This is a genomic window from Providencia sp. PROV200 (genome assembly GCF_049901995.1).
In the GTDB taxonomy this organism is placed as follows: Bacteria; Pseudomonadota; Gammaproteobacteria; order Enterobacterales; family Enterobacteriaceae; genus Providencia; species Providencia rettgeri_E.
In genome coordinates, this window is sequence record NZ_CP096307.1 from 3163461 (window position 1) to 3221131 (window position 57671).

The 57671-nt window shown below is 39.0% G+C and carries 39 protein-coding genes and 1 pseudogene (2 of these 40 cut by a window edge); 21 read left to right on the plus strand and 19 right to left on the minus strand.

The window, feature by feature from the left end:
- The 3 genes from mscK to acrR form a co-directional block, all read right to left on the minus strand.
- On the minus strand, window positions 1–1547 hold the 5' end (the start) of the coding sequence (gene mscK / locus M1E86_RS14590; RefSeq protein WP_213913890.1) for a mechanosensitive channel MscK. 1834 nt of this gene lie to the left of the window's left edge; the window shows 1547 of its 3381 coding nt (coding positions 1–1547); its start codon is at window positions 1545–1547; the stop codon falls past the left edge of the window.
- A gap of 107 nt (window positions 1548–1654) precedes the next feature.
- On the minus strand, window positions 1655–2008 hold the full coding sequence (locus M1E86_RS14595; RefSeq protein WP_125891582.1) for a DsrE/DsrF/TusD sulfur relay family protein: 354 nt from the start codon (window positions 2006–2008) through the stop codon (window positions 1655–1657).
- Window positions 2009–2019: 11 nt separating this feature from the next.
- Window positions 2020–2664 (minus strand): multidrug efflux transporter transcriptional repressor AcrR, encoded by a 645-nt coding sequence (gene acrR / locus M1E86_RS14600; RefSeq protein ID WP_125891583.1) that lies wholly within the window; start codon window positions 2662–2664, stop codon window positions 2020–2022.
- Window positions 2665–2798: 134 nt separating this feature from the next.
- Here acrR and M1E86_RS14605 point away from each other — a divergent pair, with 134 nt between their 5' ends.
- The 3 genes from M1E86_RS14605 (at window position 2799) to M1E86_RS14615 (ending at window position 8423) form a co-directional block, all read left to right on the plus strand.
- The gene (locus M1E86_RS14605; RefSeq protein ID WP_213913889.1) at window positions 2799–3986 is read left to right on the plus strand and encodes an efflux RND transporter periplasmic adaptor subunit; all 1188 of its coding nucleotides are present in this window, start codon (window positions 2799–2801) and stop codon (window positions 3984–3986) included.
- A gap of 15 nt (window positions 3987–4001) precedes the next feature.
- Complete coding sequence (locus M1E86_RS14610) at window positions 4002–7160, plus strand: efflux RND transporter permease subunit (protein WP_125891585.1); 3159 nt, start codon at window positions 4002–4004, stop codon at window positions 7158–7160.
- Window positions 7161–7487: 327 nt separating this feature from the next.
- Complete coding sequence (locus tag M1E86_RS14615) at window positions 7488–8423, plus strand: filamentous hemagglutinin N-terminal domain-containing protein (RefSeq protein WP_248466861.1); 936 nt, start codon at window positions 7488–7490, stop codon at window positions 8421–8423.
- Window positions 8424–8490: 67 nt separating this feature from the next.
- Here the strand turns inward: M1E86_RS14615 and M1E86_RS14620 are convergent, their stop codons facing one another.
- From M1E86_RS14620 to dgt, 8 genes are all read right to left on the minus strand, one after another.
- Window positions 8491–9876: a DASS family sodium-coupled anion symporter gene (locus M1E86_RS14620; RefSeq protein ID WP_213913888.1), complete on the minus strand. Its 1386-nt coding sequence runs from the start codon at window positions 9874–9876 to the stop codon at window positions 8491–8493.
- 380 nt (window positions 9877–10256) lie between these two features.
- On the minus strand, window positions 10257–16175 hold the full coding sequence (locus M1E86_RS14625; RefSeq protein ID WP_426099142.1) for a TcdA/TcdB pore-forming domain-containing protein: 5919 nt from the start codon (window positions 16173–16175) through the stop codon (window positions 10257–10259).
- A 217-nt stretch (window positions 16176–16392) separates the two neighbouring features.
- Window positions 16393–17694: a phosphopyruvate hydratase gene (gene eno, locus M1E86_RS14630; protein ID WP_004260453.1), complete on the minus strand. Its 1302-nt coding sequence runs from the start codon at window positions 17692–17694 to the stop codon at window positions 16393–16395.
- 65 nt (window positions 17695–17759) lie between these two features.
- Window positions 17760–19397 carry a glutamine hydrolyzing CTP synthase gene (gene pyrG, locus M1E86_RS14635; RefSeq protein ID WP_213913884.1) on the minus strand — a complete coding sequence of 546 codons (1638 nt, stop codon included), beginning with the start codon at window positions 19395–19397 and terminating at the stop codon, window positions 17760–17762.
- A 535-nt stretch (window positions 19398–19932) separates the two neighbouring features.
- The gene (gene mazG, locus M1E86_RS14640) at window positions 19933–20727 is read right to left on the minus strand and encodes a nucleoside triphosphate pyrophosphohydrolase (protein ID WP_426099143.1); all 795 of its coding nucleotides are present in this window, start codon (window positions 20725–20727) and stop codon (window positions 19933–19935) included.
- A 407-nt stretch (window positions 20728–21134) separates the two neighbouring features.
- A complete protein-coding gene (gene relA, locus M1E86_RS14645; RefSeq protein WP_213913882.1) occupies window positions 21135–23366 on the minus strand; it encodes a GTP diphosphokinase in 2232 nt (743 codons plus the stop codon).
- Between the two features lie 16 nt (window positions 23367–23382).
- On the minus strand, window positions 23383–24714 hold the full coding sequence (rlmD, locus tag M1E86_RS14650) for a 23S rRNA (uracil(1939)-C(5))-methyltransferase RlmD (RefSeq protein ID WP_213913881.1): 1332 nt from the start codon (window positions 24712–24714) through the stop codon (window positions 23383–23385).
- A gap of 174 nt (window positions 24715–24888) precedes the next feature.
- Window positions 24889–26415: a dGTPase gene (dgt, locus tag M1E86_RS14655; RefSeq protein WP_213913879.1), complete on the minus strand. Its 1527-nt coding sequence runs from the start codon at window positions 26413–26415 to the stop codon at window positions 24889–24891.
- 257 nt (window positions 26416–26672) lie between these two features.
- Between dgt and mtnN the strand changes: the two genes are divergently transcribed.
- Window positions 26673–27368 carry a 5'-methylthioadenosine/S-adenosylhomocysteine nucleosidase gene (gene mtnN, locus M1E86_RS14660; RefSeq protein ID WP_213913877.1) on the plus strand — a complete coding sequence of 232 codons (696 nt, stop codon included), beginning with the start codon at window positions 26673–26675 and terminating at the stop codon, window positions 27366–27368.
- A gap of 63 nt (window positions 27369–27431) precedes the next feature.
- Window positions 27432–28262, plus strand: a complete 831-nt coding sequence (gene btuF, locus M1E86_RS14665; protein ID WP_213913875.1) for a vitamin B12 ABC transporter substrate-binding protein BtuF — start codon at window positions 27432–27434, stop codon at window positions 28260–28262.
- A gap of 343 nt (window positions 28263–28605) precedes the next feature.
- Here the strand turns inward: btuF and erpA are convergent, their stop codons facing one another.
- Window positions 28606–28950: an iron-sulfur cluster insertion protein ErpA gene (gene erpA, locus M1E86_RS14670; protein ID WP_004260480.1), complete on the minus strand. Its 345-nt coding sequence runs from the start codon at window positions 28948–28950 to the stop codon at window positions 28606–28608.
- A 214-nt stretch (window positions 28951–29164) separates the two neighbouring features.
- Between erpA and hemL the strand changes: the two genes are divergently transcribed.
- Window positions 29165–30454: a glutamate-1-semialdehyde 2,1-aminomutase gene (hemL, locus tag M1E86_RS14675; protein WP_213913874.1), complete on the plus strand. Its 1290-nt coding sequence runs from the start codon at window positions 29165–29167 to the stop codon at window positions 30452–30454.
- A 177-nt stretch (window positions 30455–30631) separates the two neighbouring features.
- Here hemL and mrcB read toward each other — a convergent pair whose 3' ends face one another.
- Both mrcB and hrpB read right to left on the minus strand, forming a co-directional pair.
- Entirely contained in the window at window positions 30632–33154 is a 2523-nt protein-coding gene (gene mrcB, locus M1E86_RS14680) for a bifunctional glycosyl transferase/transpeptidase (protein ID WP_213913873.1), read from the minus strand.
- A 182-nt stretch (window positions 33155–33336) separates the two neighbouring features.
- A complete protein-coding gene (hrpB, locus tag M1E86_RS14685; RefSeq protein WP_426099144.1) occupies window positions 33337–35751 on the minus strand; it encodes an ATP-dependent helicase HrpB in 2415 nt (804 codons plus the stop codon).
- Between the two features lie 144 nt (window positions 35752–35895).
- On the opposite strand from hrpB, the gene sfsA reads away from it, so the two are divergent.
- The 7 genes from sfsA (at window position 35896) to panD (ending at window position 42179) form a co-directional block, all read left to right on the plus strand.
- Window positions 35896–36606, plus strand: a complete 711-nt coding sequence (sfsA, locus tag M1E86_RS14690) for a DNA/RNA nuclease SfsA (protein WP_125891597.1) — start codon at window positions 35896–35898, stop codon at window positions 36604–36606.
- A 195-nt stretch (window positions 36607–36801) separates the two neighbouring features.
- Window positions 36802–37257: an RNA polymerase-binding protein DksA gene (gene dksA / locus M1E86_RS14695; RefSeq protein ID WP_004260494.1), complete on the plus strand. Its 456-nt coding sequence runs from the start codon at window positions 36802–36804 to the stop codon at window positions 37255–37257.
- Between the two features lie 729 nt (window positions 37258–37986).
- Window positions 37987–39333: a polynucleotide adenylyltransferase PcnB gene (gene pcnB / locus M1E86_RS14700; RefSeq protein WP_213913947.1), complete on the plus strand. Its 1347-nt coding sequence runs from the start codon at window positions 37987–37989 to the stop codon at window positions 39331–39333.
- A gap of 17 nt (window positions 39334–39350) precedes the next feature.
- Window positions 39351–39842 (plus strand): 2-amino-4-hydroxy-6-hydroxymethyldihydropteridine diphosphokinase, encoded by a 492-nt coding sequence (gene folK, locus M1E86_RS14705; protein WP_125891599.1) that lies wholly within the window; start codon window positions 39351–39353, stop codon window positions 39840–39842.
- 58 nt (window positions 39843–39900) lie between these two features.
- Entirely contained in the window at window positions 39901–40692 is a 792-nt protein-coding gene (gene panB / locus M1E86_RS14710; protein ID WP_102139420.1) for a 3-methyl-2-oxobutanoate hydroxymethyltransferase, read from the plus strand.
- A gap of 30 nt (window positions 40693–40722) precedes the next feature.
- Window positions 40723–41586, plus strand: coding sequence for a pantoate--beta-alanine ligase (gene panC, locus M1E86_RS14715; protein WP_125891600.1), 864 nt, complete (start codon window positions 40723–40725; stop codon window positions 41584–41586).
- Window positions 41587–41798: 212 nt separating this feature from the next.
- A complete protein-coding gene (gene panD, locus M1E86_RS14720) occupies window positions 41799–42179 on the plus strand; it encodes an aspartate 1-decarboxylase (protein WP_125891601.1) in 381 nt (126 codons plus the stop codon).
- A 126-nt stretch (window positions 42180–42305) separates the two neighbouring features.
- On the opposite strand, the gene M1E86_RS14725 is transcribed toward panD, so the two are convergent.
- Together M1E86_RS14725 and M1E86_RS14730 are read right to left on the minus strand one after the other, a co-directional pair.
- Window positions 42306–43076 carry an ABC transporter permease gene (locus M1E86_RS14725; protein WP_004913713.1) on the minus strand — a complete coding sequence of 257 codons (771 nt, stop codon included), beginning with the start codon at window positions 43074–43076 and terminating at the stop codon, window positions 42306–42308.
- Window positions 43073–44014: an ABC transporter ATP-binding protein gene (locus tag M1E86_RS14730; protein WP_004913716.1), complete on the minus strand. Its 942-nt coding sequence runs from the start codon at window positions 44012–44014 to the stop codon at window positions 43073–43075. The genes M1E86_RS14725 and M1E86_RS14730 overlap by 4 nt, the downstream gene beginning before the upstream one ends.
- 257 nt (window positions 44015–44271) lie before the next feature.
- Here M1E86_RS14730 and can point away from each other — a divergent pair, with 257 nt between their 5' ends.
- Window positions 44272–44925 (plus strand): carbonate dehydratase, encoded by a 654-nt coding sequence (gene can, locus M1E86_RS14735; RefSeq protein WP_102139423.1) that lies wholly within the window; start codon window positions 44272–44274, stop codon window positions 44923–44925.
- Between the two features lie 427 nt (window positions 44926–45352).
- On the plus strand, window positions 45353–49495 hold the full coding sequence (locus tag M1E86_RS14740) for a filamentous hemagglutinin N-terminal domain-containing protein (protein ID WP_213913870.1): 4143 nt from the start codon (window positions 45353–45355) through the stop codon (window positions 49493–49495).
- Window positions 49496–49588: 93 nt separating this feature from the next.
- Here M1E86_RS14740 and tnpA read toward each other — a convergent pair.
- Window positions 49589–50025: pseudogene (gene tnpA / locus M1E86_RS14745) on the minus strand (IS200/IS605 family transposase).
- An 829-nt stretch (window positions 50026–50854) separates the two neighbouring features.
- Here tnpA and M1E86_RS14750 point away from each other — a divergent pair.
- The 6 genes from M1E86_RS14750 (at window position 50855) to M1E86_RS14775 (ending at window position 56894) form a co-directional block, all read left to right on the plus strand.
- The gene (locus M1E86_RS14750; RefSeq protein ID WP_213913869.1) at window positions 50855–51400 is read left to right on the plus strand and encodes a fimbrial protein; all 546 of its coding nucleotides are present in this window, start codon (window positions 50855–50857) and stop codon (window positions 51398–51400) included.
- Window positions 51401–51449: 49 nt separating this feature from the next.
- A complete protein-coding gene (locus tag M1E86_RS14755; RefSeq protein ID WP_248466868.1) occupies window positions 51450–52127 on the plus strand; it encodes a fimbrial biogenesis chaperone in 678 nt (225 codons plus the stop codon).
- 144 nt (window positions 52128–52271) lie between these two features.
- Window positions 52272–54731: a fimbria/pilus outer membrane usher protein gene (locus M1E86_RS14760; RefSeq protein WP_426099145.1), complete on the plus strand. Its 2460-nt coding sequence runs from the start codon at window positions 52272–52274 to the stop codon at window positions 54729–54731.
- A gap of 14 nt (window positions 54732–54745) precedes the next feature.
- Window positions 54746–55768: a fimbrial protein gene (locus tag M1E86_RS14765; protein ID WP_213913867.1), complete on the plus strand. Its 1023-nt coding sequence runs from the start codon at window positions 54746–54748 to the stop codon at window positions 55766–55768.
- A gap of 16 nt (window positions 55769–55784) precedes the next feature.
- On the plus strand, window positions 55785–56333 hold the full coding sequence (locus tag M1E86_RS14770; RefSeq protein WP_185746884.1) for a fimbrial protein: 549 nt from the start codon (window positions 55785–55787) through the stop codon (window positions 56331–56333).
- Window positions 56334–56342: 9 nt separating this feature from the next.
- Window positions 56343–56894 (plus strand): fimbrial protein, encoded by a 552-nt coding sequence (locus tag M1E86_RS14775; RefSeq protein ID WP_125891607.1) that lies wholly within the window; start codon window positions 56343–56345, stop codon window positions 56892–56894.
- A 97-nt stretch (window positions 56895–56991) separates the two neighbouring features.
- Here M1E86_RS14775 and hpt read toward each other — a convergent pair whose 3' ends face one another.
- Together hpt and cueO are read right to left on the minus strand one after the other, a co-directional pair.
- The gene (hpt, locus tag M1E86_RS14780; protein WP_125891608.1) at window positions 56992–57528 is read right to left on the minus strand and encodes a hypoxanthine phosphoribosyltransferase; all 537 of its coding nucleotides are present in this window, start codon (window positions 57526–57528) and stop codon (window positions 56992–56994) included.
- A 126-nt stretch (window positions 57529–57654) separates the two neighbouring features.
- Window positions 57655–57671: the 3' end of a multicopper oxidase CueO gene (gene cueO, locus M1E86_RS14785; protein ID WP_213913865.1), read on the minus strand. The gene runs 1585 nt beyond the window's last position; only the last 17 of its 1602 coding nucleotides appear in the window; its start codon lies off the right edge, out of view — the gene reads right to left on this strand; it ends in the stop codon at window positions 57655–57657.

Below are 57671 nucleotides of genomic sequence, written 5' to 3' on the forward strand. Positions count from 1 at the left end.
ACTAACAGAGAGTTACTCATTCCTCGTTTAATACTGCGGTTCGATAAACTAAAATCAAAGCTATTAATTTGTGTCGCTGCGGCTTCAGGGAAACCTTTAACCCATTCCAAATCGATTGGCTTATTGCTATTCACCCAAAATATTTGTTGCGCCAAGGTATTTTCAAGAGAGCTCACCACACTCAATAATTGGTTTTGATCCAGTTGCAAGTTGATAGCTTGCGAAATTTGCCCACCAAGCTGCTGGTTGAGTTCGTCTAATAAACCCCGGCGTACTTCCAATAATTTCAATAATGTAGATTTATCTTCAGCTGATAATAGTGTGCTATTTGCTGGCTCATCCCCTGTTTTTATTTCAAATTGCTGTTCCAACTTCGTAATATAATCATTAGGTTGATAAAGCTCATCACGCTGTTGGTTAATATCAAACTGTTCAAGCCGCAAATCGGCAATCGTTGTGGGTAAATTTTTCGTTAAAATGTCAGGTGGCAAGTCAATTTGTTGTTGAAATAAAATTCGTGAAAGCAATAAGCTACCGCGTAATACATTAATTTGCTCTTTTAAATTTCGTTCAGACTGTGTCGCTCTTTCAAGCCATGTTTTAACTCGAATACCATTTTGCACCAGTTTATTGCTATTTTCGGTCACTGCGATTAAACGGTCACTGAGCGCATTATTAATCGTAATTTCTTTTTGAATAATGGGATTCTGTTGCGCTTCAATATCGGTTTCAGAAGTACTCAATGCTTCACGCACTGTTGATTGGGAGTCATTTAGTCGGCGATGGCTAATCGCGTTTTGTACTTGCTGAATATGGTGCTCCAATTGCTCAATATAGGCTGCGGTATAATCACGTTGTTTTTGCAGCACATCTTGTAATTGAGTGTTCGCCTGTAGAATACGTTTTTGATATTCATTTTGTTGCTGCAATAAATACTGTTCAACTTGCAGCATGGTAATTTGAGTCGGTCTTAAATTCACAGATTCATTCAATGAACTATTTAGCTCATTACGAATTTCTTGTAAGCGCCTCGCATTTTCCAACATCATCGCTTGTGCCCTTTCAGGCTGCGTTTGTAAGCCAATTAATTGGCTACTATAGGTTGCAAGGTCATTTTGCTCTATTTGCAGACTTTCTAAATAAGAGGCTTGTAATGCTTCTAATTGTGAAAGAGAACTATCTTGTATTTTTCGTAGGAAATTTTCGGTGCGTTGCTTATTTTCATTTTTTATTTGCAACAAACCTTGTGCTGCTTGTTTCGATTCTGCACTCGCGCTACTGAGTTTTTTTTGCAGTTCAGCCGTTCGCTGTTCAAGTTTATCCAGCTCGTTATAAAAATCTGAGGTTTTTTCCAGATCAGCGAGAGCAAGTTTATCTTCTTCACTGAGTGAACTTTTTTTATTCAATGCGCTGAGCGCACTTTTTATTTCATTCTTATCAGGTAAGTTATTAGATGTTAATGCCGTAATTGAACTGGAAAAAGATATGATGAAAAAAAACAGTGTTATCGATACTAACTGCCGCCACTTCCATTGTTGTTTCATCATAATGGCATTCCTTTATACAAATAATAATATTGTTTAATTAGGCAAAGTGCCGATAGTCGCCTACCAACACTTACTTTCATCTAATTAAACACATTTTACGTAAAATGCTAGAAAGTTAATATCTTATCAGCTGTTAATGTCCAGCTTGCAAGCTCAACCAATGTGCCGACCTCAACACCATCAGCAAGAGTTAAGTCACTCACACCACGGGCGTCTGTACACGTTTTACATAATTTAACAGGGACATTTTGTGCCGTTAAAATCTCTAACATTTGTTGAAGATTATAACCTTCTTTCGGCTTTTGAGCTGCCAATCCTGCGCTCACTGCATCTGACATCAGAAAAATTTTTAAATCTAACTGTGGCTCTTGCTCTTTTAACGTTATCGCTAGTCGCAATGAGTTGAACAGTGTTTCACTGCCGTAAGGTGCCCCATTGGCAATAATCAAGATAGAGGACATATGGACTCCACTTATTCAGTTTGAATTGGTTTTAACCGGATTGTCGTACTACACTTTAGTGTTTCTAATAGTGTATCAACCAATGTGATTGTATGTTGATTAAAATTTTCTGATTGGAGTAGCCAGTTCTCTAATAAACCCGACATTAGTGAACGGATCATAATCGCAGCACATTCCACATCAAGGTCTGCGGGAAGCTGTCCTGCATCAATACAGGCAGTCAAATTGCCAACTATTCGGCATTGACTCGCAATATAATTAGCGCGTTTAAAATCAACTAACTCAGCCATTTCACCAACTAATTCACACTTCAAAAAGAAAATTTCCATCAAAGCGCGATTTTTTGGGCTTTCAATAAAGTCAGTCAAAATATAAATTAATAATTCTCTTAGTATTGAAAGTGGATCATTGGTATATTTAGAACGATAATATTCTTCAGCTTGTATTATTTGATTATCACCAAATTCACAAGCTTGATAAAAGAGATCAACTTTGTTTTTGAAATGCCAATATATTGCACCTCGGGTAACCCCGGCTGCTTTTGCAATATCGGCTAATGATGTGGCAGAAACTCCTCGTTCAGAGAATGTTTTGATGGCAGCATCTAATATTTCCTGACGGGTTTCTTCAGCCTGTTGTTTAGTTTTTCGTGCCATTGTGACCCGTTTCTATCGAAAGCTGATTTACATACATTCGTGTATGTTTGTACTATAGCATAGTGATAAATCATATTGTTTACCATTTTTCTTATTTTTGTTTTGAACTCATATTGATTAATTGAGGTTAACTTATGCGAAAAAACAGAGGGGTGTTACCTCTGGCTCTGTTAGTTCTTTCAGGTGGCTTGGCTTTATCTGGTTGTAACGATGAACAACAAGGTGGCGGAGAACGCCCGGCGCCTGAAGTAGGAATTGTTACGCTTAAAGCCGAACCTCTGACTCTCAAAACCGAGTTACCAGGCCGTACATCCGCATTTCGTGTTGCCGAGGTTCGCCCTCAGGTTAGTGGCATCATTTTAAAGCGCAACTATAAAGAAGGTAGCGACGTAGAAGCAGGAACATCTTTATACCAAATTGATCCTGCACCATTCCAAGCAACCTATGACAGCGCAAAAGCGGAGCTAGCAAAAGCACAAGCGAATGCAAATCTGGCTGCCTTAACGGTGAAGCGTTATAAACCATTATTAGGAACTAATTACATTAGTCGTCAGGAATACGACCAAGCAACCTCAACCTATGCGCAAGCACTTGCTGCCGTCAAAGCGGCTGACGCAGCGGTTGAAACTGCACGTATCAACCTGAATTATACCAAAGTCACCGCACCGATTAGCGGCCGTACTGGCAAATCGAATGTGACTGAAGGGGCTTTAGTATCATCAGGGCAAACCACTGAATTAATGCGAGTTCAGCAACTTGACCCTATCTATGTAGACGTAACGCAATCGAGTGACGATTTTTTACGTCTGAGAAATGAGATAGCGAAAGGTGCTGTGCAGCAAGAATCAGGGCAAGCTCCTGTCCGTTTGATCAATAATAACGGTCAAGAATATGCTCAAAAAGGCGTTCTAGAATTCTCTGATGTCACTGTTGATGAAACAACAGGGTCTATCACGATGAGAGCCATGTTCCCTAACCCGAACAAAGAGTTACTTCCAGGTATGTTTGTTCGTGCTGTATTAGAAGATGGTGTTATTGATAATGCGATTCTAGTTCCGCAACAAGGCTTAACTCGTACGGCTCAAGGAACTTCTCAAGTCATGGTTGTTAATGCTGAGAATAAAGTTGAAGTCAGACAAGTTAAAGCAGGACAAGCAGTTGGCAACAAATGGCTGGTAACTGAAGGTCTACAAGCAGGTGATCGTGTCATTGTCATCGGCTTACAAAAAATCAAACCAGGAATTGTTGTGAATCCTAAGGAAGCAAACTTAGAAACGCAATCCATAGACAATCAGGCAAAACCTGAAGAAAAGTCTAAATAAGGGAGCGGCTGATTAATGCCTAAGTTTTTTATAGAAAGACCAATTTTTGCGTGGGTAATTGCAATTATCACCATGCTTGCTGGTCTGTTGGCAATTATCCAGTTACCTGTTTCACAGTACCCGACCATCGCGCCACCAGCTGTTTCTATTTCAGCTAACTATCCAGGAGCGGATGCTGAGACGGTACAAAATACAGTAACGCAGGTTATCGAACAGAATATGAACGGTATCGATAACTTGGTATATATGTCATCGAGCAGTGATTCATCAGGTTCTGCTAGCATTACGCTGACATTTGAAGCAGGAACTGATGGTGATATCGCGCAAGTACAGGTGCAAAATAAATTGCAACTGGCAATGCCATTGTTGCCACAAGAAGTTCAGCAACAAGGTATTAGTGTCGATAAATCAACTAGTTCATTCTTAATGGTTGCGGGTTTCGTTTCTAGCGATGGCTCAATGGGGCAATACGATATTGCCGACTACGTAGGGTCAAATATTAAAGACCCACTTAGCCGAGTTAACGGTGTAGGTGAAACCCAGCTGTTCGGTACCCAATATGCAATGCGTATTTGGTTAAAACCAGAGCAACTCGTTAAGTACAACATGACCACTACAGATGTCATTAATGCGATCAAGGTACAAAATAACCAAGTCGCAGCAGGGCAACTCGGTGGAGCACCTTCTATTGCAAATCAGCGTTTAAACGTATCTATCATTGCGCAGACACGTTTAAATAGCCCTGAAGAATTTAGCAATATTTTATTACGTGTTAACCAAGATGGTTCTCAGGTACGTATTAAAGATGTTGCTGATGTTCAATTAGGTGCTGAAAACTATAGTACGATTGCCCGCTTTAATGGTAAGCCAGCAGCAGGTATTGGTATTAAACTGGCAACTGGTGCGAACGCATTAGATACATCTAATAACGTCCGTGCTGCGCTTGAGGAAATGAAGCCTTTCTTCCCTCAAGGATTAGAGATTGTTTATCCATACGATACAACCCCATTCGTTAAAATTTCGATTAACGAAGTAGTTAAAACGTTAGTGGAAGCAATCATGCTGGTTGTTGTCGTTATGTATTTGTTCCTACAAAACATCCGTGCAACGCTGATACCAACAATTGCAGTACCTGTCGTATTGTTAGGTACCTTTGCTATCTTGTCGGCATTTGGTTATTCCATAAACACCTTGACCATGTTCGCGATGGTACTCGCCATCGGGCTTCTCGTCGATGACGCCATCGTCGTTGTTGAGAACGTTGAGCGTGTTATGCAAGAAGAAGGCTTGTCTCCAAAAGAAGCGACCAAAAAATCAATGGGTCAAATCCAAGGTGCATTAGTCGGTATTGCAATGGTTCTATCTGCGGTATTTATCCCAATGGCCTTCTTTGGAGGTTCTACCGGAGCAATTTATCGTCAGTTCTCTATTACCATTGTATCGTCCATGATCTTGTCAGTACTGGTTGCGATGATCTTAACGCCAGCACTGTGTGCCACCATGTTGAAGCCAATTGAAAAAGGCAGCCATGGTAGTCAAAAAGGGTTCTTTGGATGGTTTAACCGTACATTTGAAAAACAAGCACACCACTACACCGACAGTGTAAGCCGTATGCTTAACGGCACTGGCCGTTATTTAGTGATTTACCTGCTGTTAGTGGTTGGTATGGCGTTCATGTTCGTCCGCTTACCGTCTTCCTTCTTACCCGCGGAAGACCAAGGGGTATTCTTGTCGATGATCCAGTTACCACCAGGCTCAACACAAGAACAAACCCAAGCGGTATTGGATGAAGTGAATAACTACTACCATACCGAAGAAGCCAAAAACGTTGAATCGGTCTTTACCGTTGGGGGCTTTAGCTTCGCCGGTCAAGGACAAAATATGGGTCTCGCTTTCGTCGTTCTGAAAAACTGGAGCGAACGTAAAGGCGATGAAAACCACGTTGATGCGATTGTACAGCGCGCGAATATTGCACTGTCACAAAAACAAGAGGCATTGATTTACGCCTTTAACCTACCCGCAATTGTTGAGTTAGGTACCGCAGACGGGTTTGACTTTGAGTTAGTCGATAAAGGTAACTTGGGGCATGATAAATTAATGCAAGCCCGTAACCAGTTACTTGGATTAGCGGCTCAGCACCCAGAAATGCTTCAAGGTGTTCGTCCAAATGGTCAGGATGATACCTCGCAATACCGTATTTATATTGACCAACAAAAAGCACAGGCTCAAGGTGTTGCTATCAGTGATATCAACGCAACATTGAGTTCTATGTTTGGTGGAAGCTACGTGAATGACTTTATCGACCGTGGTCGTGTGAAGAAAGTTTACGTACAAGGTGACGCAGAAAGCCGTATGTTACCTTCTGACATTAGTAACCTGTATGTTCGTAATAACCAAGGTAAAATGGTTCCGTTCTCGGCCTTTATGGACGAATCCAAAGATCCTTGGAAGTATGGTTCACCGCGTTTAGAGCGTTATAACGGTGTCCCTGCGATGAACATTCAAGGCCAAGCAGCTCCTGGGAAAAGTACGGGTGATGCGATGCTGTTAATGGAAAAACTCACCACTGAAAACCTGCCTGAAGGAATTGGTTACGAGTGGACAGGTATGTCATATCAAGAACGCTTAGCAGGTAACCAAGCCCCTGCTCTGTACGCAATCTCCTTGATAGTGGTCTTCCTGTGTTTGGCGGCTCTCTATGAAAGCTGGTCAGTTCCATTCTCAGTTATGTTAGTCGTTCCATTGGGGATTATTGGTGCATTACTGTTTACCAGTGTTCGTGGTCTAGACAACGACGTTTACTTTAAAGTAGGTCTCTTAACAACCATTGGGCTCTCGGCGAAAAACGCAATCTTGATTGTTGAATTCGCCAAAGACTTGATGGAGAAAGAAGGTAAAGGGTTAGTCGAAGCAACGCTGAATGCAGTTAAAATGCGTTTACGACCAATTCTAATGACATCTTTAGCATTTATGTTAGGTGTTATCCCTCTGGTATTTAGTAACGGTGCAGGTTCAGCATCCCAGAACTCAGTAGGTACTGGTGTTCTTGGGGGAATGTTTGCCGCAACCTCATTGGCTATCTTCTTCGTACCTGTCTTCTTCGTGGTGATCCGCCGCCGCTTTACCAAGAAGTCAGAGGATATTGAACACAGCCATCCACCAACAGCACAATAATTGCTGATAGGTAAATTGAAAAGAGCCACATAAGTGGCTCTTTTTTTGTGTATTAATTCTAACTTGCTGCAGACCGCCTCCCCTTTCAAGCTAATCAGTATCTGTGCCTTCGCTCTCTTGATAACCCAAATAGAGACGTCTGATAACCAAAATAGAAACACACCTTGGTGCGGCTAGAATGGAAATATCGTGTTTCATCTAGGTCAATTGAGGGTCTGCGTATCATATTTTATTAAACCCAGATAATTTTTGATTATTAAGACAAGCCACTCCGTGCATTATACTTTTAATCATAAAATGGATTTTTACAGCAAGGAGCTAATAAAAATGAAGAAAACCATATTATTCACTCTATTAACTTGTACTTTATATCACCACTCATCATTGGCCGGATCCCCTGATATCTCTAAGGCAAAGGTCATTAATATAGAAGCCCCTCTAAAAAACAACATTTCATTTAATACATTTGAAAGTCTCTCATCTAATGACGATGGCTTAATTTTTAATAATGATATTAACAGTAATAACAAACTTAATAATAAGGCAGCAAGGCTTATTTTTGCAGAAGTTACAGGGACTGAAGCAAGCCAACTGCAAGGAATATTAGGTATTAAAGGGCAGCGCGCTAACCTTGTTATTGCGAATCCTAATGGCATTTCATGGAAAGATGGCACCGTTGATAATATTAATAGCCTCTCCTTAATTGCCGGTAAGTTTGAAAAAAAATATGTGAAAAACAAAGATAAAGATAACCAGCTCGAACCCCAAAAATTGGAAGACTATAACCAATTGAAGTTTTCAACGCAGCCAGCTAGCCAAATCAGTATTAGTCAGCAGCAAGGCAACCCAATTCAACTAGCAAAATTAAATGTCGTTGCAGACCAAATAAAGCTGCAAAATTCCCTTAATATTCACTCTGCCATACAAAACTATATCAGCGCATCTGGCAATAGCACCCTTTCCCCTAGTGAAGGCATTGTCAAATACAGCTCAAAATTCAAAACTGATATTCCATATATTCAAGGTAATCATTTAGAGCTAAATGAACAGGCTACATTGACAGGACGTAACATTGTGCTTGAAAGCCACCAATATCAATGTAAAGACAGTTTTCTTTGTCCACAAAATAAAGTCGATATTCAAGGGGTTATAAATACGATGAGTTTCTCTGTACGTGGAGATGCAGATATTATATTTTCAGATAAAGGCATCATAAAAATAGGGAAAAATCAGCAAGCCCTTATCGCTAAAACAGCGAACTAATTTTAATTTAGCCTACAAAAAATAACGGCCTCTAAAAGAGGCCGTTAAGATGAATTTTGATACTAAATTACATCCAGACAAACCAAGCAAACAATGAAATAACTAGGATACAGGCCACATTCAATACCGCACCGACACGTACCATCTCAATCTGCCTAATATAGCCTGAACCAAACACAATCGCATTTGGTGGTGTAGCAACAGGTAACATGAATGCGCAAGATGCACCAATACCGATGATCATTGTTAAGACAATCACAGGCATACCTAATGCTTCAGCAACGGTTGCAAAAATAGGTACCAATAAAGCTGCGCTCGCTGTATTACTAGTAAACTCAGTCAGAATGATGATAAAAGCAGTAACAGCAAGAATAATAACGAACCAGTGGCTTTCACCAAATGTCATTTGCATCCAGTCTGCCATGATTTTACTTGCGCCAGAAGAGCTTAAGATTGCGCTGAGTGTTAAACCTCCACCAAACAGCATCAATACGCCCCACTCAGTATTTTTTTGAATTTGAGACCAACTAGCTACGCCAGTTATACCAATTAAGATAGCTGCAATCATTGCAATAACGGTGTCTAAATCTTTCACACCACCTAACGCATCACTAATGAAAGTACTGGTGATCCAGCAAACAACCGCAAACAGGAAAATCCCCATTGCAGTAATACGTTTACCATTCCATTTCACATGCTCTAATTCAATTTCAAAGCGATGTTTTAAGTTAGGGCGAAGCATCATGTACATCAATACGAACATCATAGGCAGCAACACTACCATGATTGGAACACCGTATTTCATCCAGGATAAGAAATCTAAACCTAAAGCTGCTGCTGCAATTGCGTTTGGTGGGCTACCGACAATCGTACCTAAACCACCAATACTTGCACTATAAGCAACACCTAATAGAACAAACACAAAAGTATTGCGCTCATGGCGGACATCAAGATTAGACAGTATACCTAATACTAACGGCAGCATCATTGCTGCGGTCGCTGTGTTACTAATCCACATAGACAGTAACGCGGTTACACCAAACAGTAATAGTACCGCTACTGATAAACGCCCACGAGCAGCCATAAGTAAGCGATTAGCAATTAGCCTATCAAGACCTTGGATATGTAGAGCTGTCGCTAGCGCAAAGCCACCGAAGAATAAGAAAATGATTGGGTTTGCAAATGATTTCAATGCCTCCCCTGTATTCATCAGCCCTAAGCCGACGGCTAAGATAGGAATACACAATGCAGTAATGGTGACGTGGATAGCTTCAGTTAACCAAAGCACACCAATGAAAACCATCATTGCAAGACCTGCATTCGCTTTGTCATCGAATGGTAAATATTTTAGTAATAGAATTAATAATACGATATCAACAGCTAAGATTATCCACCCTCGTTTGTTCGAGGGCGTAGGGCTCACTGATGGTGTTAACGATTCTGAAGCGTCCATGTTTACTCCATAGCTTTGGAAGCAAGTTTAGTTTTAGCGCGTGCATATTGTTAATAGTTATTTATAAGGAGTGAAATATAGAGTTAATTTATTGAGATGAAAATGTGGATAACCTAAAAGTGAGATCTACCCCGCGCAATTTAATTCATTTTTCGTTTAATCAACAAGAAATGTTTTATTTTCCTTACAAAAACCAAGCTAGGAGTCGCTCCAGCGACACAAAAGACTACAAAACCGACCATTCAGTTTTAATTACCAAAAAAGCAATAAAAAAGATAAACTTAAGAATAATCAATACACTTAAGTGTTATACTCAACACTTTAATTTAAATTTGGCTATTTTATTAGCCAGCACTGATGGATGGCTAATCTATCACAATTTATAATATATGCCCGATGTAAAGAGGGGGATTTATTAAAGGGGAATGGACAATGCGCTGATTGCTAAATGTACTCTCATCGTTATTCAACGACACTGTTGAATCTGCCAGCTGTAACAATTGATTTTCATTTCTCAGTGCGATTTCTTCACTACTTTTATCAAATTTACTGGTTTCGGACAAAAAAACACCAGTAAGCCCATAGTTTTCTACTATCGCTTTTACTTTGATTTCTTCTGTTGAATTTAAAAACCGCAGTTGCAAATGCTGATACTTTTCAGCATTTAGTTCAAAAGCCTTATTAATTAATAACATACTATTAGTGTTGATATCAGTAAGAATAAGATCATCGTTAAAACGGCTTACAACTAATGATCCCATATCATCTACAGGTAAAACGAGAGTATCGGTTAAATAATCACTTGCATGATTATTAATAACAATCACTTGATAATGTAGCCAAGCCGCTCGGGAAATAACATAGCTATCTTGTTCATTTCCAGCGCTCAAGACAATATTTTTGACATTATCAATAACGGGAGGATTAATGATGTCTTTTTGATTTCCACCTTTAATGAGCAATGAAGAGAGAAACCCTCTTTTATTACCATCTGCATGAGCAATCGCACTATCGTGATATAAAATTTCATTATTTGAAGTATACATGAGCAACCCGTCAGCTAATTTTTTGACTGCTTCAAATCTCATGTTAGGGTATATTTCATACAAAGATGGTAATGAAGCTGGGTTATACATTTTATTTCCAGTAAAAGCTTTCTCTAACTCGATAGTTGTTGCTAAAGGCTGCCAATAAAGTCGCTTACTTGATATATCATAAATAATAGCAGCAGACGATTTATTATCTATTCCTAAATATTGTAATGTGTTTTTAGAGGATAACTGGTGAGCAATAATAATATTTCCATTATCATACCAAGCAGGTATAACTTCATTATTATCCATTCTTTTAAGGCCAAGTAATAAATATGAATTCATTTTATTATTTACTTCCTTTAAATTTTCCCACCAGACCACATTTTTATCAAACCAATTTTCATTTATTGCAAAGTTATTCATTTCTCCTTTAGCTGTAATTTGATTAACAATACCATCTTGATTAATAACAAGGAGTATCCCGTGAGAAAAAACAATACTATCTACATTAGAAACCTCAATGTACTTAACTTGTTGCTTACCTATTTGAGATATATTAGGAGCAGCACCAACCTGACGATAAATCAGGCTATTATCTTGACTATAAAAATAAAACACCTCATTATCATTTTCATCAATTAGATTCGCGACCAATATAATATCTTTAGGTTGACTTAATTTATTGAGGCGCGTATTTTTGTTATCCATAGAGTCTAAATAAGAAATGACATTTGACTTAATAACCGTACCATCGCCAGATTTCAGCCAATCGTGATAAACGCGGTTATTCTTATCAACACCGGTGATGAGTATTATTTCCGCGAAATTTGATGGGTTTGCATTTTTATCACTAACGAGTTTTTCATGATCCTTCACTGATAGTAGATACTTATCTAAAACCTGTTCTAACATTTTCTTAGGTATTTTATCTTGCCCTTCAGATAATCGGTAGTATGTTAACTCATCAACAGAAATACCAATGAGTATAATGTTATCGCCGTCAATCATATAGGTCACAACTTGCGGTAGATCATGATCTTGATAGCGACATGAAAAATAAACAGCTCCATTGTTTTCCCATAGATTCATTAACTCAAAAGAATTTCCCTGATTATTAATTAGCATATACTTGGATTTTATTTTATTATCTGAATTAATCGCCCATATTAAATTGTATTTTTTAGAATAAAGATAAAATAAATCACCAATAATAACAAAAGAGTCCGCGCTGTTCGTTTTATCATCAGAAGAATGAGTGAAAATATAACGACCTGTGGATACCTGATAAAATGCACGCCCCACATTCCTCCCCTTATATTGATAATTTTCAATTATTATATATTGGCTATTAAACTTGTGTTGAGAATTTAACTTATCCAAATGTGCAGATAATTCATCCCCCTTACCTGCCCACTTATGACCATCTTCACTAATAAGATAGTAATCTAAATTCAAAAAATCAATTTTATAAATCTCATTATTATTATTAATATACAATATATTATCTTTAGACATTGATGGCGAAAAATTAACTTCTACTCCAGAAATAACAACTTTATTATGATGGATTATTATTTCATTATTTTCAAAAAACGCGCCATCAATAAACCAATTAGAAGGTGATTTAGAACCAGATTCATCAAATAATGTAATTTTCGTTCCTAATTGAGGTGCTATTTTATATACCCCACCATTTCCCTTAATAGAATAATTCAACTTTCCGTACCATTCATTAGGAATTTTAGGAACAACCACATAACGATAGTTATCATCCAGATTTACTTCTATTGGTGTATCTACATACTCATGGAATATTTGTGTTATTGTATTCTCACTTGGAAAAATATAAAAATCATAGTCAAATTTATCTGTGTTTTCTAAGCGACGAATAATATCAAATCCATTATCATGCCGTGTTGTTGCACCAGGCCACAGATTATAATTATATTTAATGTAAGATTTAGGTGTCGTTGGTAAAACAACTATTTCAGCCTCTAAATAATCAAATTCTCTATAGCTATTTGAATAACCAATACCTTGACGTATGTTTAGAGCTTGTTGCCGGTCATGAAGCATTGTAGGGAAATTACCGGCCCAAAAAATATAATTTTTTCGCCCTCCCCCTGCAGAATGTGAAGTTGTTCTATAAATATACTGGCTATCAAATTCTATTTGGTTATTTTTAAGATCTATTCTTTTAAACACCGCACCAAATTTTGGTGTTGCTATTTTTTTCTTAGTCAAATAGTCATATCCATTACTTTGATAAGCTTGATCTAACATATAAAAATAATGGCCGACAGATTTTGCATCTTCACCTATAACGACAAAATTACGAGCTAAACTTGTGAAGCCAATACTCAAACCAGCGCAAATAACGCCAGCTCCACTCATAAATGTTGATACCCCGCTAGCCCCTAGAAGCCCAGCTCCTAAACTCGCACCACCCGTTATCAAGTTTGCTGAGTCAAAGGCAAGTTGTGTACCAAAAATAACCTTCTGTGGTTCGTTTTTTGCTTGGGATAGCTCATATACATCAATACCAACTAATGCACCATTGAATAAAATCGCTGTACTTTCATTCGCTGTTCGCACCAATGAGGAAGAAAAAATATTAATGGCTTTAGACTCTACTGTTAAATTATTTTTTAATCCTTTTCGAATAACCCCTATAATTTTAGATAAATCACTCATTATGCCGTGTGAGATCATGCCATGATTAATATAACCATGTATTTTTAGAGCAATGGCTAAATTAAAACCATCAGTTTCGATTGGTTTAATACTATTATTTTCATCCGAATACCATTGAATGAGTGATTGAACAGCAATTCCCGTATTTAATCCATCAAAAGTGTGAGTGTCACTGCTAAACTCTTTTAGCTTAATATCGTTTTCTTCAAGATGGGAATACGCTTTAAATTCTTCCATCTTTTTATTATAGTAATGGTTAAACTCTAAAAAAGTGGTATCTTCCGTTTCTACCCAATGACTTTTTTCTGGATCGTCATAATTAACGAACTGTAGACGATATTTTCCATTCTTTGTTTCTTGTAAAGTAGAAAAAATAGGGATCCACTTTTTCGTCATTTGATACTCAAATAACAAACCTTTTATTGAATTATCTAGCCTGTCCCCCCATTGCTCTGCCTCTAAAATGCTGAGAGTTCCTTGTAACTGGAGGTCATTTTTTATTGTATCCTGCTTTTCAATAACTCGGCGGCTCTCTTGCTCTCTTTTAGCTAACTGACTAAGTTCATTTGAATCACTTAAGTGACTTACTTTTAAACCATTACCAACAGAGACAATCGCCATATCTTCAGTTGAAATTGTAATAATTTCAAAGTGAGGTTTTTTAGCGCTACCAAATGCCGAATAAAAATCAGCCATTTTGTGTTCAACCATATACATTTTAAAAGCGATGAAGAGTTCTTGACTGCTATTAAATGTAAATAGCCCAAAGTTAGGGTCATAAAAATAGTAATGTGATTGGTCATTTCCCACCACTTTTCCAATCAGCATGGAATGATTTTGGCTATTAATCGCAAACATTACTGTTTTTTCCCCTACATCCAATAAATTTTGCGTCTCTTCAATTCCCATCCGGCCATGAGAAAAAGAAGCTTCAACCGCATCAACATTTGAATGGAGCTTCTCTAGCGCTGATTTAAGTAGTATTGAGTCTTTATCTTTTGGATTCGCAGAAGCAATAAATAGCTTATTAATTAATACATCTGCACCATTTTGCCCATCTCTAGCTAATGCTACAGACATTGCTCTAACTAATGGATAACATCGACCCTTAGTTTCTCCCCCCATAAGTGACAAATAGAAGTCTTGTGGCATTAACCGGTTTGATAGGCTATTAAAGGAATAAAACAACTTGCTGACTTTACTTGTTTCGCTCAATACATACTTTATGTATTCTTCATGGCTAATTTCACTAATTCGTCGATACAATGCCCCACGCTCTATCGGGCTAAGCTCCAATGTTAAGTACAACTTTTTTAATTCTAAAGACGACATTTTTCTATTAATACCTGAAATATTTACTTCATTAAAATCTTCCATACCTTCGCTAAAACGTCGTCTAAATGGAATATTGTTTGAATTCTTATGCACAAAAACTAAATTTTCATAACGCTCATTAACCGTTTTTTTGTTTTCATCACTTCCTCCTTGAATAATCAGCTCCCCTGTCTTTACAACCGCATTCATTCCATATTTTTCTTTTAGCTGCCACCATAACCAACTACGTTCAACTTGTCGGGCTTCTACCAAAGCTTTACTGTAACGATTTTGATAAAGGCTAATGTAGATATCACTCTGTATTATTTTTTGTTGTAAAGCTTTGATTTGTAATCTTTCACTGACTGAGGTTTTAGATAATTGTTTTATTTTATGTCTCCACCTATTTTGAACCTCATCTAATATTGAAATGTTTCTATTCAATTTTTTATAAATTACTGCATTCAAATCTCTCCACGTATTATTTATGGTACTTTCTAGAGAATCTTTATCTTGAATATAGAGACCACTATCTATTTTCTTCACTTCGATATTTAGCTCATTTGCTAATGACAATGTTTCTTGGTGTACTGCATCTCTATATTTTAGAAATTCTTTTTTATTATTAACTTCCTTACTAGGTGATTTTTGTACTAACCGACTATTTTCTCTTAATATTAAGGTTTTTTTTCCTTCATAATATTTTGTCTCTTGCCTTTGGTAGTATAGTTGCCATTCATTATTAATATACTGCATGTAAGCCGTTGCATTTCCACTTTCCTTACCTTTAATATGGTAATCCTTATAATCAACTGCCATGACAACATTGTCATATAATATAGAACTATTAGTACGGCAATCATGATACACCCGATAATGATCTTTATCATAATCAGTGATAATTAAAGAATGTTTATCTAGTGTATCTGTAAATAAAAAGAAACTGTCTGATGGATTTTTAGGAATATCAATATAGTATGGATAAAAATGGCTTTGGTCGGTTTTGTTATAACTCAAAAAATAGCTATTAATTGTAGGCTTATTTTTACTATCATTTAAATACCTCACAACATAACGTTTATCTTTTGTTTTAATAAATTCCACTTTTCCTTTTTCAACAATACCACTCGAATTTATTAACTCACTTGTGTCTATCGTTAATTTCTTTGACACTTCTTTTAAATTGGCTATTTTATTGCTGCGAATAATATTATTTTCTGTAATAGTTACTAATGATTTAGTTTTATCATTTTTCATATTCATTCCTTTGAATATATTATATAAGTGAACGGAAAAGCGGAAAAATAAAAATAGTTTATTATTAATAGAAAAACCACTACTGGCTTACAATTTCAGACAGACTTCTATTTAACAATAAAGTTGTTTTATATGTTGATTAGAGGGGGGATATCATTGATTCAAAAAAATGGGAAGCTTTCGCTTCCCATTAATGATTTTAGCTAAACAAAATAAATTATGCTTGGCCTTTAACTTCTTTTAAGCCATTGAATGGTGCATTTTTACCTAATGCTTCTTCAATGCGGATCAGTTGGTTATATTTAGCAACACGGTCAGAACGGCTCATAGAACCTGTTTTGATTTGACCTGCTGCTGTACCGACCGCTAAATCTGCGATAGTTGCATCTTCAGTTTCGCCTGAACGGTGAGAGATAACTGCAGTATAGCCTGCATCTTTCGCCATTTTAATTGCAGCCAACGTTTCAGTTAAAGAACCGATTTGGTTGAATTTGATCAGGATAGAGTTAGCGATGCCTTTATCGATACCTTCTTTCAGGATCTTAGTATTCGTTACGAATAAGTCGTCACCAACCAGTTGGATTTTGTCACCAAGAACTTTAGTTTGGTATGCAAAACCATCCCAGTCAGATTCGTTCAGACCATCTTCGATAGAGACGATTGGGTACTGTTTAGTCAGCTCTTCTAAGTAGTGGGTAAACTCTTGTGAAGTAAAGGTTTTACCTTCACCTTTCAGTTCATAGTTACCGGTTTCTGCGTTATAGAACTCAGATGCTGCGCAGTCCATCGCCAGTGTTACGTCTTTACCTAACACATAACCTGCTTGTTCAACCGCTTCTTTAATTGCTGCTAATGCCGCTGCGTTTGACTCTAAGTTAGGTGCATAACCACCTTCATCACCAACCGCAGTGTTCATACCTTTAGACTTCAGTACTTTTGCTAAGTGGTGGAAGATTTCAGAACCCATACGAACCGCTTCTTTCAGCGTTGGAGCGCCAACAGGCTGGATCATGAATTCTTGGATATCAACGTTGTTATCAGCGTGCTCACCACCGTTGATGATGTTCATCATTGGCAGAGGCATAGAGTATTGACCGTGAGTACCATTTAAATCAGAAATGTGCTCATACAGAGGCATACCTTTCGCCGCTGCTGCTGCTTTAGCATTTGCTAAAGATACAGCAAGGATTGCGTTTGCACCAAATTTAGATTTGTTCTCAGTGCCATCGAGATCAATCATGATTTTATCGATGTTAGCTTGGTCTTTAGCATCTTTACCAATCAGCGCTTCTGCGATTGGACCATTAACAGCAGCAACTGCTTTCAGAACACCTTTACCCAGAAAACGTGCTTTATCACCGTCACGCAGTTCCAGAGCTTCACGAGAACCAGTTGACGCACCTGATGGTGCTGCTGCTAAACCAACAAAGCCACCTTCTAAATGAACTTCAGCTTCTACAGTTGGGTTACCACGAGAGTCAATGATTTCACGACCGATCACTTTAACAATTTTGGACATTAGGTTTTCCTCAGTACAAGTTAAATTTTGGGAAGTTGGTGCACCTGCGCCGACCTCCCCATATCTTATTTCAACTCACCTTTCTGGTACTTACCAGCGGCTTTAACAAAACCTGCAAACAACGGATGACCATCTCTTGGCGTAGAAGTGAATTCTGGGTGGAACTGACATGCCACAAACCATGGATGATTAGGGTTTTCAATGATTTCCACCAGCTTATTGTCCACTGAACGGCCTGCAATTTTTAGACCCGCATCTTCAATACGTTTCAGTAGTAAATTATTCACTTCATAACGGTGGCGGTGACGTTCAATGATAGTTTCTGAACCATACATTTCACGTACAAGGCTACCATTCACTAAATGACATGGTTGACCGCCAACACGCATTGTTCCACCAAGATCGCTCTCTTCTGAACGTACTTCAAGGTTACCCTCTTCGTCACGCCATTCAGTAATCAGCGCAACAACCGGGAATTTACAATCCGCTTTAAATTCTGTTGAGTTTGCATCTGCCATATTGGCAACATTACGTGCAAATTCAATCAATGCAACTTGCATGCCCAAACAAATTCCTAAGTAAGGGATTTTGTTTTCACGTGCATATTGTGCGGTCAGAATTTTCCCTTCAACACCACGCTCGCCAAAGCCGCCTGGTACTAAAATAGCATCTAAACCTTTTAATAACTCAACACCACGTGTTTCGATATCTTGTGAATCAATTAATTTGATGTTCACAGTTAAACGGTTTTTCAAACCGCCGTGTTTTAATGCTTCAATTACAGATTTATACGCATCGGGTAACTCGATATATTTACCCACCATTCCAATAGTGACTTCACCCGCTGGATTAGCTTCCTCGTATATAACTTGTTCCCACTCAGCTAAATTAGCTTCTGGTGCATCAATACGAAAACGGTTACAGATGTATTCATCCAAACCTTGTGATTTCAATAAGGCTGGGATTTTATAAATTGAATCAACATCTTTGAGAGAAATAACGGCTTTCTCTGGTACATTACAGAACAGCGCAATTTTCGCACGCTCATTCGCTGGGATCACTCTGTCTGAACGACAAATTAACACATCTGGTTGAATACCAATTGACAGTAATTCTTTCACAGAATGTTGAGTTGGCTTAGTTTTCACTTCACCAGCGGCTGCAAGATATGGCACTAAGGTTAAGTGTAAATATAATGTGCGCTCACGGCCGACTTCTGCTGCCATTTGACGAATTGCTTCAAGGAATGGCAGAGATTCGATATCACCTACTGTGCCGCCAACTTCAACCAAAACAACGTCATGGCCTTCGCCACCACGGATGATGCGGTCTTTAATTTCATTAGTGATATGTGGGATAACTTGAATTGTCGCGCCTAAATAGTCGCCACGGCGCTCTTTGCGCAGAACTTCAGAGTAAACACGGCCGGTCGTAAAGTTATTACGACGAGTCATTTTAGTACGAATGAAGCGCTCATAGTGACCCAAATCTAAGTCAGTTTCAGCGCCGTCTTCTGTAACGAAAACTTCCCCGTGTTGGGTTGGGCTCATTGTGCCTGGGTCTACGTTAATGTAGGGATCCAGTTTCATAATAGTCACATTGAGTCCACGGGCTTCGAGTATAGCCGCCAAAGAGGCTGCGGCAATGCCTTTACCCAGAGAGGATACGACCCCGCCGGTCACAAAAATATAATTAGTTTTCATGCTGAACCTGAAAGTTTAGGTTTAAAAGATGATGGATATAACAGGACGGGAAAACAGTATACCCGAACCTTAATTTCGCTACAAATGTTCTAAGCATAATAAGGCTAAATTTCATCAATACTCTAATATTATCAGCAAGTTAAAAGCGAAAGTTTTTTTATCGCTTCAAAATTAGTCATCTTTATCTATTTTTATAGATTAACACAGTTCAAACATAAAAGCTAAATCCTTTCAGCTCATTATAAGGTATAAAAAATGCGATTTTGCACTAACTTTGATTTTGAATAACTATTTACTCTAACTCTCCATCGCAACAAGAGAGGATATCTCGGGGAGCATACACTAAGTATGTGACCCGTGTAGCTGAACGCAGCCAACAACGCTGTAGTGCGAAACCCGACGAACATGGGCTCTAGATAGTTCGTGCTACAGCTAGGCGGCAAGAGAGGATATCTCGGGGAGCATACACTAAGTATGTGACCCGTGTAGCCGAACGCAGCCAACAACGCTGTAGTGCGAAATATGACGAGCCATTTTATTCTTGGCTCTTAACCTGCTTCCAAAGTGCCTCCATCTCATCAAGTGTAGCACTTTCTGTCGTTTTGCCACTTTCCGCGAGGCTTTTTTCGATTTGGCGAAAACGACCTTCGAATTTCTTACAAGCTTTTTGCAGCGCTATTTCAGGCTTATGTCCTAAATGACGGGATAAATTCACTGTTGCAAACAGTAAATCACCGATTTCTTCTTCTAAGCGAGCTTGGTCAACGACAACTTGAGTGGCTTCTTCCATGACTTCTTCAAGCTCTTCATGGACCTTTCCAAGCACTGGACCTAAGGTATCCCAATCAAACCCTACAGAAGCGCAACGTTTTTGAATTTTATAGGCTTTCATTAGTGCTGGGAGCGAATTCGGGATATCATCCAGCACAGAAAACTGCGATTTTTCAGCTCGCTCTTTTGCTTTTCGTTTTTCCCATCCCTCAATCACTTCTGAGCTACTCAGTATGTTATTAGCATCAAAAATATGTGGATGACGATGTTCAAGCTTATCGCTCACTGCTTGGCAAATATCATTAAAATCAAACAATGATTTTTCATTCGCCATTTGCGCATAGAAAACCACTTGGAACAATAAATCCCCCAGTTCGCCTTTTAGGTCAGAAAAATCCTCTCGTTCTATCGCATCAAGCACTTCATAGGTTTCCTCAAGTGTATAAGGTGCAATAGTTTTAAATGTCTGTACTTTATCCCATGGGCAACCTGTTTGTGGGTCACGCAGCTGTGCCATAATGGATAATAAGCGTTCGATTTCGGGTTTTTCCTGACTCATTGTATTAACCTTTGATTTTCTTTTGTTTCTAATTGTCATCTTTATCTCAAACTTACCAGATATAAAGGCAAATCAACAAATTTTTCCCAACAAAAGAAAAAACAAAGAAAAGATTATTGAACATTTGCAAAAAATTATTTTCAAAATAGTTTGAATTGCAGCTAGGCGGCAAGTAAACGAGCCCCTAGGAGCATACATCGGTATGTGACTAAGATGAGAGCGCGCAGCCAACAACGCTGCGGTTCAAAATATGAAGAAAACCACTGACAATATAACAGTACTGATTTTCAAAATAGTTTGAGATGTAGGTAGGCGGCAAGCGAAGATATCTCGGGGAGCATACATAAGTATGTGACCCGAGTAGCTAAGTGTAGCCAACACCCCTACAACTCAAAATATGAAGAAAATCACTGGGAATGGCGTTTTGCCTCAATAACATCCGGCAACTGATTTAATTTTGCTAACACCCGACTCAGCACCTCAATATTATACAGCTCAATTGTCATATCTATCGTCGCCAATTGCTGCTTCACATCACTGCGGCTACTGACGCCAAGTACATTCACTTTTTCATTCGCTAATATTGTCGTGATATCACGTAATAACCCGCTACGATCATTAGCTACGACTCTAACCACTAGAGAATAACCGCTGGAATAGTTTTCGCCCCACACCGCATCGATGACGCGTTCTGGCGCATGACTTTGTAATTCGGCTAACTGCTCACAATCTGAACTATGAATGGAAATACCTCGCCCTTTGGTGATAAAACCAACTATTTCATCCCCTGGAATTGGCTGGCAGCAACGTGCAATATGGTGCATTAAGTTACCAACCCCTTCAACGACCACTCGACCGCTACCATGAGATGGCGCTCTTGGTAGTGAAGACTTGCTTTCCAACGTCTTCATTGCCGCGCGGTCTTCTTCTTCCGCTGTGGCTTTATTAAATTTACTTTGCAGGAAATTCACTAATTGGTTAATACGAATATCACCTCCCCCAATTCCTGCTAACACTTCATCCAATGAATGAACATTATAGCGAGCTATCAACAGTTTCTCTGCTTCGCGGAGACTGATATCAAGCTGTGATAGTTCACTATCTAGAATTTGACGCCCTGCAAGGATATTTTTGTCTTTATCTTGCTTACGGAACCAATTTTGGATTTTCGCACGCCCACGGCTGGTTGTGACATACCCTAAGTTAGGATTTAACCAGTCACGGCTTGGGTTTGGGTGTTTTTGAGTGATAATTTCAATTTGATCACCCATTTGTAATTGATAGCTAAATGGGACAATACGCCCACCTATTTTTGCACCAATACAACGGTGGCCGACATCACTGTGAATATGGTAGGCAAAATCAAGTGGTGTAGAGCCTGCGGGTAAATCCACCACATCCCCTTTTGGGGTAAAGACATACACGCGGTCATCAAATACTTGGCTACGAACTTCATCCAACATTTCGCCAGAATCTGCCATTTCTTCTTGCCATGCAATCAACTTACGTAACCACGCAATACGATTTTCGTAACTACTGCCTTTGCCAATGCCAGTCGCGCCTTCTTTGTATTTCCAGTGCGCCGCAACCCCCAGTTCCGCATCTTCATGCATTTGGCGGGTACGAATTTGAATTTCAAGCGTTTTGCCGTTAGGGCCTAACACCACAGTATGGATCGATTGATAGCCATTAGGTTTCGGGTTCGCCACATAGTCGTCGAACTCATCAGGAAGGTGGCGAAAATGGGTATGAACAATCCCTAAGGCTGCATAACAATCTTGCAAGCGTTCAACGACAATGCGCACTGCTCGCACATCAAACAGCTCATCAAATGCCAATGATTTTTTCTGCATTTTACGCCAAATGCTATAAATATGCTTAGGTCGGCCGTAGATATCTGCTTGAATACTCTCTTTTAACATGTACTTGCGTAAAGTTGTAACGAAAGTATCTATATACTCTTCACGGTCAATACGTCGTTCATGGAGGAGTTTTGCTATTTTCTTATATTCATCTGGGTGCAAATAACGAAAACAGAAGTCTTCTAACTCCCATTTCAATTGACCAATTCCTAAGCGGTTTGCTAAGGGTGCATAAATATTTGAACACTCTTTTGCGGCTAAAACGCGTTCATCTTCCGTTGCATCTTTGACTTCACGTAAATGGGCAATTCGTTCCGCTAATTTAATGACAACACAGCGGAAATCTTCCACCATCGACAATAGCATACGACGGATATTATCGACTTGTGTCGAGCTTGTTTCGCTCGATTGTGTTGCTTTGAGTTGACGAATTGCATCCATTTCCAGCACGCCTTTAACAAGTTCGTGAATGGATTTGCCAAATTCATCAATAACTTCTTGTTCTTCTAACTTTCCCTCCTCCACCAAGGGGAAAAGTAAAGCCGCTTGTAAGCTGCCGATATCCATACTTAGTGTCGATAGGATTTCGGTCATTTCAATACCACGCCACAGTAATAGAGGGGCGATTTCTTGTCCGGCTAATTTATCGTGACAATATTGCCAGGTATGGATGAGCTTTTCTTCTGATTGTTTATTGCTCAACCCTAGGCCGTTAACCCACTTTTCTGGGGCAAACTCACCTGCTGGGGTAAGATGTGCACTTCTTACTGCAACCATATATTCTCCCTACCTGTTAAACCTCTGGGCGACGGATAAATAGCGCCATTGACTCTAAATGGCTAGTTTGCGGAAACATATCTAACATCCGCAACTGTAATAATTGATAGCCCCCATCCAGTAAAACTTTGCTATCTCTCGCCAATGTTGTGGGGTTACATGAAACATAGACAATTTTTTCTGGCATCAGTTTAATTAAATGTTCCATAACACCAGCAGCTCCAGCTCTAGCTGGGTCTAATAATACTTTGTTAAAACCATGAGCCGCCCAAGGTTGTGTGTGTATCTGGGCTTCTAAGTTTTCATTATAGAATGTGGCATTACAAATAGTATTGAGCTGGGCATTATTTCGAGCTTGTTCGACTAAATTTTCAACACCTTCAACACCCACAACGGATTTCGCTAGCCGTGCGATCGGTAAAGTAAAATTACCCATTCCACAAAAAAGGTCTAATACCCTATCTTCACTGTTTAGATCTAACCATACTAATGCTTGTTCTACCATCAACTGGTTAACTTGCCCGTTCACTTGAATAAAATTTAATGGGTTAAATTTTAATATCTCCCCTGCAACTTGATATTCTGGTTGTGGCGAATTTGGTGATAGAGCTTGTAAGCTTTCATCATTCCCCGCTAACCAGATAGACACTCCGTGCTGATTCTCAAAATCACTCAACTTTTGAGTATCCGATAACGAAAAAGGCGTTAAGTAACGAATCAATATAATTTTGCAATTGTCTGCACGGATCAGTTCTACATGACCCAGTTTCGCTTTATTACTGAGCTCGTTAATGCATTCAGAAAGCGGCTTTAGTAAGATATCCAATTCAGGGGAAAGTACCGGACAATTTTTTATATCAACCAATGTGTTAGATTGAGGTTGACGGAACCCCATAATGACATTTTTACTTTTAGACTGATATTGTAGCCCTAATCGAGCTCGACGGCGGTAACCATATGGCTCACCACTCATCACCGTAGGAATGGATATATCTAGCGATGTTTCGCGCTGCATCAGGTAAGCTAAAGCATGAGCTTTACTTTCTCTTTGCAGAGCAATGTCAACATGCTGTTGTTGGCACCCTCCACATTGATTAAAATTACGGCAATGAGGCTTTACTCTCTGGGGGCTAGTGCTCAAACGCTTAACCACCTTTCCTTTAGCAAAATGTCGTTTCTCTTCCGTCAATTCAATTTGAGCTTCTTCTCCAGGCAATAAACCTGTTACAAAAATGGTTTTCCCTTCGATACGGGCAACACCTTGCCCTGCGGCATCAAGGCTATCAGCAATAACCGTGATTTGACGACGTGAAGTGGTGCGACGATTAGGGGAGTAAAATTGAGCCATAAAGTAGTCACTACAGAGTATTAAGTTATAAAAATCATGATTGTCGTGTTTCCAATTTTAGTACGATATTTTTTCCGCTAATTAATTAAGAAAAACGAACAGGCCCATTATACCTATTTTCCTATCATTTGATTGACTACTTTTATAGTTTTATCATTCCATTCAATTATTATATTAGTTACTAACCATAAATTTACGATATTCTTCATAAGCATAGTGGTCGGTCATACCACTAATATAGTCTTGAATCAAACGAGCTCGATAATAAAACTCTAGAATAGATTTATCTGATTCATTCGTTGCAGAGATTTTCTCAAGTGCTTCTGTGTAGGATAAGCGGTGCTTATTAGATAATTTATGAAACAACCTCGTTTCTATGAAAAAGTGCTTGTGATAATTTTTTTCGACAAGATCAGCAAAATCGCGTCTATCCATCATCAGTAATGGACTATAAAAATCTAATAACCCACTGATAATTCGGTAACCTTGCAACTCTAACTCTTCAACTTCATGATGGTTAAATACATGTTTAAAGGCCACTGTTTTTAGTACTTTCAGTAATCTATGTTCTGGACTTTTATCTTCTAGTAACGCACTGTTAAAAGTGCCATTATAAATTTCAGGCAAATTTTTAATAAATTGTTGTGCGCTGTAATGTGACAATTTCCCCGTGATATTCACGCGCAAATACATAAAGAATTGATCTTGCTGAATACGCCTTGTGTGGTTGTCACTGATATTATTGAAAGCTCGCATGACAGTTTGATCGAACAAATCATTTTGTTGAATATCTCCCCACTCGGCTTTTAAAAATTCAATCAACTGTTCAACAGTAAAAATGCCTTTTTCCGCGGCATCATCCAAGTCAGCAATACAATATGAAATATCATCAGCCGCTTCCATAATATAGGACAGCGGAAAACGACAATATTTCTCCATATCGAGCTTTTTAGTTAACTCACTAACAAAGTCCACCTCAGACCAATAATAGCCTGGCTTTTTCATCAAATAATCAAACTCAGGTGGAATTGGCTCCAAATCATAAGCCCCACGCGTATATTTTAAGATAGAACCAACTTGCGCATAGGTTAAGTTTAATTTGAGTAAGCGATGCGCCATACGCAGCCCTTGCGCATTACCTTCAAATGAGCATAAATCCTGCTTTAATTGGCGGCGGAATAAATCTTGTTTTTCATTTCCAGTTAACTGTAATGCAGGTATTTTGCATGGATCAGGAGTATTCGGTGTAAACAGGTAACTTGGAGACAATAATTTGGTGAACCAACGTTGAATTGCGGCCTCACCAAAGTGCCCAAATGGTGGATTACCGATATCATGCATTAAACAAGCCATTTCGACTAAGCTTTCAAACGCATCACAACGTTCATCTAGCCCATAGGGTTCCAGTAATTTTTTCTTTTTTAATTCACCTAAAACCGTTTTACTGATGTAACGGCCAACCTGCTGAACCTCTAGTGAGTGAGTTAATCGGCTACGCACTGCTGCGTTTTGCTCTAAGGGGAAAACTTGTGTTTTTTGTTGTAAGCGGCGAATGGCTGCTGAATTGATAATCCGCCCACGATCACTTTCAAATAAGCGATTAACCGCATCTTCATCTTTAGGTGAAATTTTTTGGTTTTTCGCACTGCTCATGTAGTTACGCTGAAAGTTTAGCTTCTTAACAAAATTAATCTCACCCACTCTGCCACCTTCCCTATTTCGATTGATGTTTCATTATATAGCCTAAATATAGGAAAAAACCTTCACGACTCACCTTTAAATGTTACACTTCGTGCATCTTTGTAATTTCGTTGTCTAAATCCGAGTTGTTGCAATTAAAATTGCGAACCCACTCGAAGAATACAGCAATAACACAATAAAACATTATCGTCCCTAGTCAAAATTTTGACACTATATTGACATTAATAGTGCAAATTGTGCAGGGAAAAGGAGACAAAATGAAAGTTGGAATAATTGGCGCCATGGAACAGGAAGTGGCGATTTTGCGCTCACAAATTGAAAACTGCCAAACTATTAACCGTGCTGGCTGTGAGATTTATACAGGCCAAATTAATGGCGTTGACGTTGCGTTATTGAAATCGGGTATTGGAAAAGTCGCAGCCGCAATCGGTACAACGCTATTATTAGAGCATTGCCAACCAGATGTCGTGATTAACACGGGTTCTGCGGGTGGTTTAGACCCTCGTTTAAACGTCGGCGATATCGTGGTTTCTACAGAAGTTCGTTACCATGATGCTGATGTGACCGCATTCGGTTATGAACCCGGCCAAATGGCACAGTGTCCGCCAGCTTTCGTTGCTGATACTAAGCTAATTGAAGTTGCTGAGCAGTGCATTAAGTTATTGGATATGAATGCTGTACGTGGTTTAGTCTGCAGCGGTGATGCTTTTATTAATGGTGCTGAACCGCTAGCTCGCATCAAGGCCATGTTCCCGCAAGTTGCGGCAGTAGAAATGGAAGCCACTGCAATTGGCCAAGTGTGCCACCAATTTGGCACCCCGTTTGTCGTCGTTCGTGCTATTTCAGATGTGGCAGATAAAGAATCTCATACGAGCTTTGATGAGTTTTTACCTGTTGCTGCTCGTCAATCTTCACTGATGATCACAGCAATTTTAGCTAAACTCGTTAAATAATTTTCATAAAAGGTATAACCTTATGTTAGTTATACCTTTTTATTAATATCACAATGAATTCCCATGAGAAGCATAACGTATTATTTTTCCCTTACAGCTAGCTTATTATGCGCTTTATTGGTGTCTTTTTCTGTTCTAGGAGCAGCAAAGCAACGCGTTATTAGTTTATCGCCTGCTAATACTGAGCTTGCTTATGCGGCAGGGCTTGGGGATAGCTTGATTGCAGCCAGTGCTTACTCCGATTACCCAGAGCAAGCAAATAATTTGGAACAAGTCGCTGATTGGCAAGGTTTAAACGTCGAACGTATTATCGCACTTAAACCTGATTTAATCCTTGCATGGCGAGGAGGTAACCCCCAGCGTCCTCTTGATCAGCTTGCGGGTTTTGGCATTCCAATTATTTATTTCGATCCTCAAACCATTGATGATGTTATCAGTTCAGTGATTGAATTAGCGCAATACAGCCCAAATCCAGAGCTAGCACAGCAAAATGTAGAAAAAATGCGCGCTAAGCTGACTCCTTATCAAAATAAAAAAGTATCAAATAACAACCCCAGAAAAGTATTCATTCAACTCGGTACTCAGCCTTTATTTAGCGCAGGTAATCACACGCTGCAAAATAATATCGTCGAGTTTTGTGGTGGTGAAAATGTTTTTGTAAATAGTGCAGTACAATGGCCACAAGTCAGCCGTGAGCAGGTACTCACTCGCAAACCAGATGTAATTATTATGACTGGTTCAGCCGAACAGGAAAAAACAGTGAAAAAATTTTGGCACTCACAGCTCAATGTCCCAATTATCCGATTAAATGAAGATTGGTTTCACCGAGCAGGCCCAAGGATTGTTAATGCGACAGAACAACTGTGCGAGCAGTTAAACGCATTATCTGATTGAGAATTACAAATTACAAAAATTTTCTAAATAGTTCGAGTTATGGCAAGGCGGCAAATGAAGATATCTCGGGGAGCATACATTAGTATGTGACCCGAGTAACTGAATGAAGCCAACACCGCCACAACTCGAAATATGACGAAAAATAGGAGCATACAAAAGTATGTGACTAGGTCTAGTGAATGCAGCCAACACGGCTACAGATTGAAGAAGAACTCAATAATTCTCTAAATCATTCGGCCTGTAGCAAGGCGGCAAATGAGCTAGAACCTAGGAGCATACAAAAGTATGTGACTAGGTCTAGTGAATGCAGCCAACACAGCTACAGGTTGAAGGATGACGAGAATTAGACGCTAAAGGACGAACCACACCCACAAGTAGACTTAGCATTCGGGTTAGTTACAATAAAGCGCGAACCTTCTAAGCCTTCAGTATAATCAACACTTCCACCCACTAAATATTGTAGGCTCATTGGGTCTACAACAAGAGCAACACCTTGTTTCTCGATTGTCATATCGCCTTCATTGATTTGGTCATCAAATGTGAAACCATATTGGAAACCGCTGCATCCGCCACCAGTGATATAAACACGCAGACGCAGATTTGGGTTGTCCTCATCAGAGACTAAATCTTTAACTTTAATTGCTGCCGCATCAGTAAATTGCAAAGGCAGAGCTGCATCATCACTCATTTTTTTACTCCAAACCGGTGACCGGTAAATTCATGTGTAGGCTAAAACCTACTCAGATCAATTAACCTAATTATCCGCCACTTGACTAAATGGTTCAAGTGTTGTTACGCAATTAGACACATTGTGCATATCTTCGTATCAACATTTGGTTTAATTGGTGTGGTGCTTTAGAATGAGAGCAATTTTTTTCTTAGCCTCTTTCTGGAGCCCTGCGATGTCACAATCTGAAAAACTTTACGCACAAGCAAAAGAACAAATTCCTGGTGGTGTAAACTCCCCTGTTCGTGCTTTTAATGGTGTTGGTGGAACCCCATTATTTATTGAAAAAGCGGATGGCGCTTATATTTATGACGTTGATGGTAAAGCCTATGTAGATTATGTTGGCTCATGGGGACCAATGGTTTTAGGCCATAACCATCCTGAGATCCGTGATGCCGTGATCAAAGCGGTTCATAAAGGGTTAAGTTTTGGTGCTCCGACTGCCGCTGAAGTTGAAATGGCTGAATTAGTTTGTGAGTTAGTCCCCTCTATGGATATGGTACGCATGGTGAATTCAGGCACTGAGGCGACCATGAGCGCAATTCGTCTGGCGCGCGGTTACACAGGCCGTGACAAAATCATCAAATTTGAAGGCTGCTATCATGGCCATGCAGATTGCTTATTAGTCAAAGCGGGTTCTGGTGCGCTTACTATGGGTGAACCTAACTCCCCGGGTGTACCTGAAGATTTTGTAAAACACACATTAACTTGTACCTATAATGACCTAGCTTCAGTTCGCCAAGCATTTGAAAACTACCCAGAAGATATTGCGTGCGTGATTGTTGAACCTGTTGCTGGAAATATGAATTGCGTACCACCAACAGCTGAATTTTTACCCGGTTTACGTGCACTATGTGATGAATTCAATGCCGTACTCATCATTGATGAAGTTATGACAGGTTTTCGCGTCGCATTAGGTGGAGCACAAGATTACTATGATGTTCAGCCTGATTTAACCTGTTTAGGTAAAATCATCGGTGGTGGTATGCCTGTTGGCGCCTTCGGTGGCCGCCTTGAAATTATGGAAAAACTAGCACCAATTGGGCCTGTTTACCAAGCAGGGACCTTATCGGGTAACCCTGTCGCGATGGCTGCAGGTCTTGCTTGCTTAAAAGAAGTCTCTCAACCGGGTGTTCATTCACGTTTAAATGAATTAACAGAAAAGTTAGCTCGTGGTTTAAAACGTGTTTCCGCAGAGCAAGGTATCCCGATGGTTATCAATCACGTCGGTGGCATGTTTGGTATTTTCTTCACCGACGCCCCAACCGTAACTTGCTACCAAGACGTGATGAAATGTGACGTTGAACGCTTTAAAAAGTTCTTCCATTACATGTTAGAACAAGGTATTTACCTCGCACCTTCTGCATTTGAAGCAGGTTTTATGTCTATCGCACACAGCGATGAAGATATTGAGAAAACGGTTAAAGCGGCAGAAACTGCGTTAATGAAAATTAAAAAGAATTAATTCACATTGATGTTATAGAGGTGAAATTTATCCAATTTCACCTCTATTTTTTTATAGTTAAGAATAGATAACGCTCGATTTGACACCACAACGCTCTAACTAGCCTTTAAAATAATTAATTCACCAGCTAATTCTCTATGAAGCCAACACAGTCACAACTTGAAATATGACGAGAATTTAGGGGCTATTGCCAAACATATCCTTAACCCAATCCGGTGCATCATCTTGTTGCTCGCCATTATTACCATTTAAGTCCCAGACCGGAGCTTGCTCTTCTGACGCTTGGCATAACCCTTCCGGGTTATCTGTCCAAATCGGCAACATTCTACCGCCGCCGAAGTTTGAGCAACTTAATTGACCATCAGCAGTGACTTGCATATCAACAATGCCCTCTGGTGCACGGTTAATGAGTGCCAATGGCGCTTGGTTATCTAAGTAGCGTTGGTACACCTTCAGTGCGCCTGTCGCCCCAGTTAATTGTGTTGGGCCGTTATTGTCACGGCCAACCCACACAATTGCGACCTCTTTGCCATCAATCCCTGCATACCAGCTATCACGTAGATCGTTAGTTGTCCCTGTTTTACCGGCTAAATTATACTTTGCGTATTTAGACAATAAGACTCGGCCCGTACCTTGTTTAACCACTTGTTGCATACCATACAATGTGAGGTATGCCGCTTGTGAAGGTACTGCTCGCTCAGCAGATGGGTAGCTTTGGTAAATCTCGTTGCCATCGCCATCAATAACAGAACGTAGTGCCGACAATTTCGCACGATTACCATTACCACCAATAGTTTGGAATACTTGAGCAACTTCAGCAGGTGTTAAGTTAACCGCCCCTAAGAGCATCGCGGGAACTTTTTCCATAGCCGCCGCAGGTGCCCCTAAGCGTACAAAGGTGTTAAACACTTGGTCTAAACCGACCTCTAAGCCTAAGTTTACGGTTGGGATATTCTGTGATTTAGCCAAGGCGTCAACTAACATCATCCGGCCATTGAAATTGCGGCTGTAGTTTCTCGGGCTCCAGTTTTGATTCCCAACTTTAACTGTTAGTGGCTCATCTTTTAACCATGTATTTAAACGAAAACGGTCCGGTTCACTTAGTGCAGCGAGGTATACAGGAGGTTTTGCCAGAGAACCAATGCTACGCCGTGCATTTAACGCACGATTAAACCCTGAATATTGGGGTTGAGAACCACCAACCATCGCACGTACTTCGCCATTAATGCGGTCAACTACTACCATGGCTCCTTCTATGTCATCTAATTTACGAGATTTACGTAAATCAGCGACACCATTCTCAACTGCATTTTCAGCCGCAGTTTGAGCAACTGGGTCTAGGGTGGTAAAAATTTTCGCACCGGAGAGTTCTTTAACTTTATCACCCAATTTTTCATTGAGTTCTAAACGAACCATTTGCATAAAGGCAGGTTGAGAAGCCACCAGCCCTTCTTTATTTTTCACCCCAAGAGGCCTTGCACTAAGTACCTGATACATTTCTTGGTCAATCACGCCACGTGTTTCCAAGATTTTCAGCACGATATTACGGCGTTTAATCGCATTTTGTGGTTTAGTCCAAGGGTTATATGTTGACGCCCCCTGCACCATCCCCACTAATAAAGCCTGTTGGTCAAAGCTTAACTCATTGATTGGTCGGCCAAAATAATACAGGCTCGCTAATGGGAAGCCACGAATTTCGTCATTTCCATTTTGACCTAAAAAGACTTCGTTTAAATACAGCTCTAAAATACGTTCTTTACTGTAGTTGTAGTCCAGTAAAACCGCCATATACGCTTCATTCGCTTTACGCTTTAATGTGCGCTCATTAGTTAAAAACAAGTTTTTGACTAACTGTTGGGTTAACGTACTTCCCCCTTGAACGGAGCGCCCAGCACTTAAGTTAGCAACAACAGCACGACCAATAGAGTACAAACTGACGCCATCATGCTCATAAAAGTTGCGATCTTCGGTTTCTAGTAAGATTTTAACTAGAGATTCGGGAAAGTCAGATATCGGCAAAACTAACCGTTGCTCATTATTTGCCGACTGCATCATTGTGATCAGTTTCGGGTCTAAACGGAAAAAACCAAATGAGCGACCGTTCTCCATGTTTTCGATCTTACTCAAGGCATTATTTTCAAACACCATTCGAGCAAGTATTTGCCCTTCTTTTTGATCAGGGAAATTGAACGGTCGACGTAAGATTTCGATGCTATTACCACGCACCACAAATTCGCCCGATGTTGTTATTTTACTCACCTTACGGTATTGCATGCCTTCAAGTAGGCGAACCATTTCTGCCTGGCTGTAATCCATACCGGGCTCAAGGTTAACCATTCGGCCGTATACGGCGGCGGGTAAATCCCACACCTTACCATCGAGACGTTCTTTAATTTGTTGATTTAAATAAAAACCATATGCCGCGAGTAAAACCGCAAACACGATCATCAGTTTGACGAGCAGCCAAAACCAACGCCATTTACTTTTTACCTTTCGAGGCTTGTTATTTCTTGAGCCTTTTTTAGCCATTTGCTCTTCTTCATCTTCATCATCGAGATATTGTTCATCAATATCATCATGTTCGAATAAATCTTCATCGTCATAGTCATCGCGGTCTCTACGACGGCGGGATGAAGACTGTTTTTTCCCAGCAGTTTTTTTGTTACGCCTGCCGATTGGTTCAAAATCTTTACCTGACATGGTCGCTCCATATCACCTTACAAAATATCTGAGTCACTCACTATTTATGCCAGTTTAGTGGTTAATTTTGGCCCATAACCTCAGAGATTTCACCAAAGAAAGCTCTTAATTACATTTCCTTACTCAGTTTAGCCTATCAATTGGCTAAATAAGGAAACCCGCTATTAGAGCATAAAAATAGGTTATTTCGCACCCATCATCGCTTTTTTTGTTTGTCTTGTTGGTGCAGTATTTGCAGGGTCATCCGGCCATAAATGTTTTGGATAACGCCCTTTCATCTCTTTTTGTATCTCTTTATAGCTGCCTTGCCAAAACGCGCCAAGGTCTTGCGTGATCTGCAACGGCCGCATGGCAGGGGACAGTAGAGATACCGTTACCGCTATCTTCCCTTGTGCTATTGTCGGATTTGTTTTTTCTCCATACATCTCTTGCATTCGAATTGCGATTACAGGAGGCTTATCTAACGAATAGTGAATACTTACATCATGTAAAGATGGCGCCTGATAGCGTCTTGGGAACATATTTTCTAACCATTGTTGCTGCTGCCAATCTAATCGATTGATTAATAAAGAGGCTAAGTCAATCTGCTGTAATTTTTGTTTATTCGTTACGCCATCAAGATAAGGTTCTAGCCATTCACCCAGCGAATCCAATAGTGCTATATCATCAAAATCTGGGAAATCAACATCGGGGAAATACTGCTTAGCTAACGTACAACGGACACATAATTGCCGCGCATCTTCCTGCCAATTTAGCTGCTGTAAGCCATTTTGTTTCAACCAATACACCAACGCTTGGCGAAGTTCAGTCTTATCTGGGTTGCTTAAACGTTCTGATTTCACCACTAATTGACCGCATTGCAAGCGCTTCCAAGCTAATAATGTCCCTTTTTGTTCATCCCATTCGACCGTTTCTTGGATGTTAAACAGTGATGGGCAATCGGCTTGTAGTCTGTCAATCTCGACAGGGTAAGCCAAGGAAATACGCGCATCCGCCATATTTTCGGGTTGCCATAAGGATACCACCATTAACCACGGTGTCCCCAATAGTCTATCTGATTCACCCAACGTTGCCCCTAAGCCACTCGCTAATTGGTAACGTTGTTGGTTATCTCGAGATTTCGCTATGTAGTCGGGAAACCCTGTAGCCAGCAACGTTGGTAACCACTCACTAATGAGCGCATCTCGCTGACCAATGGTACTCGGCACTTTTTGTTCGCAAAGTGCTGATGCTCTTTTACACCACCCCTCTGTTGGCCTTTCTATGCAATAGCGAAGATCCGCATCTTGTTGACGAGGAGGTTCCTCGATAATCGCCACCAGTAGTGCTGCTAATTGAATAACATGCTGATTTTGGCTTTGTTGTGCTCTACATAACATTGCTGCTGTTCGTACTGAACTACCTAACTCCGCCATCTGCTGCCCAAAAGACGTTAACTTACCAGCAGCATCAATAGCACCTAATTTACCCAGTAAATCTTTTGCCGCTGATATCGCAGGTTTTGGTGGTAAAGTGAGCCAGCTAAGCTGTGCCGCATCGTGGCACCCCCACTGTAATAAAGACAGCCATAAGCTACTCAGGTCACTTTGCGCAATTTCGGCTTCACTAAATTGTGCCGCCCGCTCAGCTTGCTCTTCACTAAACAAGTGCCAACAAACTCCTGCTTCCAAACGGCCTGCTCGCCCTGCTCTCTGCGCCATCGACGCTTGGCTAATTCGCTGTTTCACTAATTTGGTTAACCCTGTTCGTGGATTGAACTGCCCCACACGTTCAAAACCACTGTCCATCACAAGGCGGATCCCTTCAATCGTCAAGCTGGTTTCCGCAATATTGGTGGCTAATACCACCTTACGCATACCTTCAGGTGCCACTTGTATCGCTTGTTGCTGAGCCTGTAGAGATAGTGCTCCGTATAAAGGACATAAAAGTATGTCCTCACTGACCATCAAAGCGAGTTCTACTCTTACTTTCTCGATTTCCCCCACACCTGGAAGAAATAATAATAAAGACCCATGCGCTTGCTGCAATAATTGCCAAGCTGCCAATGCCACTTCTTTATGAAAGAGTTTATTTGGCTTTATTGGATGATACTCACGTATGACGGGAAATGTACGCCCTTGTGAAGTAATAACCGGCGCATCAGGAAACAGCTGAGACAGCCCTTGATTATCCAATGTCGCTGACATCAATAGAATACGCAAATCTTCGCGTAAAGCTTGTTGTGAATCAATTAACAAAGCTAGACCGAGGTCTGCTTGTAAGTTTCGTTCATGAAACTCATCTAAAATAACTAAACCAACCCCTTCAAGCATTGGGTCATTTTGCAATAAACGAGTCAGTACGCCTTCTGTCACCACTTCAAGACGCGTGTGACGACTAACTTTAGTTTCAGAGCGCATGCGTAAACCGATGGTATGACCGACTTCTTCACCAAGTTGTTGTGCAAGACGAGCCGCCACTGAACGTGCCGCTAGGCGACGAGGCTCCAACATGATAACCCGACCATTAATAACCCCACTCTTTAATATTTCTAGCGGCAAAACAGTTGATTTACCCGCACCTGTAGGTGCATGAAGCAATACTTGAGGTGAAGCCATCAAGGCGGTAAGTATGTCCTCACAAACTTCGAATATCGGTAACACTGGGGCTATCACTCCATCTATTTAACTTTTACTGTCAGACATTGTAGCATTAGCCTCTTTTGCCAGTAAGCATATTACCGATACGCTAGCGGAGAGCTCATGGAATTTAAACCTGCCTTACAACCAGCCACTTTAATTAAGCGTTACAAGCGCTTTTTGGCTGATGTCACTTTACCGAATGGTGAAGAAATGACAATTCACTGTGCAAACACAGGCGCTATGACAGGTTGTGCAACCCCGGGTGATACCATCTGGTATTCAACGTCTGATAATAAAAAACGCAAATACCCGTATAGCTGGGAGTTAACCCAAACAGCAAACGGTCATTTTATTTGCATTAATACCCTTCGTGCGAACCAATTAGTTGCGCAAGCCTTAACCGAAAAACACATTCCAGAATTATCCGAATACAGCGTAATAAAACCTGAAGTCAAATATGGCACAGAAAATAGCCGAATCGATTTCTATCTCACGCAAAATGGATTACCCGATTGCTTTATCGAAGTAAAATCAGTAACTTTACTCGAAAATAATCAAGGTTTTTTTCCTGACGCAGTGACACTTAGGGGCCAAAAACATTTAAGAGAACTAATGTATATTGCGAAAGAAGGAAAAAGAGCCATACTATTGTTTGTTGCTTTACACACAGGTATTCACGTAGCATCTGCTGCGGCACATATTGATAAACAATATGCGCTATTATTGGAGGAAGCGAGACAAAGTGGTGTTGAAGTGCTTTGTTATCAAGCTGATATAACTGTTCAACAAATGGTGTTAAGTAAGCAGATTCACTTTAACTCTATTAAATAAAGTTTTTTTAACCGATTTTTATACGAGGCCGCAGAGTTCTGGGCGCTAAAAAGGGAATAAACACGCTCGCCCTCACAGCATTACAAAACTCATTGCAGGAACGATTGCCAAGAGAGCAGTCTTCTGCTATTTATAGCGACCTTAATTTTTCCCCCTTGGGGTTTTTGTAAAATTTGCGTGTGTAGGAGAAGCATTATGCAAGAAGGGCAAAAACGTAAGACATCGTCCTTAAGCATTCTCGCCATTGCTGGGGTTGAACCCTATCATGAAAAAGCTGGCGAAGAGTACATGAACGAGGCCCAGTTGGCGCATTTTAAGCTCATTCTCGAAGCATGGCGCAATCAACTCAGAGATGAAGTGGACCGGACTGTTACTCATATGCAAGATGAGGCAGCTAACTTTCCAGACCCCGTTGATAGAGCCGCTCAGGAAGAAGAATTCAGCCTTGAATTACGTAACCGGGACCGTGAACGTAAACTGATTAAGAAAATCGAAAAAACGCTGAAAAAAGTTGAAGATGACGACTTTGGCTATTGTGAATCATGTGGTGTAGAAATTGGTATCCGTCGTTTGGAAGCCCGTCCTACCGCTGATTTATGTATCGACTGTAAAACATTAGCTGAAATTCGCGAAAAGCAAATGGCTGGCTAGTGTCTATAATGGAGTCCTGAACGGCGCATATTACTGCGCCGTTACAAGGGAACTCTACATTTTGTTGTGTTCAGCTCAAAGCTTATTCCTTGCGTTAGCTATCACGTCACTCCATCCTCCCCCGCACCTTTCTACTCATTAATTGGCGATAACGTCCTATCGTGCTCTTTTAAATAAGATAAACATTTACTTTCACGTAAATTTTTACGGAAATAGATTAGGTTATTTTTTAACCCTATAGTTTGAAGTTGAATAATCCTCTAACAACAAAAAAGCGCTTAAAATAAGGCTTCTAACCTTATACCCCTATAGCAAGAAAGCTTTTTACGCTATTATTTTGCGTAAATTTTATTGGTAACGTTTATAATTAGAGACGACTTTTATTCGTTTAACCATTCTCAAAGAAACTTCTGTGAGCTATGATTAGCCGCTTATTTTGTTTAATGAATATTGGTAATGACATCGAGGTGTACTATTTTTAACCGAGTAGCAAATTTCTGCCGTAACATTTTATCTCGCAATACAGCCGCATCCCCTGAAGATGTAGTAGAACATCGTGATCCTTCGCGAGATAGTCAGGCAGCCGGTAAAAGGCCAGTCACTCATTCTGCTCATGCGCAAACCGCACCTAAAGAGCGGAACACAGCTCAGCCCCATAAAACAACCCCTATTAGAAAAACGGTTCGTCAATCTCAACGTGCCGATTCAACACCTGAGAAGCGCCCTACAATGACAACCGTAAACGAAGAAAACATTACTGTTATCCCGCGTTCCGAACACCCTATTTCGCGCAGTGATATTAGTGACAATGCGTTAAAAGTGCTGTACCGCTTAAACAAGAGTGGCTTTGAAGCCTATTTAGTGGGTGGAGGTGTGCGTGATTTGCTTTTAGGCCAAAAACCTAAAGACTTCGATATTACGACGAACGCCACACCTGAGCAGATCCGCAAATTATTTCGCAATTGCCGACTCGTTGGTCGTCGTTTTCGTCTAGCACATATTATGTTTGGCCCCGAAATTATTGAAGTTGCAACTTTCCGTGGCCACCATGACCAAAATGCCTCAGATGACAAAAACTTATCTGCACAAGCACAAAACGGCATGTTGTTACGTGATAACATCTTTGGTTCCATTGAGGAAGATGCGATCCGCCGGGACTTCACCGTTAACAGCCTCTATTACAATATCGAAGACTTCACATTACGTGATTACGTTAATGGTTTAAATGACTTAAAAGCTGGCGTTATTCGTCTAATTGGTGACCCAGAAACACGCTATCGTGAAGACCCAGTCAGAATGCTACGAGCGGTACGTTTCGCCTGCAAATTAAATATGAACATCGAACCAAAAACTGCAGAGCCAATTTACCAACTTGCTCATTTATTGAGAGAAATTCCATCTGCTCGGTTATTTGAAGAGTCACTCAAATTACTACAAGCAGGCCAAGGTTACGATACCTATAAAATGCTCAAAAAATATGGTTTGTTTGAGCAGCTTTTCCCTGTTGTCGCAAGCCGCTTTACGGATAACAGTGATTCGCCAATGGAAAAAATCATTGAGCAAGTCCTTAAAAATACTGATTTCCGATTAAAAAATGATAAGCGTGTTAACCCTGCTTTTTTATTTGCGGCTATGTTATGGTACCCAGTGACAGAGCATGCTGAAAAGCTCTCTCAAGAAGGCGGGCTAGCCTATTATGATGCCTTTGCCCTTGCGATGAATGATATTTTAGACGAACAGTGCCGTTCGATTGCGATCCCCAAACGCATTACAACCACGATGCGTGATATTTGGTTGCTGCAGTTACGTTTACCTCGTCGCCAAGGTCGTCGTGCCAATAAATTAATGGAGCACCCGAAATTCCGTGCCGCGTTTGATTTATTAGAATTAAGGGCCAATGTTGAGCACCGAAACGAACTACAAGAGTTAGCATTATGGTGGGCTGATTTTCAACAGGCAAATAATACTAAACAGCGTGAAATGATTTCGGAATTAGGCAATGCACCCACTCGCCGTCGCCACCGCCCACGTTCATCACAAGGTGGAACAGGTGCGCGTCGGTCAAATAAGTCATAATAGATAGAGAGAATACAATGGAACACGTCTATATTGCAGTAGGAAGTAACCTTGGTGAGCCGCTACTACAGGCACAGCAAGCTATTGCAGCATTAGATGCTATTCCCAATAGTCGTGTTGTTTCTACCTCTTCTGTTTATCGAACCAAGCCACTAGGCCCGCAAAATCAGCCAGATTTTCTGAATCTGGCTGTACTACTCGAAACGAGTCTTGAGCCCGAAGTACTTCTCAACCACACTCAAAAAATAGAACTTGAGCTTGGTCGTGTACGTAAAGAAGAACGTTGGGGCCCACGAACACTTGACCTTGATATCATGCTTTTTGGTAACCGTATTATCAATACTGAACGGTTAACCGTTCCACATTATGGGCTAAAAGAGCGCGAGTTTATGTTGTATCCGCTTAATGAAATCGCTCCTTCTCTTGTTTTTCCTGATGGCGAAAAGCTTTCAGAAAGACTCAAACAAGTCCCTCGAAATGGCCTAACATTTTGGGATATTCCAGCCTAAAATGTTCAACCTCTTATGAGGTATGGTCGCAGGGAGATCATTTCCGGAGGTTATTATAATGAAACCAATTTCTCTGGCTGATTTATGTCAGTTTAAAAAAGACAAACACAAATTTGCAACGATGACTGCCTATGACGCAAGCTTTGCTCAATTATTTTATGAGCAAGGTATCCAAGTGATGCTCGTTGGAGACTCACTGGGAATGACGATCCAAGGTGAATCATCGACTTTACCAGTTACTGTCGAGCAAATTGCTTACCACACCCGATGCGTTCGCAAAGGCGCCCCCAATGCCTTCATTATCGCAGATATGCCATTTATGAGTTACGCCACCCCAGAACAAGCTTGTGCTAATGCAGCAATCTTAATGCAAGCAGGTGCAAACATGGTGAAAATTGAGGGTGGCAGCTGGCTATGTGATACTGTAAGAATGTTAGGAGAACGCTCTGTTCCTGTGTGTGGTCATCTCGGTTTAACACCACAAGCCGTCAACGTCCTAGGTGGTTATAAGGTCCAAGGTCGTGATGAGGTGACAGCAAATCAGTTACTCAAGGATGCGATTGCATTAGAAAATGCAGGTATCCAATTGTTGGTTCTCGAATGTGTTCCAACCGCCTTAGCAAGTCATGTTTCGGAAGAGCTACTTCTACCGGTAATTGGTATTGGTGCAGGAAATGGAACTGATGGACAAATCCTTGTTATGCATGATGCACTGGGTATTACAGCGCGAGCGCCTAAATTCGCTAAAAACTTTTTAGCTCAAGCAGGCAACCTTCATGATGCTATTCGTATGTATATCCAAGAAGTGGAAGATGGCATTTACCCAAGTGAAGCCCACTCTTTTTCTTAATTGATATCAGAAACTATAAGGAACACACGTATGCTTATCGTTGAAACGGCACTTATTTTACGCCGTGAAATCCGTCGCTGGAAACAAGAAGGCAAACGTATTGCACTTGTCCCAACAATGGGTAATTTACACGATGGTCACTTAACGCTCATTGACCAAGCAAAAAAACAGGCTGATATTGTCATTGCCAGTATTTTCGTCAACCCGATGCAATTTGATAGGCAATCTGATTTAGCCAATTACCCTCGGACGTTGCAACAGGATTGCGAAAAATTAAAGCGCCGTGACATCAACTTAATTTTTGCCCCTTCCCCACAAGAGTTTTACCCTGAAGGGATGGAAAAGCAGACTTTTGTTGACGTTCCTGAATTATCGACCATGTTAGAAGGCGCAAGCCGCCCCGGTCATTTCAGAGGTGTCGCAACGGTTATCACTAAGCTGTTCAACTTAGTTCAGCCAGATATTGCCTTGTTTGGTGAAAAAGATTACCAACAATTGCAATTAATTCGCAAATTAGTTTCTGACTTATCATTTGATACTCAAATTGTTAGTGTCCCAACGGTTAGAGCCAAAAATGGCCTAGCACTGAGTTCACGCAACAATAATTTATCAGCGGAAGAGCTAAAAACAGCGCCTAAACTGTTTCAAATTATGCAACAAGCGGGTGAAAAATTAGTCGCTGAGCCTAACGCATCTGAAGTTATTATCGAAGAGATGAATAATAGCTTACGTGAGGCCGGTTTTACCCCTGATGAGCTATTTATTCGTGATGCAGATACATTATTACCACTTGGTGAGTCCAGTAAACGTGCGGTTATTTTAATGGCTGCATGGTTAGGTCAAACGCGTCTTATTGATAATTTACAAGTTGACCTGCAACGCGATATTGCATAAAAATAAATCAATTATAAAAATGAAATAACACACTGCAATTACAGTGTTTATAGCGTTAATTCAATGTCTGTGTTCCGAATGGCTTTTATTTTTCAAACTCATTTGGTTCACAGCTAGGCGGTAAGTAAGCGAGTCCTTAGGAGCACATAAGTATGTGACTAGGGCGAGTGAGCACCACCAACAACGCTGTGAGCCAAATGAGGAAGAAAAAAATGTTAAGAAGAATGTTACAAGGCAAACTCCATCGCGTCACGGTTACACAAGCAGACCTACACTATGAAGGCTCATGTGCGATAGATCAGGACTTCATGGATGCCGCGGGGATCCTTGAATACGAAGCCATTGATATTTACAACGTTGATAACGGTGAACGTTTTTCAACTTATGCTATTTCAGGCGAACGTGGCTCAAAAATTATCTCGGTTAATGGTGCTGCTGCACGCCGAGCTGCAGTTGGTGATAAACTGATTATTTGCTCTTATGTGCAAATAGAAGATGAAGATGCTCGTTTACATAAGCCAAAAGTAGCTTACTTTGATGAAAACAATAAAATGAGTCGCCTAGCAAAAGCGGTTCCTGTCCAAGTGGCTTAATTTGGGGTTTTACTTACCCAATGAATTGATTAATAACACCATTTATACACATTTCAATAAAAAACGGCTTTTGATTACATTCAGTATCAAAAGCCGTTTTTTTTAACACAATTTCATCCCTAAAATTTAGCTTCTGAGGCCTCGACCCTGCTCAATTAGGAACCATGTTAATGCATAAAAAACGACTAAAAAAATCATTAAGACGCCTAATGTAATCGCGATAGAAACATCAGCTATTCCCAGAAAGCCATAACGAAAGCCGCTGATCATATACACAATTGGGTTCAGTTTAGAGACGGCTTGCCAAAACGGTGGTAGTAATGACAACGAATAAAACACACCGCCTAAATACGTTAATGGTGTTAATACAAAGGTAGGAACAATACTAATATCATCAAATGTCTTAGCGAAGATGGCATTTAATAAACCGGCAAGGGAAAACACAATTGCGGTTAGCAATAAAGTTATTACCACCATTGCCCATGAATGCACTTGCAATGGAATAAAAAATAACGATACCAATGTAACGAGAAAGCCGACTAAAATCCCTCTAGCAACACCACCACCAACAAAACCTGCGATAATAATATGCGTCGGAACAGGGGCAACGAGTAATTCTTCAATATTTTTCTGAAATTTAGAACCAAAGAAAGAAGAACAAACATTTGAATATGAATTAGTGATCACCGCCATCATGATCAGCCCGGGGACGATAAACTGCATATAATCCACACCGCCCATATCACCAATTCTTGAACCAATTAAATTACCAAAAATCACAAAATACAACGACATTGTGATCACTGGTGGTAACAATGTTTGTATCCAAATACGGCCAAACCGCGTGACTTCTTTTATCCAAATAGTTTTTAATGCGACCCAATATAATGAGATCATCTTGCAATCTCCTTCTCGGTTGCATTACTTTCTCTTTTGACTAAGTTAACAAATAACTCTTCTAACCGGTTTGCTTTATTTCGCATACTTAAAATCTGAACACCTTGCTCACTGAATTGGCTAAAAACACTATTTAGACCTTGCTCTCTTTTGACATCTACCTCAAGTGTTGAGGTGTCTATCAAACGTGATTCATACCCTAATAATTGAGGGATCGGACTTTTTGGCATTAAATCAAAAATAAAGGTTTCTGATTCTAATTGGCTCAGTAATTGTTTCATACTGGTATTTTCAACTAATTCACCATGTTGAATAATGCCAATATTACGGCACAACATTTCAGCCTCTTCCAAATAGTGAGTGGTTAAAATGATTGTCGTTCCCTGAGCGTTAAGGTTCTTTAAGAATGTCCACATTGAACGACGAAGTTCAATATCAACACCTGCTGTTGGTTCATCCAAAATTAATAGCTTTGGTTGGTGCATCAACGCACGGGCTATCATTAAGCGGCGTTTCATACCACCGGACAAATTACGCGCCCGCTCATCACGTTTTTCCCATAAATCAAGTTGGGTCAGGTACTGCTCCGCACGTTGAACAGCCACAGAGCGAGTAACACCATAATAACCGGCTTGGTTAAGAACAATTTGCAATACCGTTTCAAATGGGTTGAAATTAAACTCTTGAGGCACTAATCCAAGTTGCTGCTTTGCTTGTACAACTTGCTTTTCTAAATCATAACCAAATACTTTTACAGAACCGCTCGTTTTGTTCACCAGTGAGCTAATGATCCCGATTGTGGTTGATTTACCCGCGCCATTTGGCCCCAACAATGCGTAAAAGTCACCGTCTTCAACGCTCAGGTCAATCCCTTTCAGGGCTTTCACACCACCTGGATAGGTTTTGGTTAACTGCGATAACTCAAGTGCATATGTCATATGTAAAAAAAACCTTTATTCTTAGGACGATTTGAAGGCAATATATCACCATGATGCCACTTTTTTCTGCTCTATGTTATGCAGAAAAGAGATAATTAGTTTATACAATATAATTCAATATGTTATGAATATAGGGTTGTCTTGACGAAAAGACAGGTTCATCATAAGGGTGTTGAAATTAGTATAACTAATTATTAATTAATCAATAAATGTTGTATAAGATTTTATCGCAAAGTAACACAACTAGGCTATAAGTCATGATGAGAAAAATCGAAGAGCTGTTTGCTAACAATGAAGCATGGTCAGCATCAGTCAATGAACAAGATCCCGAATTCTTCAAAGAATTATCAAAAGCGCAAAAGCCGAGATTCTTATGGATAGGCTGCTCTGACAGCCGAGTACCTGCAGAAAAATTAATTAACGCCGCACCTGGCGACCTTTTTGTGCACCGTAATGTTGCCAACTTAGTTATTCACACTGACCTAAACTGTTTATCTGTCATTCAATATGCCGTTGATGTCTTACAAGTTGAGCACATCATTATTTGTGGCCACTACGGTTGCGGTGGTATTGAAGCAGCGGTTGATAACACCGAACTTGGCTTAATTAATAACTGGCTATTACACATAAGAGATATTTGGTACAGACATAGCTCTATGTTAGGTGAGCTAAAACCTTGCGAGCGCCTTAACCGTTTATGTGAATTAAATGTCGTTGAGCAAGTTTATAATTTAGGGCATTCAACCATCATGCAATCTGCATGGAAACGAGGCCAGAAAGTGATGATCCACGGTTGGGTATATGGGATTAATAATGGCCGGTTACACGACTTACATATTACTGCAGACAGCCGAGAAAAACTTGAGTTATGTTACCGTGAAGCTATTTCAACATTAACTCAAAAAAAATAAATTAAACTAAAAATAAAAAGCTCTTACATTTAAGAGCTTTTTACCGATTAAATCCAAAAATAGCGTAATTAAATTATAAAATATATTTTCATTTCTTTTAAATTAAAATGAAAATATTAATCCAAAAAAACTTATGATTAACAATTGTTGTAATTATATTTATACGCATATTGATTTAAGTATTGATACATATTTATTCTGAAGCAGAGTAAAGCTTATTTGTTGATTACAAAGAAATTAACCTCAAGAAATATATATTCAACCACGAAAAACTCATTGATGATATTTTATTTTGGAATAAAAAACTGGACTTTGAATAAGTATTTTTAAATATACTTATTTTAAATTTCAATCATAATTCAAGTGTTATAATGGGGTATTGTTAATTTACATATATTAACTTCAAATCATATTTAGGGATATTTCTATGAGTCAGCCTATTAAAAGTGGGTCTTCTAATCATACATTAAAGCTAAAGCCTATCGTCTTATGCGTCTCTGCAATTTTAGGGATGACTTCAATGGCTCATGGCGAAATAATTAATACTAACGGTGCTGGAGTAATCAATCAGCACAATGGCCCAACAATTGTTAATATAAATAAAGCTAGTGACAAAGGGGTTTCTCACAATATATACAATAAATTCGATGTTGATAATAAGGGAGTCATTTTAAACAACAGTAAAGATAACGTTAATACTCAGTTAGGTGGAATGATTAACGGAAACCTTAATTTAGCGGGTGGTGAAGCAAAAGTTATCCTTAATGAAGTTAACTCTAATAATGCAACAACGCTAAATGGTATGGTTGAAGTTGCAGGGAAAAAAGCACAAGTTATTGTTGCTAACCCATCAGGTATTACATGTAACTCATGCGGCTTCATTAATACAGAAAGTGCGACTCTAACAACGGGTAAGCCAATTGTTACTAACGGAGAAATTCTTGGCTATAACGTTTCTAAAGGCCAAATTATCGTTAATAAAAACTTAACGTCTAATTCTCCAACTGAACTGATTGCTCGTTCAGCAATTATTAATGGTCAATTAGCAGCAAAAGAAATCAAAGTTGTTACGGGAAATAACTTTGTCGATGCTAATGGTGAAGTATTATCTTCTGTTGCCGGTACAGGTAGCCGCCCTTCTGTCGCAATTGACGTTTCGTCTTTAGGGGGTATGTACGCAGATAAAATTACCCTTGTTTCTACCGAAATGGGGGTCGGCGTTAGCAATCAGGGCATTATTTCTGCTGGTAATGATGGTTTATCTATCTCTTCTAATGGTGGGCTATCTAATAAAAGAAATAGAATTGAATCTAACGGTAATATTGATGTAAAAGCCTCAGGTATTAACAATGATGCCATAATTACTGCTAGAAAGAATATTAACGTTGATATTAATTCCGGTGGTTTCATCAACAACGATGGTGGAAAAATCATCTCAACAGATGGCAGCATTAGTCTCGCAGGTAATTCCTCAGTATTTAACCGCTATAAAGGTTCCATTCAAGCTAAAAACAATGTAAGTATTTCAGGTGAAACGCTTCAAAATGGTGATGGTATAATCAAAGCCGAAACTGGTGATATTAATATTGATTTAACTGATACACTCTATCAGTGGCGAAATACAGCTAATAGCCACGTTGAAGATAGAATTATTGCAGGTAGAGATATTAATATAAAAGCCAGCCGAATCATTAATGAAAATGCAAGAATTGAATCTGGAAGAGATATTAATTTAACGCTAAATTCAGGGTTAGAAAATACAAATTCTGCAGTAACCGCGCAACGTAGAATAAAAGTTGATGCTGATATATTAACCAACAAATCATCATCTATTACAGCAAAAAATGCAAAATCTGATTATAACATTACCAAATATATTAATAATGATGCAAAATCTACCATTAGTAGCGGCCGTGGATTAAATATCACTTCTGCAAAATTAATCAATGCAGGTAAAATTGTTTCACCTACTAATGTACCAAATACAGTACCAGTCCCAACTTATGCTTCTAACATCAAGGTTGACAATCTTGAAAATAACGGTGGGTCTATTGCTGGTGATAACTTAACTATTACTTCTAATAATATAAGTAACACACAAGGTTTCATTGACGGAAAAACACTTAAAGTTACCGCTAATACTCTAAGCAACAATGGTGGATATATTCGCTCATATAACGACATGACATTAAATGTTGGTCATTTAAGCAACTTAAACTCTAATAATTTCTCTTCTGTTGCATCTCGATTTGCTTTAACAAACAAAGTTGGTGGTATTGAAGCATTAAATTCCGGCATTACAGTTACTGGTAATAAGGTTTCTAACTATTTTGGATTATTTAAAAGTTCCTCATCAGAAAAAGCAGCAACAAGTGGTGGAATGGAGTTTAAATTAACTGATGAACTAGATAACAATAATGGACAGTTAATTAGTTATGGCGGAATCAATATTGATGCTAAAGGGCTAAATAACTATAAAGGTGATATCTATGCGGGAGGCCGTTTGGATATTAAATCAGCAAGTAATATTAATAACTATTATGGTAAACTCAGATCTGATTATATAACAACCCTTTATGCTCCGGGTATTAGTAGCTATGATACGAATGGAACCTATAGTTTAGACGGTACAGGTATCATTTATAAACCAAACGGTTTAAATATCATTCACATCAAAAAACCAACAGACAGTGGTATTTCCCATAACACCTATCAAAGTTTTAATGTGAACGAAAAAGGCGTTATTTTTAATAACAGTAGCACTGCAACTGATACCCTTTTAGGGGGTAATATTTTTGGAAATGATAATATTACTGCTGGTAAAGAGGCTTCAGTTATCTTAAATGAAGTTATCGGCAACAGCATGACAACTATTAATGGTATGATGGAAGTTGCTGGAAATGCAGCTCAAGTTATTGTTGCTAATGCATCGGGTATTACATGTAACAGCTGTGGCTTCATCAACGCTACACGTGGTGCATTTGTTACAGGAACACCTATTGTTGTTGGTCAAAACTTAGTTGGCTACAATGTCTCTAAAGGCGAAATTACAGTTAATAATGACCTGACATCTAACAGCGTTGTTGATTTTATCTCTCGCGCTGTACTTGTTAACGGCAACGTTAAAGCAAATGAACTAAACATTACAACCGGTTCTAATTTTTATGATGCAAATGGTAATATAATCTCTAGTATTACCGGGCCTTATAATCAGAAAAATTACGGTGTAACTGTCGCTGCAAACGGTAGCTTAAACGCAGAAAAAATGAACATTAATATTAATGATTCCAATACAGGTCTCTTTAATAAAGGTGTTATTAATGCGGGTAATCAAGGATTAAACGTTAAAGCTGGTGCTATAAATAATACTGGAACCATTCAAAGCAGAGGAAACATTGACTTAGCTGCTAATTCAACTAATTCCTTTAGTAATGATTATGGGACAATTATCTCCTCTAATGGTGATGTTAATATTTCCTCAAATGGTACTTTACTCAATCGCTATAATGGGTTAATCAAAGCTAATCAAAACGTTAACATCAATACCGCACAAGACATCCAGAATAGTAATGGCTTGATTCATGCTGAGAAAGGCAACATTAATGTTAACGCAGATACAATCTACAACTGGGCAGGTAACAATAGTAAATATGGTAAATACAGATTTACTGCTGGCCAAGATATTGTTTTTAACGTTAATAGACTCATCAATGAACAAGCTATCATTTCAGCAGGTAGAGACTTTACTTTCACAGGTAAAAGTTTAGATAATAAAGCATCAAGTGCGCTCTATGCAAAACGCCGCATGACTATCGATACTAATATTTTAAACAACCTGTCATCTACCATGAAAACTGAAAATGGCAGAATGGATATTACTGCATACAATTCAGTCGTTAATGATAGTAAATCGGTAATTAGCAGTGAGAAATTATTGAATATTACTTCACCAAAACTGACAAATAATGGTGTTATCTCTTCTAACAATGGTAAATCGACGTTTAAAGTTAATAATTTAGTTAATAATGCTGGTTACATTAAAGGCTTTAACCTTAACTTTATCTCTCAATATTTAAACAACTCTAATGGTTTGATTAAAGCGGATAATAACTTAGTAATGAATGCTGATTATATCAGTAATACTAATTCGTCTGACTTTAGCCGATACACATATAACCTTGGTTTACCAAGCCAAAAAGGGGGGATTGTCACCAACAATGGCAACATTAAAATTAAAGGTATTCAGATGAATAATACTTCAGGTATCGTTCAAACGAATGCTCTTTTCCCTGCACCTGGTGAAGCTGATATTGATGTAGCATTGAGCAATGAGCTTATTAACAACTACGCTCAAATTAATAGTGCAGGAAATATGAATATCCAAGCGAATTCAATTTCCAACTATAATGGTGCAATAAATGCAGGTATTAATTTAACAGTTAAGGGCAACAGTTCCATCAACAATGCCTATGGTAGAATCAACTCAAATGGTACTACTCAAGTTAACACGCCTCTGCTTTCCAATTCTTATGGAAAAATCACGGGCGGTACTGTTATCATCAATAAATAGTTATAATATAATTTATTGATTTATCTAATATATGCCACCTTCTAAAAGAGGTGGCTTTAAATATAGCCCTCTATAAGTGGGCTATATTCTTTATTAATCCTCCAATAATTCCATTTGTTGGTCGAGCTCTTGATCAACTTTATCCTGATGCCTTACATAACGCCTAATGATGACTTCATTACCCCTCACCGTATTAGCAAAATATCCCCTAGCCCAAAAGTGATTACTCCAAAGTTTCTTACGTATATGTGGAAATCGATTATATAACCTCATCGCACTACGTCTTTTCAGGACTCCCATCAGTGCTGATATTGATAGTTTAGGTGGGATCATTACAACTAAATGAACATAGTCTGGCTGAACATTTAGCTTCAATACTCACAGTCTTTCATATTGCAGAGAATATAAATTGTTCTATAAAGTTCTTTTCCTACTTTATCTTTCAATATCTTATAACGATATTTAGGTATCCAAACTAGATGATATTTGCAACACCAATACACATGTGATGAACTTCTGTATAAATCCATGTTATTTCCTCTTTACTTGTGGTGAGTAAGAGGTAGTTTTTTAATATGGGTTTCCTTCCGGCTATAGCCTCACAGGGTCAATCACTACCTCCTTAGGAGGTCGTTTAAGGCTGACAATGAAAAGGTCATATCTATCGTTGTCACTCAACTAATTAGATACGGCCTTTTATTTTTAAGTAAAACCACTTAATTAAGTAAAGAATATTCTCGATATAAAACCAAAACTAAAGTAAATTTAATAAAAATTCATATATTAAAGAGAGTTTACTCTCTCTTTAATTTAAACTATAAATAGTTTCTTATTGAAAACATTAAAATCCATAGTCTTATCATTCATTTTATTTACCTAAAAAGGTAAAAATAAAAAGATGATTTTATAGCACCATAAGATCATATCTTAAGCGTTTTCACATCCCCCCACAGTAAATAAGCTTTAAGCACCTTAAAAACCAACTTTAGACATTTTTAATACCACGCACCCCACAAAATAAGAATATTAGTCTGCACAAACCTATTAAATTGTATTTCAAGCGAAATATAATGTTACAGTTACTTGAATAATATTTAAATTTAATTTTGATTTGATTGATATCGTTAACAGTTAAGATAATGGTAATTTATTGGATTATCCATCTACTCCATTAACTTAAATGCATCAATTACAGGTTAAATATCACAACCTAAGTTAAATACCTAAAATTACTCGTCCAGTGGACTTACTTTAAAAATACTAATACAATCTTTACGTGTGAAATATATGGAATAATAGTTATTAAAAAATAACTTAAATATAATTAATAAATCTTTACTAGATAGATAAGAGGTTCCTATGATTTTTAAAAAGTCAGTATTAATGGCATCAATTATTATGGTTTCATTATCAAGTGTGGCACATGCTGCAATTGATAGCGGTAATGCTAAAGGTACCATTAATTTCAAAGGTCAATTTATTGATACGACATGCACTATTGAAGTTAATAATGCTAATAAAAATGAAGGTGTAGTACAACTTGGCACTTGGATGACTAACACCTTCGATAAGGTCGGTGAATTAACTGATGCAGTTCCTTTAACAATAGGCTTGAGTGGTTGCCCTGCAACATTAGCACGTGCTCGCGTCACCTTCGGAGGAACCGCACATCCAGATAACAACCAATTATATGCAGTCAATGAAGCTGATGGTGTTGGTATTGGTATTTCTGGTGATGTTAACGGAACAAATTTCTATACTCCAGACACTGAAGCTGATGGTATTGATTTGAATGGTAATAGTGGAGAGAAAACATATTATGCGCGTTACGTTACAACCGCAAATGAAGTTACTGCAGGTAAAGCAAACGCTGACGTTACTGTCACTATTCAATATAACCAATAGTTCACTGAATTAAGGGAACATTCGTTCCCTCTTTTTATAGGGGAAAATTTTGAAAAAGCATCTCATTTCATTAGCGCTTTTATTTATGACGACTCTTAATGCAAACGCCAGTGTTATTTTAGGTGGTACTCGTGTTATTTATGAAGGCAATAAGAAAGAAGCTTCAATTTCAGTGAGAAATGATGATAAAACACCTTATCTAGTACAATCTTGGGTAAATAATTTTAATAATAATGATAAACAGAAAGTACCATTTACTGTAACGCCTCCACTTTTTCGCATTGAACCTGAATCAGCCAATGCCATTCGAATTGTTTTAACAGATTCTCAGCTGCCCTCTGATAAAGAATCAGTTTATTGGTTAAATGTTAAATCAATTCCACCATCTGACCCAAATTCAACAAATAATTTAACAATTTCAATTAATAACAAGATTAAATTATTTTATCGCCCTGCTGGTTTACCAACAGCGGAAGCGTTAATTGCGTATGAAAAATTAACCTTTGAAAAACAAGGAAACTATTTAAAAGCAAATAATCCAACTCCTTATTATGTTTCATTTGGGGAGTTGAAGATTGGTAATAAAGAAATTGCAGAACCAGGCATGGTCCCTCCTCTGGGCGAAGCGTCATGGGATATTTCGGGAACTCAAGCAAACCAAGTTACTTGGAGTGCAATTAATGACCATGGAACGATAACGAAAGCGAAAAATCAGACATTAAAATAATCAGTTGGAAGAACATTCATTATGCGCTGCATTTCAAGAAAGCAACATTCATTCAATTGTCATTATGACGCGATAACCGATTTGCATAATGGGATAACTTATTTTCGATTGAAAAAAATATGTCAGGTAGTAACCGCAATAATTTTGGCTGGAATAAACATCAGTCATGTATCTGCGGAAGATTATTTTAGTCCTAGCTCACTCAGCGTCATTAATGGCCAAAATATTGCAGATCTACCTAATTTAGACCAGTTCGCTAATCCTGGAGGACAGTTAGCGGGTGAATACCATGTCGATATTATCGTAAATGGTATTTTAATGGATTCTAAGATTACCGAATTTGTTAAAGATGATAAATCAAGCCAGTTAATTCCACGCATAACAAAAGAAGAATTAGCACTTTGGGGAGTTAAAGTTAACTCTATTCCAGCATTGTCTGCACTTTCTGCTGAGCAATATATAGGCCCAATAGGCGAGTATATACCCGAGGCAAAATCTACGCTCGAATTGAATCAACAGAAGCTGAATATCTCAATACCTCAAGTCGCTATGAATAAACAAGCATTAGGTACTGTTCCCGTTAGTCAGTGGGAAAATGGTGTTCCTGCTTTAATCTTAAATTATTATTATAGTGGTTCAAACAATTGGAGTCGTAATAACACCAAAGACACAAACTCTCATTATTTCAACCTTCGTAGCACTGGAAATCTAGGCCCATGGCGTTTAAAAAATTATTCGACTTATACGGATAATAGCGGAGAACGCGAATGGAAAAACATTGAGACTAGCTTAGAAAGAGGGATTAACTTTTTAAAATCTCAATTAGTAATTGGTGACACAGCGACACCAAGTGAGATTTTTGATGGTTTTCAATTCCGTGGTATTCAATTACAAAGTGATGAATCCATGCTACCTAGTTCAATGAGAGGGTTTGCTCCCATTATTAGAGGAATAGCTCAAAGTAACGCAGAAGTTACGATTAAACAGAATAACTATGTTATTTATCAATCCTATGTCTCTCCAGGTGCATTTGAAATTGATGATTTATACCCAACGGGGACTAGCGGTGACTTAACCGTTATAATTAAGGAAGCAGATGGTACTGAACGCTCATTTACTGTTCCTTTCTCATCAATTGCTATTATGCAGCGAGAAGGGCAACTCAAGTATTCATTAACGGGGGGAAAATATAAATCTAATGCCTCCGGCGAAGTAGAACCTGATTTCCTGCAAAGTACTTTTATTTATGGGTTACCAAAAGGTATTACTGGGTATGTTGGAACTTTACTATCAAAAAATTACCAATCTTATGCGATAGGAATGGGGATTAATTTAGGTAGTTTGGGCGCACTATCGGCCGATGTTACACAAGCAAACAGCCAAAATTTATTAGGGAAAGAAGATACCGACAGTGGGCAGTCATATCGTTTCCAATACTCCAAAAACGTGACCTCGACTGGTACATCTGTAACTTTAGCTAACTATCGTTACTCAACGGAAGGTTTTTATTCATTCAGTGAAGCTAACAGTAATCAACCTAAAATATATCGCGATAATAAAAAAAACCGCTTTCAAGTCTCACTAAATCAGTCACTAAATAAATTTGGTAATATTTATTTTTCTAGTTATCAGCAAGATTATTGGAACCGTTCGGGTAAAGAACGCTCATTAAATGCGGGTTATAACAAAAGCTTTGATGGGATCACTTATAACTTTAATTACAGTTATTCTGATAGTGCTTATCAGCGTAAAGCTGATAATTATTTCTCTTTCTCAGTTTCTATTCCACTTAATAATACATCCGGTAATTACACATCGATAAATAGTAGTATTACAGCGGATAACAGCGGCAATGCAGACGCAATGATGGGAGTAAGTGGTACTCTTGGCGAAAAAAATAATATTAATTACGCTGTTCAGCAATCATATGGAAATAAAGAAACTCGTGGTAGTGGAAATGCTTCGGCATCTTATAGAGGAAGTTATGGTGTCGCTAATGCGGCCTATGGCTATGATAGATATTCACAGCGAGCAAATTACGGTTTAACAGGAGCGATTGTTGCTCACCCATATGGCATCACTTTAGCTCAGCCTATCTATGATTCTTTCGCGATTATTCGAGCCCCGGGCGCAGAAAATGTGCAAGTATTAAATCGATCAAATATTTCAACCGATTCTCGAGGTTACGCAATTGTGCCTTATCTCAACCCTTATACTAAAAATGAAATATCCCTCAACATTGACTCTTTACCTGAAAATGTTGAATTAAAAACCAATACAGTTAATGCGGTACCAACAAAAGGCGCCGCAATTTTGGCAAACTACCAAACTCATGTCGGTTACCGATTATTATTTAATGTTACTCATAATGGAAAACCAGTGCCTTTTGGTGCAATGGCCCAATTCGCTCAAAATGATGACCAAAATATGAGCTCAGGTATTGTCGGTGATAATGGTGATGTCTATCTCTGTGGGATGCCAGAGCAAGGGCGGCTACAAATTAAATGGGGTAAAAACCAAGAAGATCAGTGTGTTGCCGAATATAAATTAACCGCTGAACAATTGAAGCATCATTTACCCATATTGCCCGTCAACTGCCAATAAAATAGGTTTTGAATATGAATATAAAACAAATTATTGCTTTGGTTGGTATTACCTTATTTTCATTTAACGCGCTCAGTATCGGGCAGTTTCGCATCAATTTAGGGGATTTAGAAATTGATGCGGCAGCTCATAAACTTCCCCGTGAAGCGATATTGGGTAATGGTTGGAAGCAATTTGAGTCTACAGGGAATCAGGAATTATGTGTTGCTGAAGGGCCGGGAAACTTTAATTTTATTCCACAAGTAAATAGCCAACCCGTAGGAACGGTAATTAATGATAGTTCAGGGAGCTACCCCGTTTTTAGCACTGGTATTAATGGCGTGGGTTATGTCATGGCATTAAGGCAAAAAGGAACGAGCCAATGGTATCCGTTAACAGGAAATAATAGCGAAATTAGTGCCATTGATGGCTCATCATCGCTACAACTTGAAACACGAATGATGTATGTCAAAACCGTTCAAGGAGATATTGAAGGAACGGATAAAGCTGTTACACATTTTAATCCAGTCAAAGTGCAATGCAGTGGTGATATGAATTGGATCTCATCAGTAGGAGAAATATTACCTGCATCAACATTGATTTCATGGGCACAACGCACTTGTGCAGTTTCATCGGTTCGACAATCGGTCGACCTCGGCGTCCATGACATCGCTAAAGTTCGCGCGTTAAATATAGGAGATACCTTTGGCCATGCTCAACAGTCTATTACGATTAACTGCCCTGCCATCATGTCTGTAGCCTACACCATAGCGGATAACTTACACCCAAGTAATATAAATACAGATATTATTTATTTAGAAAATGAAAGCGAAAGCCCTGGATTTGCAGTGCGAGTATACGAAGCAGGTCAATCTTCCCCATTGAAATTAGGAGGAGACCGTACCTTATCCAACAATTATGTCTATTCCTTGCTGGATAAAGCAAGTCTGAACCCCATCGTCACAAAAACATTTGAATTCAGATATGTCAAAACATCGAATGAAGTGAAGGCAACTCATGGTAATGCACAGGTTACGGTTACCCTTGTGTATAAATGATCAAGGGTCATTATTTATGAAACATAATTTAAACATATTTGTACTGTTCTTTATATTTCTAGTGCCAATGAATGCGATAGCTGTGGATGCCAAAATCAAGGTGAATTTTACAGGTTCGATTAAAGGTGCAACGTGTAGCATATCTTCTGATGCGCAAGGCGTTGATTTAGGAATGTGGTTTTTAGAAGGGGGTGGAAGTAACTTCCCTCGTAACTCAGTGACAGATTGGGTGGAATTTGATTTGATTTTTAATTGTTCAACAGCAAATCGACAAGTGAGTGGCGCTTTAGAAGGAACTCCTGCAGCACTAGATAGAAAGCTATTTGAGTTGGATCAGAGCGAAGGTTCAGCGAGCGGAATGGCTATTCAAATTGAAGCTTATTCGCCTGAGCGCAAACGTTGGGAAGCAAAAAATGCAAATGAAGTCAGTACCTTAATTAGTGCGGCAGGGACAACTTCAGGAACTAATACAGTTCAATTGCGTGCGCGCTATAAGCAATTAGCAAATAGCGCAACACCAGGTACGGCAAATGCCTCTATTACATTCGTTGTACGAAATAATTAAGGGAAAACAATGAATAAAAAAATTCAATATGCAATTCATTGCCTTGTAACAACGATATTACTTTTTCCTGTTAAATCATTTAGTTACGATGCCATTTTTAATGTTACAGGACGAGTGTCTTCTAATACTTGCTCTATCCAATCATCAAGAATACAAAATATTCATCTTGGTGATTATACTATTAGTCAATCCGGCTTTGGCTTGGGTAGTGGCGTCAACTCGCAAAGTAAAGATGTGAGATGGCAGATTGATTTTGATTGCGATAAAGGCACTAAAATTAATATTGCTCTTCAAGGACGTCAATATCCGGGCGCTAACACAGTTCTAGATATAGATAACTCTACTGATAAAGCCAGAGGTATTGGTATCAGAGTCGAATACAGTAATGACCGAACGTCGTGGTATAGGATGATAATAGGTGGCCGTGATACTTTGGCTTCCCCGTCATATGTTGACGGAAAACTATCGATATACTTTAACTCTTACTATATACAAATGGAAAAAACGATTACTCCAGGTAAAGCCAATGCGACTATGGACATCGAAGTGACTTACGGATAATAAATTACAAGGTAAGAAAAGCGCCCCACAGTATACAGCCTAGCGACAATAAGAAGAGCCGCCTAAGCACGGCTCTTCTTTATCGGGTTACCGAATATTAATCTTCAAGTAACGTTACATGCCCAATATAAGGCAGATGACGATATTGCTGAGCGTAGTCAATACCGTAACCCACCACAAATTTGTCTTCAATCGAATAACCAATCCATTCAACAGGAACCTGTACTTCTCGGCGTGAAGGTTTATCCAATAATGTACAAATCGCAACAGATTTAGGGCCGCGTAATTCGAAAATTTCACGAACTTTATTTAAGGTATTACCAGAGTCGATAATATCTTCAACGATTAATACGTGTTTATCACGGATATCTTCGTCCAAGTCTTTGACAATTTTAACATCACGACTTGATGTCATCGCATTGCCGTAACTTGAAACGGTCATAAAATCGACTTCATGAGGAACATCAATCTTACGACATAAATCAGCCATAAAAATAAATGAACCTTTCAGTAAACCAACAAGGACTAATTCACCATCAAGTTTTTGATAATGAGCGCTAATTTTATCGGCTAATTCACTGATTCGTTGAGCAATCTCTTCTTCAGAGATCATTACTTCAAGGGTATGTTTCATCTTCTATTACGCATCTATGGGAATGGAAAGCACGTAATTTTAACATAGGCAGCACGCATATACTAATAAAGGAAAATGCAGTGCTAAAATTTCACACTGCATTTTATCTGAAAATAAATGTGGCTGTTAACTTACCGTGAAGC

Coding starts and splice junctions, on each gene's coding strand:
- M1E86_RS14610 (WP_125891585.1), top strand. CDS start 4,002: ATGCCTAAGTTTTTTATAGAAAGACCAATTTTTGCGTGGGTAATTGCA.
- sfsA (WP_125891597.1), top strand. CDS start 35,896: ATGGAATTTAAACCTGCCTTACAACCAGCCACTTTAATTAAGCGTTAC.
- hemL (WP_213913874.1), top strand. CDS start 29,165: ATGTCACAATCTGAAAAACTTTACGCACAAGCAAAAGAACAAATTCCT.
- mrcB (WP_213913873.1), bottom strand. CDS start 33,154: ATGTCAGGTAAAGATTTTGAACCAATCGGCAGGCGTAACAAAAAAACT.
- hrpB (WP_426099144.1), bottom strand. CDS start 35,751: ATGGCTTCACCTCAAGTATTGCTTCATGCACCTACAGGTGCGGGTAAA.
- folK (WP_125891599.1), top strand. CDS start 39,351: ATGGAACACGTCTATATTGCAGTAGGAAGTAACCTTGGTGAGCCGCTA.
- mtnN (WP_213913877.1), top strand. CDS start 26,673: ATGAAAGTTGGAATAATTGGCGCCATGGAACAGGAAGTGGCGATTTTG.
- M1E86_RS14725 (WP_004913713.1), bottom strand. CDS start 43,076: ATGATCTCATTATATTGGGTCGCATTAAAAACTATTTGGATAAAAGAA.
- pyrG (WP_213913884.1), bottom strand. CDS start 19,397: ATGAAAACTAATTATATTTTTGTGACCGGCGGGGTCGTATCCTCTCTG.
- M1E86_RS14765 (WP_213913867.1), top strand. CDS start 54,746: ATGAATATAAAACAAATTATTGCTTTGGTTGGTATTACCTTATTTTCA.
- panB (WP_102139420.1), top strand. CDS start 39,901: ATGAAACCAATTTCTCTGGCTGATTTATGTCAGTTTAAAAAAGACAAA.
- M1E86_RS14740 (WP_213913870.1), top strand. CDS start 45,353: ATGAGTCAGCCTATTAAAAGTGGGTCTTCTAATCATACATTAAAGCTA.
- M1E86_RS14620 (WP_213913888.1), bottom strand. CDS start 9,876: ATGGACGCTTCAGAATCGTTAACACCATCAGTGAGCCCTACGCCCTCG.
- M1E86_RS14615 (WP_248466861.1), top strand. CDS start 7,488: ATGAAGAAAACCATATTATTCACTCTATTAACTTGTACTTTATATCAC.
- panC (WP_125891600.1), top strand. CDS start 40,723: ATGCTTATCGTTGAAACGGCACTTATTTTACGCCGTGAAATCCGTCGC.
- can (WP_102139423.1), top strand. CDS start 44,272: ATGATGAGAAAAATCGAAGAGCTGTTTGCTAACAATGAAGCATGGTCA.
- M1E86_RS14595 (WP_125891582.1), bottom strand. CDS start 2,008: ATGTCCTCTATCTTGATTATTGCCAATGGGGCACCTTACGGCAGTGAA.
- pcnB (WP_213913947.1), top strand. CDS start 37,987: ATGACAACCGTAAACGAAGAAAACATTACTGTTATCCCGCGTTCCGAA.
- relA (WP_213913882.1), bottom strand. CDS start 23,366: ATGGTTGCAGTAAGAAGTGCACATCTTACCCCAGCAGGTGAGTTTGCC.
- rlmD (WP_213913881.1), bottom strand. CDS start 24,714: ATGGCTCAATTTTACTCCCCTAATCGTCGCACCACTTCACGTCGTCAA.
- hpt (WP_125891608.1), bottom strand. CDS start 57,528: ATGAAACATACCCTTGAAGTAATGATCTCTGAAGAAGAGATTGCTCAA.
- dksA (WP_004260494.1), top strand. CDS start 36,802: ATGCAAGAAGGGCAAAAACGTAAGACATCGTCCTTAAGCATTCTCGCC.
- M1E86_RS14750 (WP_213913869.1), top strand. CDS start 50,855: ATGATTTTTAAAAAGTCAGTATTAATGGCATCAATTATTATGGTTTCA.
- erpA (WP_004260480.1), bottom strand. CDS start 28,950: ATGAGTGATGATGCAGCTCTGCCTTTGCAATTTACTGATGCGGCAGCA.
- M1E86_RS14605 (WP_213913889.1), top strand. CDS start 2,799: ATGCGAAAAAACAGAGGGGTGTTACCTCTGGCTCTGTTAGTTCTTTCA.
- M1E86_RS14770 (WP_185746884.1), top strand. CDS start 55,785: ATGAAACATAATTTAAACATATTTGTACTGTTCTTTATATTTCTAGTG.
- panD (WP_125891601.1), top strand. CDS start 41,799: ATGTTAAGAAGAATGTTACAAGGCAAACTCCATCGCGTCACGGTTACA.
- btuF (WP_213913875.1), top strand. CDS start 27,432: ATGAGAAGCATAACGTATTATTTTTCCCTTACAGCTAGCTTATTATGC.
- M1E86_RS14730 (WP_004913716.1), bottom strand. CDS start 44,014: ATGACATATGCACTTGAGTTATCGCAGTTAACCAAAACCTATCCAGGT.
- M1E86_RS14625 (WP_426099142.1), bottom strand. CDS start 16,175: ATGAAAAATGATAAAACTAAATCATTAGTAACTATTACAGAAAATAAT.
- mazG (WP_426099143.1), bottom strand. CDS start 20,727: ATGAGTCAGGAAAAACCCGAAATCGAACGCTTATTATCCATTATGGCA.
- M1E86_RS14775 (WP_125891607.1), top strand. CDS start 56,343: ATGAATAAAAAAATTCAATATGCAATTCATTGCCTTGTAACAACGATA.
- eno (WP_004260453.1), bottom strand. CDS start 17,694: ATGTCCAAAATTGTTAAAGTGATCGGTCGTGAAATCATTGACTCTCGT.
- acrR (WP_125891583.1), bottom strand. CDS start 2,664: ATGGCACGAAAAACTAAACAACAGGCTGAAGAAACCCGTCAGGAAATA.